46 protein-coding genes (1 of these 46 running past the window's edge) are annotated in these 57,671 nt (G+C 67.3%); 24 read left to right on the forward strand and 22 right to left on the reverse strand.

Features of this window, described 5'->3' with window-relative positions; genetic code table 11:
• The 3 genes from RWO33_RS01615 to RWO33_RS01625 form a co-directional block, all read left to right on the forward strand.
• Positions 1-181 (forward strand): hypothetical protein (locus RWO33_RS01615; protein WP_314101377.1); only part of this gene is annotated, 181 nt, incomplete at its 5' end.
• Positions 139-2,166, forward strand: coding sequence for a hypothetical protein (locus RWO33_RS01620; RefSeq protein ID WP_314101379.1), 2,028 nt, complete (start codon positions 139-141; stop codon positions 2,164-2,166). The genes RWO33_RS01615 and RWO33_RS01620, both read left to right, overlap by 43 nt.
• A 65-nt stretch (positions 2,167-2,231) precedes the next feature.
• The gene (locus tag RWO33_RS01625; protein ID WP_314101381.1) at positions 2,232-4,610 is read left to right on the forward strand and encodes an arylsulfatase; all 2,379 of its coding nucleotides are present in this window, start codon (positions 2,232-2,234) and stop codon (positions 4,608-4,610) included.
• A 40-nt stretch (positions 4,611-4,650) separates the two neighbouring features.
• Here the strand turns inward: RWO33_RS01625 and RWO33_RS01630 are convergent, their stop codons facing one another.
• On the reverse strand, positions 4,651-5,760 hold the full coding sequence (locus RWO33_RS01630) for an NAD(P)/FAD-dependent oxidoreductase (RefSeq protein ID WP_314101383.1): 1,110 nt from the start codon (positions 5,758-5,760) through the stop codon (positions 4,651-4,653).
• A gap of 220 nt (positions 5,761-5,980) precedes the next feature.
• On the opposite strand from RWO33_RS01630, the gene RWO33_RS01635 reads away from it, so the two are divergent.
• The 3 genes from RWO33_RS01635 (at position 5,981) to RWO33_RS01645 (ending at position 11,481) form a co-directional block, all read left to right on the forward strand.
• A complete protein-coding gene (locus RWO33_RS01635) occupies positions 5,981-7,636 on the forward strand; it encodes an acetolactate synthase large subunit (protein WP_314101385.1) in 1,656 nt (551 codons plus the stop codon).
• A gap of 28 nt (positions 7,637-7,664) precedes the next feature.
• Complete coding sequence (locus RWO33_RS01640) at positions 7,665-9,047, forward strand: aldehyde dehydrogenase family protein (protein ID WP_314101388.1); 1,383 nt, start codon at positions 7,665-7,667, stop codon at positions 9,045-9,047.
• Positions 9,048-9,171: 124 nt separating this feature from the next.
• A complete protein-coding gene (locus tag RWO33_RS01645; RefSeq protein WP_314101390.1) occupies positions 9,172-11,481 on the forward strand; it encodes an arylsulfatase in 2,310 nt (769 codons plus the stop codon).
• Between the two features lie 101 nt (positions 11,482-11,582).
• Here the strand turns inward: RWO33_RS01645 and RWO33_RS01650 are convergent, their stop codons facing one another.
• On the reverse strand, positions 11,583-12,584 hold the full coding sequence (locus RWO33_RS01650; protein WP_314101393.1) for a LacI family DNA-binding transcriptional regulator: 1,002 nt from the start codon (positions 12,582-12,584) through the stop codon (positions 11,583-11,585).
• 95 nt (positions 12,585-12,679) lie between these two features.
• Between RWO33_RS01650 and RWO33_RS01655 the strand changes: the two genes are divergently transcribed.
• The 5 genes from RWO33_RS01655 to RWO33_RS01675 are packed head-to-tail and all read left to right on the forward strand — an operon-like array spanning position 12,680 to position 17,311.
• Positions 12,680-13,732, forward strand: a complete 1,053-nt coding sequence (locus tag RWO33_RS01655) for a sugar phosphate isomerase/epimerase family protein (RefSeq protein ID WP_314101515.1) — start codon at positions 12,680-12,682, stop codon at positions 13,730-13,732.
• A 26-nt stretch (positions 13,733-13,758) separates the two neighbouring features.
• Positions 13,759-14,976, forward strand: a complete 1,218-nt coding sequence (locus tag RWO33_RS01660) for a nucleoside permease (protein WP_314101396.1) — start codon at positions 13,759-13,761, stop codon at positions 14,974-14,976.
• Between the two features lie 11 nt (positions 14,977-14,987).
• Complete coding sequence (locus RWO33_RS01665) at positions 14,988-16,112, forward strand: Gfo/Idh/MocA family oxidoreductase (RefSeq protein WP_314101399.1); 1,125 nt, start codon at positions 14,988-14,990, stop codon at positions 16,110-16,112.
• A 17-nt stretch (positions 16,113-16,129) separates the two neighbouring features.
• Positions 16,130-16,999: a sugar phosphate isomerase/epimerase gene (locus RWO33_RS01670; RefSeq protein WP_314101400.1), complete on the forward strand. Its 870-nt coding sequence runs from the start codon at positions 16,130-16,132 to the stop codon at positions 16,997-16,999.
• 3 nt (positions 17,000-17,002) lie between these two features.
• Positions 17,003-17,311, forward strand: coding sequence for a cytochrome c (locus RWO33_RS01675; protein WP_314101402.1), 309 nt, complete (start codon positions 17,003-17,005; stop codon positions 17,309-17,311).
• A 30-nt stretch (positions 17,312-17,341) separates the two neighbouring features.
• Here the strand turns inward: RWO33_RS01675 and RWO33_RS01680 are convergent, their stop codons facing one another.
• The 6 genes from RWO33_RS01680 to RWO33_RS01705 form a co-directional block, all read right to left on the reverse strand.
• Positions 17,342-18,085, reverse strand: a complete 744-nt coding sequence (locus RWO33_RS01680) for a DUF1080 domain-containing protein (protein ID WP_314101405.1) — start codon at positions 18,083-18,085, stop codon at positions 17,342-17,344.
• Between the two features lie 11 nt (positions 18,086-18,096).
• The gene (locus RWO33_RS01685) at positions 18,097-18,672 is read right to left on the reverse strand and encodes a gluconate 2-dehydrogenase subunit 3 family protein (protein WP_314101408.1); all 576 of its coding nucleotides are present in this window, start codon (positions 18,670-18,672) and stop codon (positions 18,097-18,099) included.
• The gene (locus tag RWO33_RS01690; protein WP_314101410.1) at positions 18,672-20,357 is read right to left on the reverse strand and encodes a GMC family oxidoreductase; all 1,686 of its coding nucleotides are present in this window, start codon (positions 20,355-20,357) and stop codon (positions 18,672-18,674) included. Before RWO33_RS01690 ends, RWO33_RS01685 begins: the two co-directional genes overlap by 1 nt.
• A gap of 31 nt (positions 20,358-20,388) precedes the next feature.
• Complete coding sequence (locus RWO33_RS01695) at positions 20,389-21,288, reverse strand: TIM barrel protein (protein WP_314101412.1); 900 nt, start codon at positions 21,286-21,288, stop codon at positions 20,389-20,391.
• Positions 21,289-21,476: 188 nt separating this feature from the next.
• The gene (locus RWO33_RS01700) at positions 21,477-21,836 is read right to left on the reverse strand and encodes a transcriptional regulator (RefSeq protein ID WP_314101414.1); all 360 of its coding nucleotides are present in this window, start codon (positions 21,834-21,836) and stop codon (positions 21,477-21,479) included.
• 103 nt (positions 21,837-21,939) lie between these two features.
• Positions 21,940-22,488, reverse strand: a complete 549-nt coding sequence (locus tag RWO33_RS01705; RefSeq protein ID WP_314101417.1) for a single-stranded DNA-binding protein — start codon at positions 22,486-22,488, stop codon at positions 21,940-21,942.
• A 253-nt stretch (positions 22,489-22,741) separates the two neighbouring features.
• Here RWO33_RS01705 and RWO33_RS01710 point away from each other — a divergent pair, with 253 nt between their 5' ends.
• On the forward strand, positions 22,742-23,818 hold the full coding sequence (locus tag RWO33_RS01710) for a LacI family DNA-binding transcriptional regulator (protein ID WP_314101419.1): 1,077 nt from the start codon (positions 22,742-22,744) through the stop codon (positions 23,816-23,818).
• Between the two features lie 45 nt (positions 23,819-23,863).
• On the opposite strand, the gene RWO33_RS01715 is transcribed toward RWO33_RS01710, so the two are convergent.
• The 6 genes from RWO33_RS01715 to RWO33_RS01740 form a co-directional block, all read right to left on the reverse strand.
• Positions 23,864-25,924, reverse strand: a complete 2,061-nt coding sequence (locus RWO33_RS01715; protein WP_314101421.1) for an ATP-binding protein — start codon at positions 25,922-25,924, stop codon at positions 23,864-23,866.
• Complete coding sequence (locus tag RWO33_RS01720) at positions 25,914-27,413, reverse strand: ATPase domain-containing protein (RefSeq protein ID WP_314101423.1); 1,500 nt, start codon at positions 27,411-27,413, stop codon at positions 25,914-25,916. The genes RWO33_RS01715 and RWO33_RS01720 overlap by 11 nt, the downstream gene beginning before the upstream one ends.
• 144 nt (positions 27,414-27,557) lie before the next feature.
• Entirely contained in the window at positions 27,558-27,938 is a 381-nt protein-coding gene (locus RWO33_RS01725) for an SseB family protein (protein ID WP_314101426.1), read from the reverse strand.
• Positions 27,939-28,057: 119 nt separating this feature from the next.
• Entirely contained in the window at positions 28,058-29,773 is a 1,716-nt protein-coding gene (locus RWO33_RS01730) for an alpha-amylase family glycosyl hydrolase (protein WP_314101518.1), read from the reverse strand.
• A 5-nt stretch (positions 29,774-29,778) separates the two neighbouring features.
• Complete coding sequence (locus RWO33_RS01735; RefSeq protein WP_314101428.1) at positions 29,779-31,266, reverse strand: MFS transporter; 1,488 nt, start codon at positions 31,264-31,266, stop codon at positions 29,779-29,781.
• The gene (locus tag RWO33_RS01740) at positions 31,263-33,464 is read right to left on the reverse strand and encodes a Six-hairpin glycosidase-like protein (RefSeq protein WP_314101431.1); all 2,202 of its coding nucleotides are present in this window, start codon (positions 33,462-33,464) and stop codon (positions 31,263-31,265) included. Before RWO33_RS01740 ends, RWO33_RS01735 begins: the two co-directional genes overlap by 4 nt.
• 319 nt (positions 33,465-33,783) lie before the next feature.
• On the opposite strand from RWO33_RS01740, the gene RWO33_RS01745 reads away from it, so the two are divergent.
• Both RWO33_RS01745 and RWO33_RS01750 read left to right on the forward strand, forming a co-directional pair.
• A complete protein-coding gene (locus tag RWO33_RS01745) occupies positions 33,784-35,787 on the forward strand; it encodes a glycoside hydrolase family 97 protein (RefSeq protein WP_314101521.1) in 2,004 nt (667 codons plus the stop codon).
• 277 nt (positions 35,788-36,064) lie between these two features.
• Positions 36,065-38,815, forward strand: a complete 2,751-nt coding sequence (locus tag RWO33_RS01750) for a TonB-dependent receptor (RefSeq protein ID WP_314101433.1) — start codon at positions 36,065-36,067, stop codon at positions 38,813-38,815.
• A 487-nt stretch (positions 38,816-39,302) separates the two neighbouring features.
• On the opposite strand, the gene RWO33_RS01755 is transcribed toward RWO33_RS01750, so the two are convergent.
• Positions 39,303-40,916: an alpha-glucosidase family protein gene (locus RWO33_RS01755; protein ID WP_314101435.1), complete on the reverse strand. Its 1,614-nt coding sequence runs from the start codon at positions 40,914-40,916 to the stop codon at positions 39,303-39,305.
• Positions 40,917-41,108: 192 nt separating this feature from the next.
• On the opposite strand from RWO33_RS01755, the gene RWO33_RS01760 reads away from it, so the two are divergent.
• The gene (locus RWO33_RS01760) at positions 41,109-42,107 is read left to right on the forward strand and encodes a polyprenyl synthetase family protein (protein ID WP_314101436.1); all 999 of its coding nucleotides are present in this window, start codon (positions 41,109-41,111) and stop codon (positions 42,105-42,107) included.
• A 160-nt stretch (positions 42,108-42,267) separates the two neighbouring features.
• On the opposite strand, the gene RWO33_RS01765 is transcribed toward RWO33_RS01760, so the two are convergent.
• The 4 genes from RWO33_RS01765 to RWO33_RS01780 all read right to left on the reverse strand — a co-directional run bounded on the left by RWO33_RS01765 (position 42,268) and on the right by RWO33_RS01780 (position 48,904).
• Entirely contained in the window at positions 42,268-43,062 is a 795-nt protein-coding gene (locus RWO33_RS01765) for a dienelactone hydrolase family protein (RefSeq protein ID WP_314101438.1), read from the reverse strand.
• A gap of 454 nt (positions 43,063-43,516) precedes the next feature.
• On the reverse strand, positions 43,517-44,926 hold the full coding sequence (murD, locus tag RWO33_RS01770; protein WP_314101440.1) for a UDP-N-acetylmuramoyl-L-alanine--D-glutamate ligase: 1,410 nt from the start codon (positions 44,924-44,926) through the stop codon (positions 43,517-43,519).
• Positions 44,907-46,259: a UDP-N-acetyl-alpha-D-muramoyl-L-alanyl-L-glutamate epimerase gene (murL, locus tag RWO33_RS01775; protein WP_314101443.1), complete on the reverse strand. Its 1,353-nt coding sequence runs from the start codon at positions 46,257-46,259 to the stop codon at positions 44,907-44,909. Before murL ends, murD begins: the two co-directional genes overlap by 20 nt.
• A 41-nt stretch (positions 46,260-46,300) precedes the next feature.
• Positions 46,301-48,904, reverse strand: coding sequence for a bifunctional aspartate kinase/diaminopimelate decarboxylase (locus RWO33_RS01780; RefSeq protein WP_314101446.1), 2,604 nt, complete (start codon positions 48,902-48,904; stop codon positions 46,301-46,303).
• Between the two features lie 174 nt (positions 48,905-49,078).
• Here RWO33_RS01780 and RWO33_RS01785 point away from each other — a divergent pair, with 174 nt between their 5' ends.
• Positions 49,079-49,954: a PhzF family phenazine biosynthesis protein gene (locus tag RWO33_RS01785; RefSeq protein ID WP_314101449.1), complete on the forward strand. Its 876-nt coding sequence runs from the start codon at positions 49,079-49,081 to the stop codon at positions 49,952-49,954.
• A 102-nt stretch (positions 49,955-50,056) separates the two neighbouring features.
• Here RWO33_RS01785 and RWO33_RS01790 read toward each other — a convergent pair whose 3' ends face one another.
• Positions 50,057-50,491 carry an OsmC family protein gene (locus RWO33_RS01790; protein WP_145478346.1) on the reverse strand — a complete coding sequence of 145 codons (435 nt, stop codon included), beginning with the start codon at positions 50,489-50,491 and terminating at the stop codon, positions 50,057-50,059.
• A gap of 383 nt (positions 50,492-50,874) precedes the next feature.
• Between RWO33_RS01790 and RWO33_RS01795 the strand changes: the two genes are divergently transcribed.
• The 4 genes from RWO33_RS01795 to RWO33_RS01810 all read left to right on the forward strand — a co-directional run bounded on the left by RWO33_RS01795 (position 50,875) and on the right by RWO33_RS01810 (position 53,102).
• Positions 50,875-51,273 (forward strand): HU family DNA-binding protein, encoded by a 399-nt coding sequence (locus RWO33_RS01795; RefSeq protein ID WP_068854576.1) that lies wholly within the window; start codon positions 50,875-50,877, stop codon positions 51,271-51,273.
• Positions 51,274-51,532: 259 nt separating this feature from the next.
• Positions 51,533-51,841, forward strand: a complete 309-nt coding sequence (locus RWO33_RS01800) for a DUF3861 family protein (RefSeq protein ID WP_145478347.1) — start codon at positions 51,533-51,535, stop codon at positions 51,839-51,841.
• A gap of 40 nt (positions 51,842-51,881) precedes the next feature.
• Complete coding sequence (locus tag RWO33_RS01805; protein WP_314101457.1) at positions 51,882-52,415, forward strand: hypothetical protein; 534 nt, start codon at positions 51,882-51,884, stop codon at positions 52,413-52,415.
• 90 nt (positions 52,416-52,505) lie between these two features.
• A complete protein-coding gene (locus RWO33_RS01810) occupies positions 52,506-53,102 on the forward strand; it encodes a DUF1439 domain-containing protein (RefSeq protein WP_314101460.1) in 597 nt (198 codons plus the stop codon).
• Positions 53,103-53,133: 31 nt separating this feature from the next.
• On the opposite strand, the gene RWO33_RS01815 is transcribed toward RWO33_RS01810, so the two are convergent.
• Positions 53,134-53,676 (reverse strand): type 1 glutamine amidotransferase domain-containing protein, encoded by a 543-nt coding sequence (locus RWO33_RS01815; protein ID WP_314101462.1) that lies wholly within the window; start codon positions 53,674-53,676, stop codon positions 53,134-53,136.
• 83 nt (positions 53,677-53,759) lie between these two features.
• Positions 53,760-54,227: an SET domain-containing protein-lysine N-methyltransferase gene (locus RWO33_RS01820; RefSeq protein WP_068854575.1), complete on the reverse strand. Its 468-nt coding sequence runs from the start codon at positions 54,225-54,227 to the stop codon at positions 53,760-53,762.
• Between the two features lie 173 nt (positions 54,228-54,400).
• On the opposite strand from RWO33_RS01820, the gene RWO33_RS01825 reads away from it, so the two are divergent.
• From RWO33_RS01825 to sufD, 4 genes are all read left to right on the forward strand, one after another.
• Positions 54,401-54,853 (forward strand): SUF system Fe-S cluster assembly regulator, encoded by a 453-nt coding sequence (locus RWO33_RS01825; RefSeq protein WP_314101466.1) that lies wholly within the window; start codon positions 54,401-54,403, stop codon positions 54,851-54,853.
• Between the two features lie 16 nt (positions 54,854-54,869).
• Complete coding sequence (sufB, locus tag RWO33_RS01830) at positions 54,870-56,345, forward strand: Fe-S cluster assembly protein SufB (protein WP_314101467.1); 1,476 nt, start codon at positions 54,870-54,872, stop codon at positions 56,343-56,345.
• 66 nt (positions 56,346-56,411) lie between these two features.
• A complete protein-coding gene (gene sufC, locus RWO33_RS01835) occupies positions 56,412-57,176 on the forward strand; it encodes a Fe-S cluster assembly ATPase SufC (protein ID WP_314101469.1) in 765 nt (254 codons plus the stop codon).
• Positions 57,176-57,671: the 5' portion of a Fe-S cluster assembly protein SufD gene (gene sufD, locus RWO33_RS01840; RefSeq protein ID WP_314101472.1), read on the forward strand. The gene runs 767 nt beyond the window's last position; the window shows 496 of its 1,263 coding nt (coding positions 1-496); it begins with the start codon at positions 57,176-57,178; its stop codon lies off the right edge, out of view. The genes sufC and sufD overlap by 1 nt, the downstream gene beginning before the upstream one ends.

The raw sequence follows: 57,671 nt of genomic DNA on the forward strand, positions 1-57,671 counted from the left end.
GGCGGGCACTGGCTGCACCGGCGAGCGGGATCGCCAACGGCGCGGCGGCCAGCACGCCCTGACCACGCCGGTTCCGTTCAGCGCAGCGGCGCCCGCGGCAACCGGCTGCGTGGCGCCGCGCGGTACCATGCTGCTGGAATGCCTGCCCTTTCTTCCCCCGCTGCCTACGCGCTGCCGCTGACCGAAACCGCCCTGGGCGCGTTCCTGGCCGCCGGCACCCTGCCCCCCACCGCACTGGAACGCGCCGGGCTTTTCGCCGCCGCGTTGTGCCAGCAGCGTCCGCACCACCCGGCCGCGCTGACCCGGCTGATCGATGCGGCCTGCGCGCTGTTCCTGGTCCAGCCGGAGGCCGCAGCGGGCCAGTTCGACGCACTGCGCACCGCCCTGCCCGCCCTGCCCGATGCATGGCTGCACGCACTGGCCGCACAGGGCGTCGTGCTGGGGCCGGAAGCGGTGGTGGTGCGCTACGCCGCGACATCGCCTGACGCGTATCTGGCCGATGCCTTCCAGGCCGACAGCCAGGTGACGCTGGAAGCGCACACCCTGCGTTTTCCCACCGAGCGCGCACTTGCTGACGACGATGCCGCGTTCGATGACGACTCCACCGCACCGCGTTACGTCGAACGCACCCACGCCTACACCCCGGAGCAGGCCCGGGCCCTGCGCGCGATCATCGCCAACGATGACGAGCACATCGACCTGGACGCCTATGCCGGCGCCGGCAAGACCCATCTGATCCTGCAGCTGCTGGACAGCGCCGCGCGCCGGTACACCTACATCGCACCACGCGCCGGCCAGGTGCAGGCCTTCCGGCAACGCCTCAGCGCCGCACTGCCGGTGCAGGTCATCTCGCAGATCGCCTTCGCCAACCACGTCGCCGGCGACGCGTTCCGACGCGGCCTGCTGCGGACGACATGGCGGCCGGCCTTCCAGATCAGCAAGCTGTCGCTGCGCGACATCGCCGCGCGCATCGAGCTGCAGCCGATCGGCGCGCATGCGCCGGCCAGCGTGCTGCGCATCGCCCTGGAAGGAATCGCGGCATGGTGCCGCTCGAGCACCCTGCAGCTGGCGCCGCGCCACTTCGCGCGCGCCGTGCCGTGGGCGATGATCGACAGCAGCGCGCTGATGGCGGCAGCCGAGCACGTATGGCGCAGCATGTTCGACCCGCAGCTGCAGCGCCACGGCCTGCTCAGCGTCAACGTGGACCACATCGGCAAATGGCTGGCCCTGCACCAGGTCAACGTACCGGCCACCTGGGGCACCCTGCTGATCGATGAGGGCCACGACCTCAGCCCGGCCTGGAAGGCGCTGCTGTCCAGCTACGAGGGTGCGGTGATCAGCCTCGGCGACCCCAACCAGCGCCTGGTCGGCCATGCCCCGCGCTTTGCTACCGGAATGACGCTGGAGATCGACCAGTCGGTCCGCCAGGGTCGGCTGGTGGAAACGCTGATCAACGACACCCTGGCGCTGGACATCGGCAGCCGCTTCGAAGCGCCGTTCAGTGGTGCCGTCGACCTGCCCACGCTGCCCGGCACCTACCGCGAGTGGAGCGAGCTACCCACCGACGGTGCGCGTATCTATGGCAGTCCGTGGCGGCTGTTGGAAGAAGCGCAGCGCCTGGCCGCTGCCGGTGCCGCGTTCGCGATCCATCCCGACTCGCTGGCCACGCTGGGCCGCGAGGTCACGCGCGGCGCCGAAGCCTATCGCGAACTCACCGCGCATGGCGGCAGCAGCCACCGCTGGGAAGACCTGTTGGCCGAATGTGCGGAACAGGGGCTGGCCCGGATCCCGCGCATGTTCATGCGCGGCTACAACCGCGACCGTTTCGTCGAACTGAGCGAGCGCCTGCTGCCCTTCCACGGTGCCGCGCTGCCGTTGATGCTGGTCGAACACGCCAAGAATGCCGAGTTCGCCACGGTGGCGATGTCGCGCTGCTGCTTCCGCACCGGCTTCGCGCGCCGGTTCGCGCACAACCCGGTGCGCGCCGCGTATACCGCGATGACCCGCGGCACGCGCCGGTTGTGGCTGCCGGAGGACGCACTGGACGAGCTGAAGGCCAGCATGCAGCGCTACCAGGACCGGCAGGTGGAACTACGCCGCAGCAAGGCGGCAGCGCCGCGCTGGCCGGGTCGGCCACCAGTAGATTTACCGGCGCGGCGGGGGTAGTTCTTCGGAGTGCTGGCCGCCGCCCACTCACTAGCATGCAGGGATCCTCTCCACGGAACCTGGTCATGGCCACGCGCAGCCCTGCTCCCCCTTCGCCGTTCGACACCCTGTCGCGTTCGATCCTGCCGATCCCCGATCCTGTCTACGTTGGCCTGACGACCTACGACGCCAAGGACCCCGACACCAGCTTCCCGCCGATCAAGGCACTGCGACCGCCGACCAAGGCGCCGAACGTGCTGATCCTGCTGGTGGACGATGCTGGCTTCGGCTCGTCCTCGGTGTTTGGCGGGCCGTGCCACACGCCGAACTTCGAGAAACTCGCCGCCGGCGGCATCAAGTACACCCGCTTCCACACCACCGCACTGTGTTCGCCCACGCGCCAGGCGCTGCTGACCGGGCGCAACCACCATTCGGTAGGCATGGGCGCAATCACCGAAATGGGCACCTCGGCACCGGGCAACAGCGGGGTACGCCCGAAGAACAAAGCGCCGCTGGCTGAAATCCTGAAATTGAACGGCTTCTCCACCGCGCAGTTCGGCAAATGCCATGAAGTGGCGTTGTGGGAAGTCACCCCGGTAGGGCCGTTCAACCAGTGGCCGACCGGTTCGGGCTTCGAACACTTCTACGGGTTCGTCGGAGGCGAGGCCAACCAGTACTACCCCGGCCTGTATGAAGGGACCAAGGCAATCGAGCCGGACAGATCGCCCGAAGACGGCTACACGCTCAACAACGACCTGGCCAACCGCGCGATCACCTGGATCCGCCAGCAGAAGGCGCTGATGGCTGACAAGCCGTTCTTCGTCTATTACGCGCCGGGTGCCACCCACGCGCCGCACCACGTGCCGGCCGAATGGTCGGACAGGTACAAGGGCAGGTTCGATGCCGGCTGGGATGTGCTGCGCGAGGAAACCTTCGAGCGGCAGAAGCAGCTGGGCGTCATCCCGGCCGATGCGCAGCTTACCGCCCGCCATGACGAGATTCCGGCCTGGGATGCGATGGACGATGCACTGAAGCCGGTACTGGCGCGGCAGATGGAAATCTACGCCGGCTTCATGGAGCAGACCGACCATGAGATCGGCCGGGTGCTGGACGCCGTGCGCGACCTGGGGATCATGGACGACACCCTGATCTACCTGATCATCGGCGACAACGGCGCCTCGGCCGAAGGCACCATCAACGGCTGCTTCAACGAAATGGCTACGCTCAACGGCATGCCCGGGATCGAGACGGTGGAGTTCCTGCGCAGCCGGATCGACGACTTCGGCACGCCCAAGGCCTACAACCACTATGCGGTGGGCTGGGCGCATGCGCTGTGCACGCCCTATCAATGGACCAAGCAGATCGCCTCGCACTGGGGCGGTACCCGCAATGGCCTGGTGGTGCACTGGCCAAACGGGGTGGAAGCCAAGGGTGAGCTGCGCCACCAGTTCCACCATGTGATCGACATCGCCAAGACGGTGCTGGAGGTCTGCCACCTGCCCGAGCCGGCCATCGTCAACAGTATTGCCCAGGCCCCGTTCGAGGGGGTCACCATGCTGCCGACCTTCACCGACCCGAAGGCGCCGGAGAACCACCGCGTGCAGTACTTCGAGATGATGGGAAACCGCGGGCTGTACCTGGACGGCTGGACCGCATGTACGCGCCACCGCACGCCGTGGAAAGCCGACGCGCCGCCGCCGTTTGACGACGACGTGTGGGAACTGTATGCGCCCGACGATTGGACCCAGTCCAGCAACATCGTCGACCAGGACCCCAAGCGGCTGGCCGACCTGCAGCGCCTGTGGCTGATCGAAGCGACCAAGTACAACGTGGTGCCGCTGGACGACCGCGGGTTCGAACGGGTCAACCCCGACATCGCCGGGCGTCCGCAGGTCATCACCGGCAACAGCCAGCTGCTGTTCCAGGGCATGCGGGTGACCGAGGCCTGCGTGCTTACCCTGAAAAACAAGTCGTATACGGTCACTGCGCAGGTCACCGTGCCGGAGGCCGGCGCGGATGGCGTGATCATCACCCAGGGTGGCGAATACGGCGGCTGGACGCTGTACTGCCTGCAGGGCCGGCTGAAGTACTGCTACAACTTCTTCGGCATCGAGCATTACATCACCACGTCCGACTCGGACATTCCGTCGGGCGACCACCAGCTGCGCGTGGCCTTCAAGTACGACGGTGGTGGCCTGGCCAAGGGAGGTGATGTCACGCTGTTCTGCGACGGTACGCAGATCGGCAAGGGCCGCGTCGAACAGACCCAGCCGATGGGTTATTCGGCCGACGAGGCCTGCGACGTGGGCGGCGATACCGGTTCGCCGGCGTCGCCCGAGTACGGCAATACCGGCAACCGGTTCACCGGTGATATCGCGTGGGTGCAGCTCGACATCGGGGAAGACAACCACGATCACCTGATCAAACCCGAAGACCGCCTCAAGCTGGCGATGGCCCGCCAATAGAGCCACGCAGGGCGTGGCACTACGCAGGTTCGCGCATGGATCATCGATCCATGCGCAGCCCGCGTCGATGGAAGTAGATCTGCTCTGCCGCCCGCCTCACCATTCCCGACTGCAGCATCAGGTCCATCGGCCAATCCAGCTGCAGGTGGTCCATCGCCCAGCGCAGCATGCGCTTGCCGCGGAAATGCGGAACCGCCTGCGCGGCTACCGTTTCCACCGCCGGTCCGCGTCCGCGCAGGTGCCGCCCGACCGCATCGCCCACCGTCCAGCCGTGCCGCCAGGACGCATGGATGCCGCCGGCCGACAACGGTGAAACGATGCCGGCCGCATCGCCGGTGAGGATCACCCCGGGCGCGGTCAATGCGCCTTTCACCGGGCCGCACGGAATCAATCCGGCCCGGGTTGCATCCGGCTTCAGCGCTGCGGGAAGGCCGATCATGCCGCGCACGTGCGCCAGGAAACCCTCCATGTCCGGCTGCCGCGCGCGCGCCGGGTCGTGCCGCACGGCCAGCCCGACCTGCACGCCGGTCGGGTTCTGCGCCGCCCAGCCGATGTAGCCCGGGGCGTAGCGGCGGCTGGCGAAGCAATGCAGCGCGCGCCCTTCGGGAAGCCCGGCACCGGCGAATTCCTGCTCCACCCCGTAAAGGAAATCCCGCACGCTGCCGAGGCCGGTGCGTTGCGCCACCCGCGAACACGCCCCGTCCGCGCCCACCAGGTAGCGGGTGCGTCCTGCGCCGGCTACGTCCCACCCGTCGCCGTGGCGATGGGCCTGGGTGAAGGACTGGCCCAGGCGCAGGTCGACGCCATGGGTGCGCAGTTCCCCGGCGAGCCAGCGCAGCACGTTGGGCGTGTCGGTGGTCATGAAGTAATAGCCGGGCGCGGCCAGGCAGACGCTGCGCAGGTTGGGCGCATACAGCCGCACCTGCTCCACGCGCTGCAGCAGCGTGGCGGGAATGCGCCCGAGCCAGGTCTGCTCGACCACTTCCTTGACCAGGATCCCGGTGGTGTGCAGCCGCGCACCCGGATCGTCCTTGCGCTCCAGCACGCACACGCGCAACCCGTACTGGGCGGCCGCCAGCGCGCACGCCGCGCCGGCGAAGCTGGCGCCGACCACGACCAGGTCCCAATCATGGGGAGATGTGGAATTCATTCTCGAACTACCGCTGCGAAGGAGGTCTGCAGCGTCGCGCGCAGCTGCGGGCGGGCCATGAAACCAGCGTGAAGTGGGTATGAAGCGCTGCGCGCGTCCTGCGTCGCCGCAGGCAGGCCTCGTCACGGCAGCGACGGGGCCGTGCTGATAGCATCGTGGGGTCCTTACGCTGTCCGCCCTGATCCATCCGTCCGACTCACCCCCCATGAGGATCCGAACGATGCGCAACGGTGCCGCCCTGCTGGTTGAAGCGCTTGAGAACGAGGGCGTTGATCGAATCTTCGGCGTGCCCGGCGAAGAGAACCTGGATTTCCTGGAAGCCCTGCGGACCTCGCGGATCGAACTGGTGCTGACCCGGCATGAGCAGGCAGCGGCGTTCATGGCCGCCACCCACGGTCGCCTGACCGGCCGGCCCGGTGTGTGCCTGGCCACGCTGGGTCCCGGTGCACTGAATTTCTCCACCGGCGCGGCGTATGCCCACCTGGGCGCCATGCCGATGATCCTCATCACCGGCCAGAAGGCGGTGATGAGCGCACGCCAGGCGCGCTTCCAGATCGTCGACATCGTCGCGTCGATGAAGCCGCTGACCAAGATGACCCGCCAGATCGTCAGTCCCGCCGCGATTCCGGCGCTCGTCCGCGACGCCTTCCGCGTGGCCATGGAAGAGCGGCCCGGCCCGGTGCACCTGGAACTTCCCGAAGACATCGCCGGCGAAGAGGTCGAGGCACTCGCGCCCATCCCGGTGCATCCGCTGGAACGGCCGCTCGCCCACCCTGCGGCGCTCGAGCGCGCAGCCGCTGCGATCCAGGCCGCCTCGCGCCCGCTGGTGATGATCGGCGCGGCGTGCAGCCGCCCGCAGCTGGCCGACGCACTGTCCGACTTCATCTCGCGCACGCGGCTGCCGTTCTTCAACACGCAGATGGGCAAGGGCGCGGTGACCGGGGGGTCCAACCTCTACATGGGCACCGCCGCACTCTCTGAAGGCGATTACGTGCATGAGGCCGTGGCACGTGCCGACCTGATCGTCGCCATCGGTCACGACACGGTCGAGAAACCGCCGTTCCTGATGAAGGACGCGGGCGGTCCCAAGGTCATCCATGTGAGTTTCCAGTCGGCCACGGTCGAACAGGTCTACCACCCCGACATCGAGGTGATCGGCGACATCGGCAGCTCGGTGCAGGCGCTGGCCGGACGACTGGAAGGCCAGCTGGCGGGCGATGACGGCATGATCGCGCTGCGCCAGAAGATCCTGGCGCGGATCAATGATCGCGCCGAGGAACAGCGCTTCCCGGTGACCCCGCAGCGGCTGGTCCACGACGTGCGCGAGGTGATGCCCGACGACGGCATCGTCTGCCTCGACAACGGCATGTACAAGATCTGGTTTGCCCGCAACTATCGTACCCACGTGGCCAACACGCTGCTGCTGGACAATGCGCTGGCGACGATGGGCGCGGGCCTGCCGTCGGCGATGATGGCGGCGATGCTGTACCCGCAGCGCCGGGTGATGGCGGTGTGCGGCGACGGCGGCTTCATGATGAACTCGCAGGAACTGGAAACCGCCGTGCGGCTGGGACTGGACCTGGTGGTGGTGATCCTCAACGACAGCGCCTACGGCATGATCCGCTGGAAGCAGGCAGTGGATGGCTTCGAGGATTTCGGCATGCGCTTCGGCAACCCGGATTTCGTCCGCTACGCCGAAGCCTACGGCGCGAAGGGGTCGCGGGTGACCGCGGTCGACGATCTGGTTCCCACCCTCGAGGCCGCCTTCGCCGGTGGCGGCGTCCATCTGGTCGATGTGCCCATCGACTACTCCGAAAATACCCGCGTCCTGGTCGACGAGCTGCGCAACCGCACGCCCGACGTGGAGTGCGGCTGAGCCCTTTCTGCAACGAGGAAACCCCATCATGCTGCACATCGTCCAGGCGTTCGATCGCGCGCCCATCGCGGAGCTGCAGAGCGACGATGCCGCCGCGCTGGAGCGCAAGCTTCAGGCGGCCGCGTCCGTGTTCAAGCACCGCAACGGCTGGCTGCCGCCGCGCCAGCGCATGACCATCCTTCGCCGCCTGGCCGCGTTGATGGAAAGCCGCCGCGAGCATCTTGCCCTGCAGATCGCGCGCGAAGGCGGCAAGCCGCTGCCCGACGCCATCGTGGAAACCACGCGCGCCATCGATGGCGTGCACAATGCCGCCGACGAGCTTCGCAACTTCGCCGGCCGTGAAATCCCGATGGGTCTTTCGGCTGCCGCAGAGAACCGCTGGGCGTTCACCACGCGCGAGCCGATCGGGATCGTGGCTGCGATCTCCGCGTTCAACCATCCGTTGAACCTGATCGTGCACCAGGTCGCCCCGGCCATTGCGGTGGGCTGCCCGGTGATCATCAAGCCGGCCAGCGCCACGCCCCTGTCGTGCCTGGAATTCGTGGCGATGGCGCTCGAAGCGGGCCTGCCCGAACCGTGGTGCCAGGCATTCCTTCCGGAGGGCAACGAACTGGCCGAGGCGCTGGCGACCGACCCGCGCGTGGCATTCCTGAGCTTCATCGGCTCGGCCCGGGTCGGCTGGTCGCTGCACGCCAAGCTGGCCCACGGCGCACGCTCCGCGCTGGAGCACGGCGGCGTGGCACCGGCCATCGTCGACCGCAGTGCCGACCTGGACAAGATCATCGAACCGCTGGTCAAAGGCGGGTACTACCATGCCGGCCAGGTGTGCGTTTCGACCCAGCGCATCTTCGTCCACAGCGCGATCGTCGATGACCTCACCGAACGGCTGGTCGCGCGCGTCCGCACGCTGCGCACCGCCGATCCCACGCTCAAGGACACCGAAGTGGGTCCGCTGATCCAGCCGCGTGAAGTCGACCGGGTGGCGGAATGGGTGGACGAGGCGGTCGCCGGCGGGGCCGGGCTGGCCATCGGCGGCGAGCGCATCTCCGAGACCACCTATCAACCCACGGTGCTGGTCGAACCGGCCGCCGATGCGCGCATCTCCACCCAGGAAGTGTTCGGGCCGGTGGTCGCGGTGTACGCCTACGCCGACCTCGACGAGGCCATCGCACGTGCAAACGCCCTGCCCACGGCGTTCCAGGCCAGCATCTTCGCCCAGGAGATCGACATCGCCCTGCGCGCGGCCAACCGCCTCGACGCCTCCGCGGTCATGATCAACGACCCCACCGCGTTCCGCACCGACTGGATGCCCTTCGCCGGGCGCAGGGAATCGGGCTACGGCACCGGCGGCATTCCGTACACCATGCGTGACATGACCCAGGAAAAGATGATCCTGATGCGCCGGCCCTGACAATGGCGGCGGGAAGCGTGCAACGGCAGTAGAAGTACGTAGGAACGACTGGTGTATTTTCGGAGGCCGGTCCCGCGCCGCCTGCCTACCCTCTTGGTTCCAGGACGAACGAGAGGGCGATGCGATGAAGGTCAGGACGGAACTGCCGGGTACGCCCGAAATTCTTCCGCAGCCGGATTTCCACTTCCGCGGCGAAGTTGGACGCACTTACCAGGATTCGGACCCGGCCCAGTTCCCGCAGCCGGTGCAACCGCCCAAGGGCGCACCCAACGTGGTGCTGATCCTGCTCGATGACGTGGGCTTCGGCCAGTTCAGTACCTTTGGCGGGGGCGTTCCCTCCCCCACCATGGACCGTCTGGCCGCCGAGGGGCTGCGCTACAACCACTTTCACACCACTGCGCTGTGCAGCCCGACCCGCGCTGCGCTGATCACCGGTCGCAACCACCATTCGGCGTCTTTTGCCGGCATTACCGAACTGGCCACCGGCTACGATGGCTATTGCTGCGTGCTGCCGCGCAGCTGCGGCACGGTCGGTGAAGTACTGCGCCAGAACGGCTACATGACCGCGTGGATCGGCAAGAACCACAACACGCCGACCTGGGAACTGAGCGCCGCCGGACCCTACGACCGCTGGGCGAATGGCCTGGGCTTCGACTATTTCTACGGGTTCAACGCCGGCGACATGAACCACTGGAACCCGCTGCTGTTCGAGAACCGCGATCTGGTGCCCGCCTCGGACGATCCCGAGTATCACCTCACCGAAGACCTTGCCGACAAGGCCATCGCCTGGGTGCGCAAGGTCAAGAGCATCGCGCCGGACAAGCCGTATTTCCTCTACGTCGCTCCCGGTGCGACGCATGCGCCGCACCAGGCACCGCAGTCCTGGATCGACCAGTTCAAGGGCAGGTTCGATCACGGATGGGACGCCTACCGCGAGCAGACGCTGGCACGCCAGAAGAAGCTCGGCGTGGTGCCCGACGACACCGACCTGACCGAGCGCTCGCGCGGCCTGCCGGCATGGGACAGCCTGGAACCGGACCAGCGGCGCCTGTACGCGCGCATGATGGAAGTGTTCGCTGCCTACGGCGCGCAGGTTGATGCCGCGATGGGCCGGGTGATCGATGCGGTCAAGGCGCTGCCGGATGCCGACAACACCCTCATCATCTACATCGCTGGCGACAATGGCTCCAGCGCTGAAGGCGGGCTGGAAGGCTCGCTCAACGAGAACCTGTTCTTCAACGGCTTCCCGGAAAAGTGGGAAGACAACCTCAAGGTCATCGACGAACTGGGTGGGCCGAAACACTTCAACCACTTCCCGTCGTCGTGGGCGCATGCGATGAACACGCCCTTCCAGTGGACCAAGCAGGTCGCCAGCCACTTCGGCGGCACGCGCAACCCGATGATCATCAGCTGGCCAGCGCAGATCACGGACAAAGGGGGGCTGCGCGAGCAGTTCCTGCATGTCATCGACATCGTACCCACGCTGTATGAAGTCTGTGGCATCACCGCACCGCGCGAGCTCAACGGGGTGCAGCAGAAGGACATCGAAGGCGTGAGCTTCGCCTTCAGCTTCGACCAGGCCGACGCGGAGAGCCGGCGGCGCACCCAGTATTTCGAACTGGGCTGCAACCGCGGCCTGTACCACGACGGCTGGATGGCCTCCGCCCCCAGCTTCGCGCCCTGGGAGCCCAACCGTGCCGACGACTGGACACCGGACAAGCAGGTCTGGGAGCTGTACAAGCTGAACGAGGATTTCTCGCAGGCGCATGACCTGGCCCAACAGAACCCGGAAAAGCTGCGCCAGCTGCAGGACCTGTGGTGGGCGGAGGCCTCCAAGTACAGCGTGCTGCCGCTGGACTGGCGCGGCACCATCCGCATGAATGCCGAGGCGATGGGTCGGCCCAGCCTGATTGGCGACCGCACCAGAGTGACGTACTACCCTGGCATGGTCGCCCTGCCCGACGCGGCGTGCCTGCCGATGCTCAACAAGTCGTGGACGATCACCGCCCAGATCGAGCTACCCAACGACACCGCCGAGGGCATGATCATCACCCATGGCGGTTCCGAAGGCGGCTACGGCCTGTACCTCAAGGCCGGGCGCCCGACCTTCGTCTACAACTACCTGGGCGTGGAGCGGCCGAGCTTTTCCGGCGATACACCGCTTGGCAAAGGCAAAGCCACCCTCGGGGTGAGATTCGACTACGACGGGGGCGGCATGGGCAAGGGCGGCACGGTGACCCTCACCGTCAACGGCGATACCGTGGCCAGTGGCCGGCTGGAGCGCACCGTGCCGATTCAGTTCTCCATCACCGAGGGACTGGACGTGGGCATGGACAACGGCTCGGCGGTGGACTGGACCTACCGGCTGCCGTTCCACTTCACCGGCAGGATCGAGGAAGTGACCGTGGAAGTGTTTGCGGAGAAGCGGGCGTAGCCAGCGGCGGTCCGCACTGACCATCGCAAGGCGCCCCGTAGAGCCACGCCCTGCGTGGCTGCTTTCCGATCCGGCACCGCGAAGCCACGCAGGGCGTGGCTCTACGTCGGTGGTGCGGTCGAGCCCCGCACCATCAGGCTGAAATCCAGCGTCTGCTGGAGCGGCACATCGACGCGTTCGATGATGGCGAGCAGCAGGTTGACCGAGCGCTCGCCGATCTCGCGCATGGGCTGGCGGATGGTCGTCAGCGGTGGGGTCAGGTACCGGGACGAGGCCAGGTCGTCGAAGCCGACCACCGAAAGGTCCTCCGGGACGCGCGCGCCTTTGTCGCGGCAGGCCGCCAGCACCCCCAGCGCCATCTGGTCGCTGAAGCAGAACACGGCAGTCGGCAGCGGCGTGAGAGCCAACAGCGCCGATCCAGCGACATGACCCGATTCCACCGAGAAATCGCCCGGCATGAGCACCAGGCTGCGCAGGCGCCCGCGCGCCTTTGCGACCGCCCGGACCCCTTCCAGCCGCTGCTCGTGCAGTGGGTTGTCGGGCGGCCCGCCGACCACGGCGATGCGCTCGTGTCCCAGCCCATACAGGTGGTCCATCACGGCGCGCGCGGCGGCCGCGTTGTCGATGTGGACGCTGGGAATGCCCTGCGCGGGATCGAACTCGCAGCCGTTGACCACCGGCGCCGCGGCGCCCAGCTGCTGGACGATCGCGCGCGCCGTGGGCGGCAGGCGATGGCCGAGCACGATCAGGCCGTCGGCCTCGTTGCGCCGGAGCATCTGCGCGTAGCGCTCCTCGCGCTCGGGGCGATGCTGGGTATCGCCGAGCAGCACGGCATACCCGACGGCCTGCGCCGCCTCCTCCGCGCCCTGCAGGATCTGCGCGAAAAACGGATTGGCGATGTCCGGCACGGTGACCAGCAGCTTGCCGCTGCGCTGGGTCTTGAGGGTCCGGGCCACCGTGTTGGGAACATAGCCCAGCGCCGCGGCAGCCTGCTCGATGCGCGTGCGCGTGGCCGGCAGGACTTTGTCCGGCCGCGACAGCGCACGCGACACCGTGCCTGCCGAGACGCCCACGTGCTTTGCGATGTCGTAGATGGTGGCCATGGTTTCAGTTCTTCGTGTCGCTGTGCAGTGCACAACAGGTCTTGCCGGAGGCCCTGCTAGGATAAATGCAATCGATTGCATCGGGGCGAATCACGTTGAAGACGCTCAAGGGTCCGGCGCTTTTCCTGGCGCAGTTCATCAGCGACACACCTCCGTTTGATCGGCTGGACACGCTGGCCAGCTGGGCTGGGGGCCTGGGGTATTCTGGCGTACAAGTACCGACCAGCGCGCCCCACCTGTTCGATCTGGCCGAGGCGGCGCGCAGCCAGTCTTACTGCGACGACATCGCCGGCATGCTGGCCGACCATGGCGTGCAGATCACCGAGCTGTCCACCCACCTGCAGGGCCAGCTGGTTGCGGTCCATCCTGCTTACGACAGCCTGTTCGACGGCTTCGCGCCGCCGGACAAGCGCAATGATCCGGCCGCCCGCCAGGCCTGGGCGGTGGAACAGCTGTTGCTCGCGGCCAAGGCCAGCGAGCGACTGGGATTGACCGCGCACGCCACGTTCTCCGGCGCGCTGGCCTGGCCCTACTTCTATCCCTGGCCGCAACGCCCGCCGGGGCTGGTGGACGAAGCCTTCGCCGAACTGGGCCGGCGCTGGCGCCCCATCCTCGACGCCTTCGACGCCTGCGGCGTGGACCTGTGCTTCGAGATCCACCCGGGCGAAGACCTGCACGATGGCGCCACCTTCGAGCGCTTCCTGGAGGTGGTGGACCATCACCCGCGCGCCAAGATGCTGTACGACCCCAGCCACCTGCTGCTGCAGCAGATGGACTACCTGGGCTTCATCGACCGCTACCACGCGCGCATCGGCATCTTCCACGTCAAGGACGCGGAGTTCCGCCCCAGTGCGCGCAGTGGCGTGTATGCCGGCTATCAGGACTGGATCGATCGGCCGGGGCGGTTCCGTTCGCCCGGCGACGGGCAGATCGACTTCAAGGCGATCTTCTCGAAGTTCGCGCAGTACGATTTCCCGGGCTGGGCGGTGCTGGAATGGGAGTGCTGCCTGAAGCACCCGGAAGACGGCGCACGCGAGGGCGCAGCGTTCATCCGCGACCACATCATCCGCGTCACCGAACGTGCCTTCGACGACTTCGCCGACAGCGGCGCGGATCCGGAAGCGCTGCGCCGCATGCTGGGGATCTGAACCATCACCGCCTGGGAGGGCAAGCCATGAGCTACGCCATGTCGCGCTTGGGCGCGATGATGTTCCTGCAGTTCTTCATCTGGGGGGCGTGGTTCGTCACCCTCGGCACGTACCTGGTACAGGGCCCGCTGCAGGCCAGCGCCAGCCAGGTGGCCACCGCCTTCCTCAGCCAGTCCATCGGCGCGATCGTGGCGCCGTTCCTGGTCGGGCTGATCGCGGACCGCTACTTCGCCGCGCAGCGCATCCTCGGGGTGCTGCACCTGGCCGGTGCGGCGCTGATGTGGATGGCGTCCACCGCGACCGACTTCAACACGTTCTTCGCCTGCGTCATGGGCTACATGCTGCTGTTCATGCCGACCCTGGCCCTGGCCAACAGCGTGGCGATGCGGCACATGCACTCGCCTGAAAAGCAGTTCCCGCCGGTGCGCGTTGCCGGCAGCGTCGGCTGGATCGTCGCGGGTGTGCTGATCGGCTGGCTGGGGTGGGAACAGGCGCACACGCTCGAACTGACCTTCCGGATGGCGGCGATGGCATCGCTGGCCCTGGGCCTGTATGCGTTCACCCTGCCGCACACGCCGCCGCTGGCGCAGCAGCGCGACGCCGGGCTCGGGCAGGTGCTGGGCCTGGATTCGCTGCGGTTGCTGAAGTCGCGCTCCTATCTGGTGTTCTTCCTGGCCTCCATCGCCATCTGCATTCCGCTGGCGTTCTATTACAACTTCACCAACCCCTACCTCAACGACCTCGGCGTACGCGGCGCGGCCGGCCTGCAGTCGCTGGGCCAGGTGTCCGAAGTGCTGCTGATGCTGGCCATGCCGTTCCTGTTCGTGCGGCTCGGGGTCAAGACCATGCTGGCGGTGGGCATGGCGGCGTGGGTGGTGCGCTACGTGATGTTCGCCTTCGGCGACGCGGGCGGCGGCTTCTCGCTGCTGGTGATCGGCATCGTGCTGCACGGCATCTGCTACGACTTCTTCTTCGTCACCGGCCAGATCTACACCGATGCGCATGCCGGCCCCGCCGCGCGCAGCAGCGCGCAGGGCTTCATCACCCTGGCCACCTATGGCGTGGGCATGTTGATCGGCACCTTCCTGTCCGGCGCGGTGGTGGAGCACTACACCACGGCGGCAGGTCCGGACTGGCAACAGATCTGGCTGTTCCCGGCCGGCGTTGCGCTGGTCGTGTTGGTGGCCTTCCTGCTGCTGTTCCGCGACCGCCCGGCCGTCGCGGCCGCCCCTTCCACGCCCTGAGGAACCGACCGATGCGCAAGCTTGGAATCGCCATCGTAGGCACCGGCATGATCGGCGCCGTGCACCGTCGCGCGGCACTGCTGGCCGGCGCCGACGTACGCGGCGTGGTGGCCTCTTCGCCGCAACGCGCCGAGGAGGTGGCCAGGTCATGGAATGTTCCGCGCGGCTATCGTGACATCGAAGAGGTGATCGCGGATCCGCAGGTGCAGGTCGTGCACGTGTGCACCCCCAACCACCTGCACCGCGCCATGGCGCAGGCGGCGCTGGAAGCGGGCAAGCATGTGATCTGCGAGAAGCCGCTGGCCACCACACTGCAGGACGCGCAGGTCCTGGCGGCATTGGCCGCTTCTACCGGGCTGGTCGCCACGGTGCCGTTCGTCTACCGCTACCACCCGGTGGTGCGCGAGGCGCGCGCACGCATCGCGCAGGGCGAGCTGGGGCCACTGCACCTGATCCACGGCAGCTACCTGCAGGACTGGCTGCTGGACCCGGCCAGCAACAACTGGCGGGTGGACCCGGCGCTGGGCGGCGCCTCGCGCGTGTTCGCCGACATCGGTTCGCACTGGTGCGACCTGGTGGAATGGGTCAGCGGCGAGCGCTTCGTCGACGTCAGCGCGGCATTCGCCACCGTGGTCGCCGAACGCGGCGCCGTGGCCGGGCAGAGCTTCACCACGCCGGCGGCGGGCGGCGCGATGCAGGCGGTCACCAGTGAGGACGTGGCGGCGGCGATGTTCAAGACCGGCGCAGGTACGCTCGCCTCATTGACCGTCAGCCAGGTCTCGGCAGGGCGCCACAACCGCCTCTGGTTCGAGATCGACGGCGCCACGGCCAGCGTGGCATTCAACCAGGAAGACCCGGAGCGGTTGTGGCTCGGCCGGCCCGACCAGCGCGAGGAAACCTTCGTGCGCGGGCCCGGCGCCGGCAGTGCCGAACAACGCCGGCTGGCGGTACTGCCACCCGGCCACGCGCAGGGCTACGCCCAGTGCTTCGAGGCGTTCGTCGCCGACACCTATCGCGCCATCGACGGCGAACGGCCGCAGGGCCTGCCCACCTTCGAAGACGGCCTGCGCTCGGCGCTGATCGTCGACCGCGTCATCGCATCGGCCAGGTCGCGCGCCTGGACCACCATCGATTGAATTCCGGGAGGATATTGATGAAGACCGCTGCACGCAGGACCACGACCCTCGCACTGCTGCTGCTCGCCGCCCTGCCCGCCTTCGCAGGCGACCCGGCCGGCCCGCAGCCGCCCATCGCGGTGCAGATGTACACGCTGCGCAATGCGGGCTCGCTCGAGCAGCAGCTGAAGATCGTCCACGACGCGGGTGTAGGCGCGGTGGAGACGGTAGGGACGCAGAACGTCAGCGCCGCCGAGCTCAAGCAGCTGCTGGAACGCTATTCGATCAAAGCCATTTCCTCCCACGTGCAGCTGGCCGAGCTGCGCGGCGACCTGGACGGGGTGGTGGCGTTCAACCGCGCGATCGGCAACACGACGCTGGTCGTGCCCTACCTGGCGGAGAAGGACCGACCGACCGATGCCGCAGGCTGGACCGCGCTGGGCCAGGAACTGGGCCGGATCGCGGCGCAGGTGAAAGCCCAGGGCATGCAGCTGGCTTATCACAACCATGACTTCGAGCTGGTCGACTTCAACGGCAAAACCGGCCTGGAGCTGCTGTTCGCCGCAGCCGGCCCCGAGCTGCAGACCGAGCTGGACCTCGCCTGGGTGGCGCGCGCGGGTCACGACCCGGTAGTGATGTTGGGCAGGTTCCGCGGCCACGTGTTCGCGGTGCACGCCAAGGACAATGCCCCGAAGGGCCAGGCCGAAGACGAGGGCGGCTTCGCCGCCGTCGGCCGGGGCGTGCTGGACTGGAACGCGATCCTGCCTGCCGCCGCCGCTGCCGGGGTGCAGTGGTACATCGTCGAGCACGACCAGCCGCGTGATCCGGCCAAGATCATCAAGACCGGCGCGGACTACCTGCGCCACCACCTGCCCGCCGGCGCAGCGCGCCAGCCAGCGAAGGAGTAATGCTTGAATACGCGTTCCAGACTGATCCCGACCCTTGCCGTACTGGTATCGAGTGCGCTGTCTGCGCCTGCGGCCTGGACCAAGGACGACCCCGCGGCCGGTGCGGCCCTCTACGCAACCCACTGCACGGCCTGCCACGGCGCGGAGCGCGCTGGCGTCCCCCCCACCTTCCCAGCCCTCATTGATGTTGGCAAGCGCCTGCAGCCGGCGCAGATCAAGGAGAAAATCAGGAAGGGGGGCGGTTTGATGCCGCCATTCCCGCAGCTGTCCGAACAGGAGATCGACAACCTCGCCAGCTACCTGGCGAAGTAGGCTGCCGCTGCCGGCCCATGCGGGCCGGCGTTACAGCTCCCGCACCCAGATGTTGCGGTAGCTGACCTTCGAGTCGTGCTCCTGCAGGTACAGCGGGGCACAGGCATGCGGCGCGTATGAAGGCGCGCCGATGTACTCGGTCTTGCCGGATACCACGGTGTCGTCCTGCACCAGCACGCCGTTGTGCAGCACGGTGATGCGGGCCGGCGACACCAGCCCGCCTCCCTGCGAGAAGCGCGGCGCCTTCCAGATGATGTCGTACGCCTGCCACTGGCCCGGTGCGCGCGAGGCATTCACCAGCGGAATGGCCTGCTTGTACATCGAGCCGGCCTGGCCGTTGGCGTAGGTCGGGTTGTTGTAACTGTCCAGCACCTGCAGCTCATACAGCTCCTGCAGGAAGATGCCGCTGTTGCCGCGGTTCTGGCCGTCGAAGCCCTTGGTTTCGGTGGGCGAGCGCCACTCCACATGCAGCTGGATGTCGCAGAACCGCTGTCGGGTGCGAATGCCCTTGCTGCCCGGCACCACGGTCAAGGCACCGTCGGCAACGGTCCAGCGCACGGGTCCGCCCTGCTCCGACTCCCAGGCGGAAACGTCCTTGCCGTTGAACAACACGATCGCATCCGACGGCGCGGCGTTCACGGGCGTGGCCACGAGCGCGGGCACGGGCTTCCACACCTCGGTCTTCGCCGGATCGCGGGCCGCGTCGACGCTGGTCTGCGCCACTGCAGGGGCCGCAGCCAGCATGCAGGCCGCGGTCAGCAAGGGTCTGATCATCGTGTTCCTCATCAGCTGGTGCCCCACGCGGGCGTGCCCGGGACATAGGCGAGGTCGCCGTCGTAGCGACCAGGCACGGCGACGTACTGCAGCACCTCGGTTGCGCCCACCTTGGAGGTGAAGAAACCGAAGATGGCCAGCTGCTTGATCATCGTGAAGTAGTGCGGCATCGCCCGCGTGCCGTCGGCGGTGCCGGTGTCGCCGACCTCGACGGCGCGTTTCCTGGCTTCCGCGTCCAGGGTCTGCAGCAACCTGGTGCGCGCCTGCGGCGTGAGCGACACGAAGCGGCCGCCGGCGCGCTGGTCGATGTCGGCCAGGCCCGCGCGGAACGTAGCCTGCTGCTGGTTGGTGTAACAGTCCGTGACGAATTGCGCCATGAACGCCCCTGTGGCGGCGTCCTTCGCGCCCGCCGTGCGGGTCTTTGGCAGGATGGTCTCGGCGATCTCATCCAGCGTGCCGACATCGGCGGCGGAGAAGGTGTTGTTCGCCGCTGCGGTCGGCGCCTGTGCCTGCCCGAGCACCGGCAGGCCGATCATGGCGGCGCCGGTGGCGGCGACGATCATCTTCAACAGGTCGCGACGTTCCATCACAGGTTCCCCGCTTTCAGTTCGCGAACCGCATGGTCGGCCGCGCGTGCGGTCAGCGCCATGTAGGTCAGCGAAGGATTCACGCAGGCGCTGGAGGTCATGCAGGCGCCGTCGGTCACATAGACATTGGGCGCGTCCCAGACCTGGTTGTGCTGGTTCAGCACCGAATTCTTCCGGTCGCGGCCCATGCGGGCCGTCCCCATCTCGTGGATACCCTTGCCCGGCGCATAGTCGTTGTCGTGCATCTCCACGTCCTTCACCCCGGCGGCCTCCAGCATCTCCGCGGCATCGGCGGCCATGTCCTTGCGCATGGCCTTCTCGTTCGCACGCATGGACACGTCCATGGCCAACACCGGCAACCCCCATTTGTCCTTGCGGTCCGGGTCCAGGCGGATCGTATTGTCGTGGTGCGGCAGCATTTCACCGAAGCCGGTCATGCCGATGCGCCAGTCGCCCGGCACGGTCAGTGCTTCCTTCAGGTCGGCGCCGATGTTCAGTTCGGCGATCTCGCGCGACCAGCCGTTGCGGCTGGCGCCGCCCTGGTAGCCGAAGCCGCGCGTGTAGCCGCGCCGGTCGCCGCCGACGTTGCGGAAACGGGGGATGTAGAAGCCGCAGGGACGGCGTCCGAAATAGTACTTGTCGTCGTAGCCCTCGACCCTGCCGGAGGCGCCGGCGCCGAAATGATGGTCCATCACGTTGTGGCCCAGCTCGCCGGACGAAGAACCGAGCCCGCCTTCCCAGACGTCCGTAGCCGAGTTCATCAGCATCCAGGTCGAGTTGAACGAGGATGCGTTGAGGAAGATGACCTTGGCCGTGTACGTGTACGTCTGCCCTGTCTCGGCATCGATCACCTCCACGCCGCGCGCCCGCTTGCGGTCCTTGTCGTAGAGCACCTCCTTGACGATCGAGAACGGGCGCAGGGTCAGGTTGCCGGTCTTCATGGCCGCCGGCAGCGTGGCCGACTGGGTCGAGAAGTAGGCACCGAACGGACAGCCAAGGATGCACTTGTTGCGGTACTGGCAGTTGACCCTTCCCTGCTCCGGCTTGGGCTGGGTGATGTTGGCCGAGCGCGAATGGATCATGTGCCGGGTCCCGCCAAAGGCCTTCTTGATCCGCGCGGCCACGTCCTTCTCGACGATGTTCAGCGGGATCGGCGGCAGGAATTCGCCGTCGGGCAACACGTCCAGCCCTTCGCGCGTGCCCGCGATGCCGGCGAACTTCTCCACATGGTCGTACCAGGGCGCGATGTCGGCATAGCGGATCGGCCAGTCGGTAGCGATGCCGTCCTTGAGGTTGGCCTCGAAATCCAGGTCGGACAGCCGGTAGCTCTGCCGTCCCCACATCAGCGAACGCCCGCCGACGTGGTAGCCGCGGAACCAGTCGAAGCGCTTGGTTTCGATGTACGGCGAGTCCTGCTCGTCGGCCCACATGCCCTCGAGGTTCTCGGCCAGCGCGTAGTCGCGCATCAGGACCGGGAAGGCGGCCTTCATCGCCTGGGTGGGCCGGTTGCGGTGCGGGAAATCCCACGGCTCCTTCATCGCGTTGACGTAGTCCTTGACGTGCTCGATGTTGCGCCCGCGCTCCAGCATGAGGACCTTCAGGCCTTTCTCGGTCAGTTCCTTCGCCGCCCAGCCGCCACTGATGCCGGAGCCGACGACGATTGCGTCGTAATGATTGTCTGCCATGGGTTCTACTTCACCTGGGTGGATATCAATTTCAGACGTCGCAGAGGCGGATCGCCTCGCGCAGCGAACCGATGGGATCCGGCGCTGCAGGCATGAACTCCTGCGCCAGGTACCCATCGAAACCGGTGTCGCGGATCGCGCGACAGATGGCGGGATAGTTCAGCTCCTGCTGGTCGCCGATTTCATGCCGGCCCGGCACGCCGGCGGTGTGATAGTGCTTGAAGTGCGCGTGGTGCCGGCCGATGGTGGCGATGATGTCGCCCTCCATGATCTGCATGTGGTAGATGTCGTACAGCAGGCCGAAGTGGGCCGAGCCCAGCCGCTGGCACAGTTCCACGCCCCACGCGGAGTGGTCGCAGAGGTAGTCGGGATGATCGACCCGGGAGTTCAGCAGCTCCATCACCAGCACGACGCCGCGCTTCTCGGCGTGGCCAAGGATGCGCTTGAGGCCGGTGACGGCATGATCCAGGCCTTGCTGCGGGTCCATGCCGTTGCGGTTGCCGGAAAAACAGATGAGGTTGCGGTAGCCGGCGTCGGCCACCAGATCGATGTGCCGTGTGTAGCGCTCGACCAGCTGGTCGTGGAACTCGCGGCCTGCAAAACCCTTGGTCAGGCCCAACTCCGCGCCGTTGCACATCGAGCTGTACACGCCTTGGGCCTTCAGCTTGGGCCAGTCCTCCGGTCCGACCAGATCCATGGCGGCGAAGCCGATGTCCTTCACCGTCTGGCAGAGCTGGGCCACCGATAACTGCGGGAAGGTCCAGCGGGCGACGGAATGCTTCAGGTTGCCCTTGAGCCGTGCAGCCGGCGCGGCTGCCGCAGGCAGCATGCCCGCAACGCCCAGGCCAAGGCTGCCGGCAACCGCCAAGCGCAGGGCGTCTCGCCGCGTGAGCCCCGCGACCGGGTCCGGTCCGCTCGAATGGATGGACATCCACCTGCCGGCCTCCCAACCGGTATCAAACGCAACGATTCACGGCAATGCAATCGATTGCACCATAAAGGACTGGATCGATCCAATGAAAGACGCAGTGCACAAAATGTGTACTGCGTGGCACAACGACCGCGCATCGTTCGGGGATGGGAGAGCGCAGTACCCCAGGCGATATCGGGGACGGCGCGTCAGTGACCGATGAGAACGTCAGCTGAAATATTCATCCGATCGCGAACCCGGCGGATCATCTCCAACGTCAGCTTGCGTTTGCCGGTCAGCACTTCATACACGCGATTTTTCTGACCAATCACGTCAACAAGATCCTTGGCCTCCAGTCTTTCCTGAGCCATACGGAACTTGATGGCCTCAATCGGATCGGGGGCATCGAGTGGGAAATGCGTGCTTTCGTAGTTGGCGACCAGGATCAGCAGGACTTCGAACATATCGCCCTGCTCGGTACCCGGCTCAGGCAGGTCATCGAACCAGGCGGCAAGTTTCTGCTTGGCCTCGTGATAGTCGCGCTCGGAATGGAGAGGTCGGATGTTCATCAGGGTTGATCCACCTTGGCGGCGTCGATCTTGCGTTGTCGAAAGCAAAAAGGCCCGCTATAGGCGGGCCTTCTGCTGGTTTCAGGCAAACATCACGCTGCGCTTAGAACGGAATATCGTCGTCCGCGAAATCGTCCATCGGCGGCGCCGACTGCTGCGGCTGCTGCGGGCGCTGCTGCTGGCCGTAGCCACCGCCGCCGCGCTGACCGCCACCACCACCACCACCACCACCACCACCGCCGTATTCCTGGCGCGGCGCCTGCTGGCGCTGCGGACGCTCGCCGCCGGCGTAGTTGCCACCGCCGCCACCGCCTTCACCACGGCCGCCCAGCATCTGCATTTCGTCGGCGATGATGTCGGTGGAATACTTCTCCACGCCGTCCTGGCCGGTGTACTTGTCGTAACGCAGGCTGCCTTCGACGTAGACGGAGCTGCCCTTGCGCAGGTATTCGCCGGCGATTTCGCCGAGCTTGCCGAAGAACACCACGCGGTGCCATTCGGTGCGCTCCTGCTGGTTGCCATCCTTGTCCTTGCGGACGCTGGTGGTGGCCAGGCTGATGCGGGTGATCGCCATGCCGCCTTGGGTGTACTTCACGTCCGGGTCGTTGCCGAGGTTGCCGACCAGGATGACTTTATTGATGCCGCGCGCCATAGGGTTGCTCTTCCGTTGTCCGAGGGCAGGCCCGACAGATATCACACTCTGTTCGGTGCCGATACGGGGCTGCCCTGCGGGAGATCTGGGTGGGATGACAGAACGGCCTATTCTATCATCCCCGCCCGGCCAGCCCCTGTCGGGGATGCCTTGGATTGCGTTCGGATTTCCGCCAAAGCCTTGTGGGGCGGGCGTCCAGCGGCAGCCCCCGCCACCGTGGCATCATTGTCCCGTCGTCCCAGCCCTGCCCTCCATGACCATCCGCGGCAAAGCCACTTCCCTGGATATCGCCCACCTGGCCGGGGTTTCCCAGCCGACGGTGTCGCGGGCGCTGCGCGGCAGCCCGATGGTCAACCCGGAGACCCGCGAGCGGATCCTGAAGATCGCCCGCGAGCTGAATTACAAGGTGGACAAGAACGCCTCCAGCCTCCGCCTGCGCAACGCCGGCACGCTGGCGCTGCTGTTCTTCGAGGACCCGACCAACGACGATTCGCTGATCAACCCCTTCTTCCACGCCATGCTGGGCTCGATCACCCGGGCCTGCGCGCTGCGCGGGTACGACCTGCTGGTGTCGTTCCAGCAGCTGTCCACCGACTGGCAGGCCGATTACGAAGACAGCAACAAGGCCGACGGGATCATCCTGCTGGGCTATGGGGACTACCACGAGTCGCGCGCGCGGCTGCAGCGGCTGGTGGAACAGGGCACGCACTTCGTGCGCTGGGGTGCGGCGCTGCCGGACCAGCCGGGCGTGTCCATCGGCTGCGACAACTTCCAGGGCGGTTTTGACATCACCGCCCACCTGCTGGACCAGGGCTGCCGGCGGATCGCCTTCGTCGGCCATGCCTCCAGCCACTATCCAGAATTTGAAGAGCGGTATCGGGGCTACGTGGCCGCGATGGCCGAGCGTGGGGTTCCGGCGGATCCGGCGCTGCAGTTCGATGCGATCACCACCGAGCAGTCCGGCTATGACGCCTGCCAGGCGCTGCTTGCGGACGGTGCGGTCATCGATGCGGTGTTCGCGGCCAGCGACCTGATCGCCATCGGCGCGATGCGTGCGCTGCGCGAACACGGCCTGCGCATTCCGCAGGACGTGGCATTGGCCGGGTTCGATGACATTCCGCTGGCGGCGTCGGTCTCGCCGACCTTGTCCACGGTGCAGCAGGACACCAAGCAGGCAGGGCAGCTGCTGGTGGAGCGGCTGCTGGCGCTGATCCAGGGCGAGGCGGTGGAAAGCCAGACCATTCCGGTGAGGCTGGTGCTGCGGGAGTCATCGCTGGCCGCGGCAGCCGGGCAGAGCCCCGGCTCTACGGGATGTGTCATCGCGCGTTGATTGATACCGCCTGGGCCGGCCAACGGCCGGCGCTACCGGGGCGGCTCAGGTTGGCGCTGTTTCGGCCATCGCGCCGCGGACCGCGTCGCTGAAGGCATCCAGCAGGAACGGTTTGGCGATCATGCTCATGCCCGGCTCCAGGAACGCCGAGCGCTCCTGCGCCTTTTCCGCGTAGCCGGTCATGAACAGCACCGGCAGCGCCGGGCGCGACTGCCGCGCGATCTCGGCCAGTTGGCGACCGTTGAGGCCTGGCAGCCCGACGTCGGTCACCAGCAGGTCGATGCGACGCGCGGACGCAAGGATGGGAAGCGCCCCATCCGCGTCGCCCACGACGTCAACCGCATAGCCCAGGTCTTCCAGCACCACCGTGACCAGCATGCGCACCTGCGGGTCATCTTCAACCACCAGGATCGACTGTCCGTCGCCGAGCGCCACCGGCGACGGCGCGGGCGGCGACTCCGGCTCGGCCCCCTCGTCCACCAGCGGAATGAACAGCGACACGGTGGTGCCCTGCCCTGGTTCGGAATCGATGGCGATGTGGCCACCGGACTGCTGCATGAAGCCATACACCATCGACATGCCCAGGCCGGTGCCCTTGCCGATCGGCTTGGTGGTGAAGAATGGCTCGAAAGCGCGCTCGACGACTTCCGGTGGCATGCCGCTGCCGGTATCGGACACCGCCACCACGGCGTAATGACCCGCCGGCACCGCGGCGCGCTCGCCCTCCGCCAGGCGCACGGGGAACGCGCGCAACGCCAGCTCGCCGCCGTTGGGCATCGCGTCGCGGGCATTGATGGCCAGGTTGAGCAGGGCGCTCTCGAACTGGTTGGTGTCCAGTGCGGCGTGCAGCGGCTGCTCGGCGACCTCGGTGCGGATGCGCACCGTTTCGCCGAGGGTACTGCGCAGCAGGTGCTGCATCGAACCCACCAGCGCATTGATCTCCACCGGCCGCGCATCGAGCGACTGCCGCCGCGAGAACGCCAGCAGGCGCTGGGTCAGCGCCGCAGCGCGCTGGCTGGAGGCCGTGGCGGTATCGAGGAAGCGCTCGAGGTCGTCGAAGCGCCCCATCTCCAGGCGCAGGCGCACGATATCCAGCGCCGACAGGATGCCGGTGAGCATGTTGTTGAAGTCGTGCGCGATGCCACCGGTAAGCTGGCCAATGGCTTCCATCTTCTGCGACTGGCGCAGCGCGGCCTCGCTGGCTTCGCGCGCGGCCATCTGCGCCTGCAGCTCCAGGGTGCGCTCCGCTACTACCCGCTCCAGCTCCTGCGCATGTCGCCGGCTGGCTTCCAACGCCTGCCTGGCGACAGTGATGTCGGTGACGAACACATGGAAGCCATCCACCTCCCCGGCCGCGCTGCGTCGCGGGGAGTAGCGCACTTCGCAGTCACGCCGGTGGCCCTCACGGGTCGGCCAGCTCACCTCGAACACATGTTCCTGACCAGCGAGCACGTCCTGCATGATGGGCAGCCGCTCTTCCCATGCCCGGGTGCCCACCACGTCGCGGATGTGCCGGCCGATGACCTCGCCTACCGGCAGGTCGAACCAGGCCTCGTAGGCTTTGTTGGCAAAGCGGTAGTGCATGCTGCGGTCGACGAAGGCGATCAGCACCGGCATCGCATCGGCGATCAGGCGCAGCTCGGATTCGCTGCGCTCCAAAGCACTGCGGCTGTCGGCCAGCGCACGCATCTGGTCGCGTACCAGGAACTGCTTTTCGCGCGCGCGCAATGCACCCTGCACCGAACTCAGCAGCGAGATGCTGCCCAGCGGGCGGTCCAACTCCACCACGTTCACCGTGCGCGGCAGCAGGCTTTCGAACGGGGAGCGGCGATGCGCGCGTGGCGAGCGCAGCAGGATCACCGGCAGGTCGGACCAGGTCGCCTGCCCGGCCAACGCGGCCAGCAGCAGCTCGGTGCCCGTGGCAATGGCTTCCTCGGTGATCAGCACCACGCCGGCCTGGTCGTCCAGCGCGGATGCGAGTCCGGCCAGGTCCGGTGCAATGCGGGTGCTCAGGCCCGCGCTGGTGAGGACCGCGGCCATGCTCGCCGCGTCGCGGCCGAACGGGGCGACGATGTGGACCACGCCGCCGCTGCGGTCATCCAGCATAGGGGTGGCTCAGCAGCGATGCCGAGTCGCCCACGAACTCCGGCGTGCCGGTGAGGATGCCTTTGAATTCCTTCAACGGTCCGCTGACGGCCAGCCCCTTGCCGTTGATCTTGAGCTCGCGGATGGTGTCCTCATGCGCGCCACCGCGGTTCTTGATCACCGAGATCGCCTTGCGGATGCGCCCCTGCGCTTCGAAGAATCGGAACAGGATCACCGCGTCGGCGATGTAGGACACATTGAGATTGCCGGTCGACATCGTGCCCACCAGGCCATGCTGCGGGTTGATCAGGAAAGTGGCGACGCCCTTCTGGTTGAGATAGGACAGCATTTCATGCAGCTGCAGCATCAGCTGCTTTTCCTGCGGCATCGCGGCGACATAGCCGTTGAGGCTGTCGATCACCAGCACGCTGCAGCCACGTTCCTCCACCGCCTTCTGCACGTTCCAGGAGAACTCGCCGGGGGACACTTCAGCCGGATCGATCTGCATGATTTCAAGGCGGCCGGCCTCGATGTGCGACTCCAGCTCGATGTCCAGCGCCTTGGCACGGGTCAGCAGCGTGCCTACGCGTTCATCGAACTCGAAGATGCAGCACTTTTCGCCGCGCTCGCAGGCGGCCCATACATACTGCAGGGCCACGTTGGTCTTGCCGCTGCCGGCCGGGCCGGTCAACAGCGTGCTGGTGCCACGCAGCGGACCACCGCCGAGCAGGTTGTCGATCTCAGGCACACCGCTGCCGATCATGTCCTCGCCGAACTGCGCATGGTGTTCGGAGGCGATCAGGCGCGGGAACACATCCAGGCCGCCCGCGCGGATCACCATGTCGTGGTAGCCGGCGATGAAATTGACACCGCGCAGCTTCTGCACCTGCAGGCGGCGTCGGGCCGGGCCGAAATCCAGCGTGAGCCGTTCCAGCGAGATCACGCCATGGCACAGGCTGTGCAGCTGGCCGTCGCGGTCGTCGGCTCCGGCGGTCAGGTCGTCCACCAGGATCACGGTGGCGCTCTGCGGGGCGAAATACTGCTTGAGCGCAAGGATCTGGCGGCGATAGCGCAGCGAATCCTGCGCCAGCAGGCGCAGTTCGGACAGCGAGTCGAACACCACCCGGTTGGGGCGGATGCGGTCGACTTCGCCCAGGATCAGGTTGACCGTTTCATCCAGCTCCACTTCCCAGGAGTGCAGCACCGACTGCAGGCGGCCGTTGCCCAGCGCGTCCTCGGCCGAGCCCAGTTCGAACAGGTGCAGGCCTTCCAGCGACCAGCCATGGGCGGCAGCGACTTCGCGAAGCTCTTCGGCAGTCTCCGAGAGCGTGACATACAGGCAGCGCTCGCCCTGCTTCAGTCCCTGCAGCAGGAACTGCAGCGACAGCGTGGTCTTGCCGGAGCCGGGGGGACCTTCCAGCAGGTACAGCCGTCCCTGCGGCAGGCCGCCGCTGAGGATGGTGTCCAGGCCCTTCACTCCGGTGATGACGCGGGAAGACTGAGTCTGCATAGAGGTCCGCCGATTTGACGGGGACGAGTCTAGCAACCGGTTCTGTGTAGGGATTGTGTGATCGGGATCTCTAAGCGATGTCACGCTGAAGCCGCGTTCATCCACATCACGATCACGTCTGCATTGCTGGGCGGTACATCGAGGTCAGGCGAAGTCCTTGAGGATTTCGCCGATGCCGGCCGGGGACAGCTCAAGGCCCAGCGACGTGCCCGGATTCACCACCACGCCATACCCGCCGGGCACGCGCTTGAGCACCTCGATCATGCGCATGCGGATCGTATGCGGGGCCTGCTGGCCGTGGACACCCACGCGCGCCATGTCGGTGAACACCGCCACGTGCAGGGTGCCCTGCTTGTCGAACAGCAGCGGATCGAAACCGCTGCCGTCGGGGGTGACCAGGCTGCCGGTGAGCAGAACCACGTCGGAGGCGACGAAGGCCTTCATGAACGTCCCGATCGGCAGCTGGCCGTTCATGGCGGACTGCAGCAGCGTTTCGAGGGGGGTCTGTGGGGCAAGGGCGGTCATGTGACGTGGTGCGGCATTGGGCTGGCCATTCTACCCCCGGTAGCGCCGGCCGTTGGCCGGCCCGCATGGAGCCCGCCGCGCGTGGGCCGGCCAACGGCCGGCGCGACCGGATTGACGGATTACCGGGAAAGCCGGTCGGTTCGTGCCTGCTGGTCAGCCACCGCCCTGGCCAGCTCGGCCTCCAGCGCCTTCTGCTTCACCGGCGCATCCAGCACGTACACCTTCACCCCGTGCGCGGGCACCTCCGTCTTCAGGCTGCGCGTGACGGCCTGGCTGCCACCGCCCAGCGCGTCGCGCCAGGTGCCCGGCTGGAGGTAGCGGCTGACCTCGATGCTGCGCGCGGTGTCGCCCTTGTTCAACAGCACCAGCGCGGTCTGCGCGGTGTCGCCGTGCTGGAGCACGCGGAAGAACACCGCGTCATCGCCCTGCAGGCGCTCGTTGACCTGCAGCCCGCGCTGCAGCGCCGGGGTCGCTTCACGCAGCCTGGCGATGCGCTGCAGCGGCGCGAAGATCGGACTCTGCGGCGCGGCGTCCACCCGCGCCTGGCCGAAGTACGCGCGGTTGCCGGCGTGCTCAGCGCGGCTGCGCATGAAGCCGGTTTCCGAGCCGTAGTACAGCACCGGAATGCCGCGCGCGGTGAACAGCCAGTTGTGGGCGTCGATGAAGCCGTCGTCGGTGGCATCCAGCCGTGCCATGTCGTGGTTGTCGTAGAAGCTCATCAGCTCGTACGGATTGGCGTACGGGCCACCGACCAGGTGCAGCGGTTCGGCCAGCGCCTCGAAGCCCTTCTGCTCCCTACCGAACACGCTGGACATCGCGCCACGCAACGGGAAGTCCAGCACGCTCACGTTCGCGTTGGACGGCCAGGTGTGTTCGGCGATCTTGCCGGCGTCGTAGTCGAACGCCTCGCCAAACATGAACATGCCCGGGTGCGCGGCACGGACGCGGTTGACGAATTCATGCCACCACGGGTGCGGCAGCCAGCCGATGGTGTCGATGCGCAGCGCATCCACGCCCTGCGCCGTCCACTGCAGATAGGCGCCAACCAGATAGTCCATCACCGCCGGGTTGGCCTGGTTGAAGTCGCCAAGCTCGGCCAGGTTGCCATCGAAGATCGAACCCTTCGCGGCGTCCACCGGTCCGATGTTGTTGTAGAACGCGTGCAACGGGTTGTGCTTCGGGTCCAGCTGCTGCGGAGGCAGGTTCTGGTGGTCGGCGATCAGCTTGCCGTCCTTGTCGAAGATCTGCCCGAACTGCGGCTGCTTCACCGGCATGGTCCAGGCCGGCGAACCGTGATTGCCGACGATGTCCAGCACCACCTTCAGCCTGGCGTCGTGCAGGCCGCGGGTGAGCCCGGCGAAATCCAGGTCCGCGCTGGGCAGGTGCTCGTCGAGCTTGTAGAAGTTGATGCCCCAGTAGCCGTGGTACCCGGTCTTGCCGCGGTCGGTCAGGGTGCTGGTGCAGCTGATCGGCTTGCTGCCAGTGAAGGCCTCATCCGGGTTGTCGATGATCGGGGTGATCCACACCGCACCGAAACCGAGGTTGCGGATGTAGTCGGCATTGTCGAGCACGCCCTTGAAGTCGCCGCCGAGATAGCCGATGTTGCCGTCGACCTTGTCCGGGCACGGCACCGGGATGTCGAAGGTGCGGTGCCTGCCGCCCTGGTCGCGGTGGTCGTTGGTCGGGTCACCGTTGACGAAGCGGTCGGTGACCACGAAGTACACCGCATCGCTGGCGAACGGCTCCAACGTGCCCACGTACTCGGGGCGCGGGGCGGCGGCGGCCTGGCCGGCAATCAGGGCAAGGGCGAGAGCGGACGACAGCGTCGAAACCAGATGCATCATGCAACCTCCTGATGGGACGGCACCCGCAGCACGCACAGGCCGGCAATGAACAGGCTCACCCCGCCCAGCACCAGCACGTGCATCGGCTCGCCGCCCAGCCACACCCGAAGGGCGAAGCCGAGCGCGCTGGCGGCCACCAGCTGCGGAATGACGATGAAGAAATTGAACAGGCCCATGTAGATGCCCATCTTGGCCGCCGGCACGCTGTCGGACAGCAGCGCGTACGGCAGCGAGAGGATCGACGCCCAGGCAAAGCCGACGCCGACCATCGACAGCAGCAGCCAGCGCGGGTCGTCGATGAACATCAACGAGACCAGGCCCAGGCCGCCCAGCCACAGGTTGATCAGATGGCTCCAGCGCAGGCCCAGCGCGCGGACCAGCAGCGGGATGACCAGCGCCGCCAGCGCCGCAAAGCCGTTGTAGGCCCCGAACAGCACGCCGACCCAGTTGGCGCCTTCGTTGTAGGCGGCCGACGCCGGATCGGTCGAGCCGAAGTGGGTGCCGGCCACCGCGGCCGTGGTGTAGATCCACATCGCGAACAACGCGAACCACGAGAAGAACTGCACCCAAGCCAGCCGGCGCATGGTGCGCGGCATCGCGCGCAGGTCGTGCACGATGGTGGCCAGCATGTTCGGGCCCGGTGCCAGGCGGGCCACCGCCAGCAGCAGCGCATAGGCGATGCACAGCCCGGCCAGCACGTAGAGCATCCTGTCGCCCTGCCGCACGAAAATCGCCACGGCCAGGCCCAGGCCGGCCAGCAGCCAGGCCACGATCTGCGCCAGCGGCGGTGGTCCGCCCACGGGCGCGGACTGGTGCACGGCCGGTGGCTCGGCGTCGTCGAAGCTGGCCAGTTCGGCCGGCGAATATTCGCGGGTACGGAACACGGTCCAGCAGATCGACGCCAGCAGTACCGCGGCGCCGAAGTAGAACGCATACCGCACCGTAGGAGGCACTTCACCCGCGGCCGCGGTATTGGCAACCCCGAAGTGGGCCAGCAGGAACGGCAGGAAACTGGCGACGATGGCGCCCACGCCGATGAAGAAGCTCTGCATCGCGAAACCGGTGGGACGCTGGCGCGGCGCCAGCTGGTCGCCGACGAAGGCGCGGAACGGTTCCATCGAGATGTTGATCGAGGCGTCCAGCACCCACAAGGTGCCGGCAGCGATCCACAGGGTCGGCGAGTTCGGCATCACCAGCAGGGCCAGCGTGGTGAATACCGCGCCGATCATGAAGTACGGCCGGCGGCGGCCGAATCGGGTCCAGGTGCGGTCGGACAGATAGCCGATGATCGGCTGCACCAGCAACCCGGTCAGCGGTGCGGCGATCCACAGCCCGGGCACCGCATCCATCGGCGCACCGAGCGTTTCGAAGATGCGGCTGGCGTTGGCGTTCTGCAGGGCAAAGCCGAACTGGATGCCGAGGAAGCCGAAGCACATGTTCCAGATCTGCCAGAACGACAGGGTCGGCTTGGCGGTGCGACTCATCGGGTGGCCTCCGCGTTGCCGGCCACCGTTGAGATCAGCAGCGCCCGGACGTCGGCCGCGTTGAGCACGCCGTCGCGGCCGCCCTTGCCACCGTTGTACTGGGCGAAGTGTTCCAGTGCGCTCATGTTGAAGCCAGGTTCCAGGGTGAAACGGCAGCTGCCCTTGGGCAGGTCGAATTCGGCGGCGGTGGACTCCTGCGGGCCGATGCTGTGCGGCATCACGATCGTGGCGCGCTGGACCGGTTGCCCCGCGCAGTGCACGGCCAGCTGCTTCACGGCAGCGGTGACGCCGGTGTTGATCGGGCCGTTGGGGTTGTAGTAGTGGAGGCGGATGCGGACACGGGTGGGCTTTGCGGCGGTCCAGGCCCACTGGGTTGCGCCGGGCAGGCGTTGCTGTGGGCCGATGCAAGTCATCGGGCTGTGCAGCGACTCAAGGGCGCGTTCGCGACGGGTGAGGCTCAGGCAGTGCTGGTGGCCGTCGTTGGTGACGGTGTGGGTGGCCGAGCTGCCCACCGCGATGCCGTCCTGCCAGAGCTGGTGGTGGGCGGGAATGGCGATGGTCCAGGTGTTGCCGCGCTTCTGCGCTGCCGGGGCGGCGGGGGTGGCCGGGGCGAAGGCGTTGGGGTTTGCCGGGTCTGCGCGGAAAGCGGACACGCGTGGCGTGACCCTGCGCGGTTCGAGCTGGACGGTTACGCTGTTGCCCTTGCGCTCGATCTTCTTTGCTACGAGCAGGTCGCCGTCGAGGTTGCGGGGGCGCTTGAGGATGTAGCGGGTGCTGCCGGTGTCGAGCTCGATGCTGTCGCGGTTGCCGAACAGCTGCGGGACCAGCACCACCGGCAGCTTGGGCGCGACCGTGCCGTCGGCTTCCACGCCGAACACGCCTTCGAGCACCATCGAGAGGTAGCCGGCTACCGACCACAGCTGGCGCGGCGAGTTGACCACCGGGCCGCTCAACGGGCCCTCGTCGACGTGCACGGCCAACGTGCGCATCTCGTAATTTTCCATGTTCGAGCCGGCCAGCGCGCTGCCGCGCATCAGCGATTCGATCTCGCGCTGGATGCGGGTGGCATCATCCACCTTGCGTGCCGCACGCAGCGAATAGGCGCTGACGAACGGCCACACCGCCCGGTTGTGGTAGATCGGCTGCTGCGCTTCCTGCGGCCACACCACCGGGCTGCCGCCTTCCACGTACGGGTAGTTGGCCAGCGAGCGGCGGGCACGCTCGGCCGGGAACACCTCGGCCAGCACGCCCAGCGAGATGCCCAGCAGGTCGTACTTGGCATACGGCACCAGGTGTGCGGCTTCGCCGATGTAGCTCATGTACATGCCGGCGTCTTCGCGCCAGAAGCGCGCGTCGATCTGCGTGGCCAGCGCGTCGGCCCAGGCCGCGTACTCGCTGGCGCGGGCGTCGCCAAGCTCACGGGCATACTTCTCCGCAAGGCGCAGCGCCTGGTAGTGCAGCACGTTGGTGGACAGCGCGAAGGACTCGCCGATGAAGCGCACGTCGTTGCGGGTCCAGTCCGGGTAGGTCTGCTCGCGCCAGTCCAGGAACGAGGTCTCGCCGCGGTACAGCCCGGTGCGCGGGTCGAACACCATCGCGCGGTCCTGCTCCAGCGTGGCCTGCAGGGCCTGCCAGGTTTCGGTCATGAAACTGGAGCTGTCGGTCAGGCCCCGCGCGGCCAGGAACCACACCACGCGGTCGCTGCTGATCGGCCAGCTGCCGCCCGAGCCGGTGTCCTGGGCCACGAACATACCCGGCGTCACGCCGTCGCGGGCTTTGGACAGCTTGAACTGCAGCGACTGCCGGGTGCGGATCGGCTCGAGCCGGGCCAGCGCCAGGTCGGCGGCGAAACTCACGTCGCGCGTCCATACGTAGGGCCAGCGCTCGCCGGTCTGGAAGCACTCGCACTCCACCGGGTTACCGAAATTGAAGGCCGGATCGCGGATCGCGTCCACGCGGTCGGCGGCCATCTCCTGTTGCGCCAACGCGAACAGTGCATCGAACAACACGCTGTCGGTGCGGCTGCGCATCGGCTGGGCGTCGATCGCCACCGCTTTGCCGTCCGCCAGCAGCTGGAAGCTGCCGTCGGCCGCAGTGCTGGCGCGCGCAGTGCGCCCATCGAATGTCAGGTCCGCCGCCGCAGCGGTGGACACCAGCGCCGCCCCGAGGGCAGCGGTCAGGCAGATCGTCTTCAGCATCGAAAAGCGGCCGACCGGCCTGCGCCCGTCTGCCTTCCTCCCTTCTTGCACGCGGTGTGGTTCGGCAGCACCGGAGCGCTGCCCTCGCGGCCCCCTCCCAGGGTGCCTGCCTGCATGGTAGGCGACGACCGTTGGTCACCGCACCGCGCAGGCGGTTATCCACGCACCTTGCATACGTATTCATGGCCAACCGCGGCGACGCCCTTGCCGGCGTGGCTATAGTCCAAGCCGGATTCCGGCTGCCCTGGGAGGGGAAATGGCTTTCGTTGTTGCGTTGCCGCGCGCACTGCGCGTGTCCCGTCCGCTGGCCTGGCTGGCGATGTCCCTGCTGGTCTGCGCCAGCGCTGCCCAGGCTGAACCGGTCACGGTGGCCAGCGCCAGCTCCCCAGGCAACGTGCTGACGGTATCGCTGCAGCTCGACGGCGGCATGCCCAGCTACCGGGTCGCACGGCTGGGCCAGACCGTGGTGGCTGAATCGAAGCTGGGCTTCCAGTTGCGCGATGGGCGACTGGACCGTGACCTGGAAGTGCTGGGCCAGCACACCCGCAGCGTGGATGACACCTGGGTACAGCCGTGGGGCGAACGCCGCAACGTGCGCAACCACTACAGCGAAGTCACCGTGCAGCTGGGCGAACGCAGTGGTGCCAAGCGCCGCCTGGACGTGGTGTTCCGGGTCTACGACGACGGCCTGGGCTTCCGCTACCGCTTCCCCGAACAGCCGGGCCTGCGCGAGGCGATCATCGATGACGAGCTGACCGAGTTCGCGATCGCCCCCGAATCCACCGCGTGGTGGATTCCGGCCGGCGAGCCCATCCATTACGAATACCTGTACCAGCGCACGCCACTGGCCCAGGTTCCGCTGGCGCATACCCCGCTCACCCTGCGCAGCCACGATGGCCTGCACGTGGCGATCCACGAGGCGGCGCTGGTCGACTACGCCGGCATGTGGCTGCGCCGCACCGACGGACAGCGCCTGCGGGCCCAGCTGTCGCCCTCGGCGGAGGGCTGGAAGGTACGCCGCACCCTGCCCTTCAGCACGCCGTGGCGCACCCTCCAGATCAGCGACACCGCCGGCGGGTTGGTCGACTCCAACCTCATCCTCAACCTCAACGAACCCAACGCACTGGGCGATGTGAGCTGGGTTAAGCCGTCCAAATACCTGGGCGTGTGGTGGTCGATGCACCTGGACCAGGAAAGCTGGGCCACCGGCCCGAGACATGCGGCCACCACCGCGAAGACGAAGAAGGTGATCGACTTCGCGGCCAGGCACGGCTTCCGCGGCGTGCTGGTGGAAGGCTGGAACCCGGGCTGGGACGGCATGTGGGTCGGCAACGGCTACGACTTCGATTTCACCCGCGCTACCGCCGATTTCGACATTGAAGCGTTGTCGGCCTACGGCGCGAAGCAAGGGGTGCACCTGATCGGCCACCATGAAACCGGCTGCGCCATCGAACATTACGAAGACCAGCTGGGTGCGGCGCTGGACCTGTACGCGCGGCTGGGGGTGGACTCGTTCAAGAGCGGCTATGTGTGCGACGACGGCCAGGTGGACCGGCGCAATCCGGCCGGCGGGCCGCTGTGGCGCGAGTGGCACGACGGCCAGTTCATGGCCCGGCATCACCTGAAGGTGGTGCAGGAAGCGGCGAAGCGGCATATCGCGGTGAACCCACACGAGCCGATCAAGGACACCGGACTGCGTCGCACGTATCCGAACTGGATCTCGCGCGAGGGTGCGCGCGGCATGGAATACAACGCCTGGGGCCAGCCGCCGAACCCGCCCGAACATGAGGTCAACCTGGTGTTTACCCGGATGCTGTCCGGGCCGATGGACTACACCCCCGGCATCCTCAGTTTGAAAGGCCGCCACGGCCAGCCCATTCCCAGCACGTTGGCGCGGCAGCTGGCGCTGTACGTGGTGATCTACAGCCCGATCCAGATGGCGGCCGACCTGCCTGAACATTATGAACAGCACCGCGAGGCATTCCGTTTCATCGAGGACGTGGCGGTGGACTGGGACGACAGCCGGGTACTGGACGGCGAGGTGGGCGACTACGTGACCATCGTGCGCAAGGACCGCAACACCCGCGACTGGTTCCTGGGCAGCATCACCGACGAGCATGGCCGTTCGCTGCCGGTACCGCTGTCGTTCCTGGAACCCGGCGTGCGTTACCGCGCCGAGATCTACCGCGATGGGGAGGGTGCGGATTATCAGTCCAATCCGTTCGCGTTCAGGCGCGAAACCCGCCAGGTCACCAGCGCGGATACCCTGACCATCGTGCTGGCGCCCGGTGGTGGCCAAGCCATCCGGTTTACCCCGTTGTGAAGCCGTAACGACCAACGGTCGTTATCTACCGCGCCCGCACACGCGTACCACGCGCGGGCGTCAAATGCCCGGGTAGGGCACGACCGTTGGTCGTGCCGCCGGTGAAACCGGTTCCACAATCCCGCATTTTCATTGAATACGTATGCAGGATGATTCACGCAGAAGGCGCGCTGCCTACCATAGCCACGCAGTCAACGGCCACCACGCCGTGACACCTGCGGCAACGCATCGCCGTTGATCACAACATGAGTTTGGCAACATTGCCTGGGAGGGGAAAATGTTGAATCGCAAGCGCAGCGCGCTGAGTATCGCGCTGGCCGTCGCCCTGACGCCGTCATTGGCGTCGGCGCAGTCCACCACCACCGCGCCGACCACCGGCAGCGCGGCCACCGAGCTGGACACCGTGCAGGTGACCGGCATCCGTCGCGGCATCGAGAATGCCATCGCGATCAAGCAGGACGCCACCTCGGTGGTCGAGGTCATCTCGGCCGAAGACATCGGCAAGCTGCCCGACGTGAGCATCGCCGAATCGCTGGCCCGCCTGCCCGGCCTGGCCGCCCAGCGCGTGGCCGGCCGCGCCCAGGTCATCAGCGTGCGCGGCCTGTCGCCTGATTTCGCCACCACCCTGCTCAATGGGCGTGAAGTGGTCAGCACCGGCGACAACCGCAGCGTCGAGTTCGACCAGTACCCGTCCGAACTCATCAACGGCGTGACCGTGTACAAGACCCCGGACGCCGCGCTGGTCGGCCAGGGCCTGTCCGGCACCATCGACATGCAGAGCGTGCGTCCGCTGAGCTTCGGCGAGCGGGTGATCGCGGTCAGCGGCCGCTACTCGAAGAACTCGCTGGGCAAGGCCGCCAACGTGGACGCCTTCGGCAACCGCTTCAGCGCCAGCTACATCGACCAGTTCGCCGACAACACCTGGGGCATCGCGCTGGGCTACGCGCACAGCGACAACCCGATCCAGGAAAACCAGGTCGGCCTGTATGAGCCGTGGACCACCGAGCAGACCGACCAGGGCAACCGCCCGGGCGTCGCCCCGGGGACCGCGTTCTCCGACGGCATCAAGGCGCTGCGCCGTACCGGCAATGCCAAGCGCGACGGTTACATGGCCACCGTGCAGTTCCGTCCGTCCAACCTCTGGACCAGCACGCTGGACCTGTTCCACACCGAAGCCGAGCAGATCGACACCGCCAACCAGTTCGAGCTCAATCTCAGCAACTACAACGGCGGCTACACCCCGGGCCTGCTGATCACCAACCCGCAGGTGAATGGCAACAACACCTTCACCGGCGGCACCGCCAGCGGCGTGTACCCGCTGGTGCGCGGCATGTACAACAAGCGCGAAGACAAGATCGACGCGTTCGGCTGGAACAACGAGCTGACCTTCGACAGCTTCAAGCTGTCCGCCGATGTGAACTACTCCAAGGCCACGCGCGACGAGCTGAACCTGGAGAACAACCTGCAGCTCACCCCGATGCCGCAGCTGGATACCGTGGGGTTGACGGTGAACCCGAACGGGTTCTCGCAGATCCGCCCGGGCCTGGATTACTCCAATCCCGAGGCGCTTTACCTGACCAACACCATCTACGGCTCCGGCTACGGCAAGGTGCCGCAGGTGGAAGACCGCCTGAAGGGTGCGCGCCTGCAGGGCACGTTCAACGTGCCCGAAGCGCTGTCGTGGTTCCAGGACGTGGACGTGGGCGTGAACTACGCCGATCGCCGCAAGGAAAAGACCCAGGCCGAGGGCAACATCCTGCTCGGCGACCAGGGTGACGCCAACGTGGCCGGCGACCTGCAGTACGCCCCGGTCAACCTCGGCTTCGCCGGCATCGGGTACATCCCGGCCTGGAACGTTCCGGCTGCGGTGGACCGCTACATGGTGTTCAACCCGGTCACCAACCTGGACTACCTGATTCCGAAGTCGTGGGTGGTGCAGGAAAAGACCACCACCGCGTGGGTCCGGGCCAACATCAATACCGACATCGGTGAAGTGGGCGTGCGCGGCAACATCGGCGTGCAGATGATCCGCACCGACCAGAGCTCGCAGTCGAATTACTTCGACCGCTCGCGTCCGGTGGGCCAGGAAGTGCTGCCGATCGACGAAGGCAAGACCTACACCGACTGGCTGCCGAGCTTGAACCTGGCCTTCCTGTTCCCGCACCAGCAGACCCTGCGCTTCGCAGTGGCAAAGCAGGTCGCGCGCCCGCGCGTGGACCAGATGCGCGCCGGCCTCGAGTTCGGCGTGGATACGGCGACCGGCAAGCCAGGCGGCAGCGGCGGCAACCCGCTGCTGGATCCGTGGCGCGCCAACGCGATCGACCTGTCGTACGAGAAGTACTTCGGGGAGAAGGCGTACGTGGCGGCGGCGATCTTCTACAAGGACCTGAAGAGCTACGTCTACACCCAGTCGGTGGACGACTACGACTTCAGCGACCTGCTGGCCAGCTACGTCATTCCGCCGGGCATGACCGCCCCGCTGCAGACCACCGGCACGTTCTCCGCGCCGCAGAACGGCGAAGGCGGCACCCTGCGTGGGCTGGAACTGACCGCCTCGCTGCCGCTGGAGATGATTGCCGCGCCCCTGCTCGGCTTCGGCATCCAGGCCAGCGCGACCTTCAACGACAGCGACATCGAGATCCTGGACCCGGAAAGCGCCTCCAGCGTGGGCACCGATCCGATCAGCCTGCCGGGCCTGTCCGAGCGCGTGTACAACTTCACCGCCTATTACGAGCGCAACGGCTTCGAAGCGCGCGTGAGCCAGCGTCGTCGTTCGGACTTCATCGGTGAGATCGGCAACTTCAACGGCAACCGCACCCTGCGTTACGTGGTGGGCGAGAACGTGACCGACGCGCAGATCAGCTACACCTTCGCCGACGACAGCGCCATGAAGGGCCTGACCCTGCTGCTGCAGGGAAGCAACCTGACCAACGAACCGTACCGCACGTATGCCGGCACCAAGGATCGTCCGCTCGAATACATCGAGTGGGGCCGTACCTACATGCTGGGTGTGAACTACAAGTTCTGATCCTGGCATGAAGCACGAACGAAGAACCCGCTGCGCGAGCAGCGGGTTTTTTGTCGTGGGTCAGTGGTGAATCAAACGCGGGTGCCGTTGGGGCGAGTGCGGGGCCGCCATACCCTTGCCTGCGAATGTCCCCCGGCGTCGGCCTGCGGCCGCCACCTCCTCCTTTACTTCGCCGCAAGGGCATGGCGGCCCCGCACTCACCCCACCGGCGTCGCCCCTGATTTCCGCTTTTCCATCGCGAGCCGTAAGTCGAGCCCCGTCGCGGCCGGTAGGTCCCTGGCAAAGTAAAGGAGGAGGCCGTCGCCGCAGGCGTCGGCCGGGGGACATTTGCATAGGGGCCTGCCGGCCGCGGCGGGGCCCTTAACGCTCGCGATTAACTTGATCGAAGACCGCGCACCCAGCTTCCACGGCCTTCGGAAGCAAGCGGAGAACAAAAAAAGGGCGGGACTTCGCAGCCCCGCCCTTCAATACCACCGGAAATCGTGAATCAGCCGCGCCGCGCGCAGTACATCGCCTGCGCCGGCAGCGCCAGCTGCGAACCCTCGGCCTGCCCCGCATCCGGCCCCGGCACGTGCAGCGCGTGCCAGTCGCCCGCCGGCAACGCCACCTGTACCGCCTCGGCCGACAGGTTGAACGCAAGCAGCAGCGTCTCATCGCCATGCGTGCGTTCGAACATCAGCACCGGTTCGGCCGTCTCCAGGAAACGGATGTCACCCAGCAACAGCGTCGGCATCGTCCGCCGCCACGCCAGGAACTGGCGGAACGCGTTCAACACCGAGTGCGGATCGTGTTCCTGCACGGCCACCGCCGCACTGCGGTGTTCCTCCGGGATCGGCAGCCACGGCGTACCCGTGGTGAATCCCGCCAGTGGCGCGTCCAGCCACGGCATCGGCGTGCGGCATCCGTCGCGGCCCTTGAAGTTCGGCCAGAAAGTGATCCCATATGGATCCTGCAGCGCCTCGAACGGCACCTCGGCCTCGCCCAGGCCCAGTTCCTCGCCCTGGTACAGGCAGATCGACCCGCGCAGCGAGCACAGTACCGCCACCAGCAGGCGCGCCAGGCGCGGCTGTGCCGGATGGCCGCCCCAGCGCGTCACCGCGCGCTCCACGTCGTGGTTGGAGATCGCCCAGCACGGCCAGCCCTCGGTCATGGTCGCTTCCAGCCGCGACACGGTGTCGCGGATGTAAGCGGCGCTGTAATCCTTCACCAGCAGCTCGAAGCTGTAGCCCATGTGCAGGCGGCCCGGCGCGGTGTATTCGGCAGTGGTCGCCAGTGAATCCTCGGCCGAAATTTCGCCCAGGCTGACCGCGCCCGGGTACTGGTCCAGCAGCCCGCGCAGGCGCTCGATGAACGGCAGGTTCTCCGGACGCGTGTTGTTGTAGTAGTGGTACTGGTACGCGTACGGATTGTCCGCGCTGAAGCCACGGCCCAGGCGCTTCTCCGCCGGCTTGGCCGGGTTGTCGCGCAGCTCCCGGTCGTGGAAGCAGAAGTTGATCGAATCCAGGCGGAAGCCGTCCACGCCCCGGTCCAGCCAGAACTTCACGTAGTCCAGCGTCGCCTGCTGCACGGCCGGGTTGTGGAAATCCAGGTCCGGCTGGTCGGCCAGGAAGTTGTGCAGGAAGTACTGCTCGCGGCGCGGCTCCCACTGCCAGGCCACGCCGCCGAAGATCGACATCCAGTTGTTGGGCGGGGTGCCGTCCTCGCGCGGGTCGGCCCACACGTACCAGTCCGCCTTGGGATTGGTGCGGTCCTGGCGGCTTTCGCGGAACCACGCATGCTCGATCGAGGTGTGGCTGAACACCTGGTCGATCATCACCTTCAAGCCCAGCGCGTGCGCCCTGGCCAGCAGGCGGTCGAAGTCGGCCAGGGTGCCGAACAGCGGGTCCACGTCGCGGTGGTCGGCGATGTCGTAGCCGAAGTCAGCCATCGGCGAAGTGAAAAACGGCGAAATCCAGATCGCGTCCACCCCCAGCGAGGCCACGTAATCCAGGCGCTCGATGATGCCGGGCAGGTCGCCCACCCCGTCACCATTGGCATCGAGGAAACTGCGCGGGTAAATCTGGTAGATGACGGCACCGCGCCACCATGGAGTCTGCGTCATCGAGGGCCCCCCTCCGGGCTTCCAGGGCGCCCTCCCACGGGCGCCAGAACGTACCCGACAAGCTTAGCGGGCTGCCCTCGGCGGTGGCGCGGGGTGCATACGTATTCACGCCCTGCCGGGGCGCGGCGGCCTTCGCGGGCGGAATACGCCCGCACCGCCTATAATTCCGCCCAAGCCTGAAAGTCAGACCGCATGACCATCACCGAAGACACCCGCCCCGCGCTGGGCCTGCCCCAGATCCAGTCGCTCGCCGCGCCCGACATGGCCGCCGTCGATGCGCTGATTCGCCGCCGACTGTCCTCGGATGTCGTGCTGATCAACCAGATCGCCGACCACATCATCTCCGCCGGCGGCAAGCGCCTGCGGCCGATGCTGGTCATGCTGGCCGGACACGCGGTCGGCCAGGCCGGCCCGGAGCACCACCAGCTGGCGGCCATCATCGAGTTCATCCACACCTCGACCCTGCTGCACGACGACGTGGTCGACGAATCCAGCCTGCGGCGTGGCCGCAGCACCGCCAATGCGCTGTGGGGCAACGCGCCCAGCGTGCTGGTGGGCGACTTCCTGTACTCGCGCAGCTTCCAGCTGATGGTGGAACTGGACCGCATGCCGGTCATGCAGATCCTGGCCGACACCACCAACCGCATCGCCGAAGGCGAAGTGCTGCAGCTGCTGCACGTGCACAACCCGGACACCGACGAAGCGGCCTACCTGCGGGTGATCGAACGCAAGACCGCGGTGCTGTTCGCCGCCGGCACCCGCCTGGGCGCGCTGGCCAGCGGCGTCGACGAGGCCACCCAGCAGGCGCTGTACGACTACGGCATGGCGCTGGGCTATGCCTTCCAGATCGCCGACGACGTGCTGGATTACTCGGCCAACGCCGAGGAACTGGGCAAGAACCTGGGCGACGACCTGGCCGAAGGCAAGGCGACCCTGCCGCTGATCCACGCCATGGCGCATACCGACGCCACCACCCGCGAGCGCCTGCGCACCATCGTGCAGAACGGCGATGCCGACGCCATGCCGGAAGTGCTGGCCGCCATCCACGCCACCGGCGGGCTGGATTACAGCCGCCGCCGCGCCGAGGAATATGCCGACGCCGCCGAGCGCGCGCTCGACGGCCTGGCTGACAACGACGCGGTCGCCGCCCTGCGTGGCCTGGCCCGTTACGCGGTACAGCGTTCGCATTGATTCCGCGGGTGACGACCAACGGTCGTCACCTACCGGGCTGGCACCGGCATTTTTCGGGGCGCGATGACCAACGGTCGCCGCCTACCGGGCTGGCACGTGCATTTCGCATTCCGGGGTAGCGCCAGACCGTTGGTCGGGCGGCGCCGCAACGCGGCGTGCGTCAGCGCTTGTCGAACAACCGTTCGAAGAACGTATCCAGGCTTTCCCACGCCCGCTTCGCCGCGCGCTCGTTGTACAGGCACCCCGGCGGGTTGTTGGCGTCGGCCTCGGCGAAACAATGCACCGCACCGCTGTAATTGGTGAACTCCCAATCGACCTTGGCCGCGTTCATCTCCTGCTCGAAGCTGGCGATGTCGTCCTTGCTGATGCCCTTGTCATCGGCACCGTTGAGTACCAGCACCGACGGGTGCGTTCCACCGGCCTTGGCAGGCAGCGGCGACCCCAGCCCGCCATGCAGGCTCACCACGCCGGCCAGCGGCGCACCGGCACGGGCCAGTTCCAGCACCGTCGTGCCACCGAAGCAGAACCCGACCGCGCCGATCTTCGAGGCATCCAGCGGCGCATTGCCGGCCTGGGCCTTGAGCACCTCCAGCGCCTTCAGCGCGCGGGCGCGCAGCACCGGGCGGTCATTGCGCAGCTTGGTGGCGACCGGGCCGGCTTCGGCGTCGGTCTTCGGGCGCACGCCCTTGCCATACACGTCCGCCACCAGCACCACGTAATCGTCGCCGGCCAGCTGCTTGGCCTTGGCGATCGCCGAGTCGTTGACACCGCGCCAGTTCGGCACCATCACCAGGCCCGGGCGCTTGTCGTTGTCTTCGTCGTCGTAGACCAGCACCCCGCTGAAGGTGGTCCCTTCGTGCTGCCACTCCACTGGCTTGGCCTGCATCGCCGCCACCGCCGGCAACGCCGTCATGCCCAGTACCAGTGCCGCACCCCACTGCCATTGCTGCTTCATGCGCCTGCTCCCTCTGGGAAAGAGCCCAGAGTGTATGCCGGAACATGTGACGGGCCGCAGGTGACGGGTGGCTACGCGGCGGGGGGCACGTGGCGGGTAGTAACGCGGCGGGAGGCGCGTCGCGGGTTGTAACGCGGCGGATGGTCACACGGGGGGGGGTAACGCGGCGGATGGTCACACGGCGGATGGTCACTCGGCGGGTGGTTACACGGCGGGTGGTTACACGGCGGGTGGTCACGCGGCGGATGGTCACTCGGCGGATGGTAGAGCCGACTGTTAGTCGGCTGCGCCGTTGGCGCTATGCCAAGGTGGTCCGCGAAGAGCAGCGGACTAACAGTCCGCTCTACCGTCCGGCTGCGCCGTTGGCGCTATGCCAGGGTGGTCCGCGAAGAGCAGCGGACTGACAGTCCGCTCTACCGTCCGCTCTACCGGCGGCTGCGCCGTTGGCGAAACGTCAGCCGATCCCGATCCCCGGGATCGCGGTGATCTGGTCCGGATCGAACCCGGCCAGCTCGGCGAAATGGCGGCCGCGGGCGACGTAATCGCGGTACGCCCCGAAACTGGGCGCGCCCGGCGACAGCAGCACCACCCCACCCTGCGCACCCAGCGCGCTGCAGGCCAGCCGCACCGCTTCGTCCAGGTGACCCGCCGCGTGCAGCCCGAACCGCCCGGCGTCCGCCAGCGGCTGCAGCAACGCGTGGATGCGCGGTCCATTGGCGCCCATGGTGACGATCTCCACCGGCGGCACGTCGTGCGCCATGTGGTCGACGAAGTCGTGCCAGTCCAGGCCCCGGTCATGCCCGCCCACCAGCAGCGCGATGCGCTGGCCGGCGAAACATTCCAGCGCCGCCAGGCTGGCGTGCGGCGTGGTGCTGATCGAATCGTTGACGAAGCGCAGCGCGCCCCGGCTGCCGAGGGTCTGCAGGCGGTTGGGCAGCGGCCGGAAGTCCTGCACCGCCGGCGCCAGCGCGACGGCATCCAGCCCGAGGGCCTCGATCGCCGCCAGCACCGCGCACAAGTTGCCGCGGTTGTGCCGACCCGGCAGCGGCGTGTTCGCGGTATCGAACACCTGCTGCTCCCCGCGGAACACCCACTCACCGCGCATGTGCCAGCCCTGCAGCTGGTTGAACCAGACCACCTCGCTGCGCGGCAGCGACAGCGTCGCCAGGTGCGGATCGGCCGCGTTGAGCACGGCGATGCGCGGCGCCGCGTCGGTCACCAGCGCCAGCTTGTCCTCGATGTAGCGCGCTTCGCTGCCGTGCCAGTCCAGGTGTTCCGGGAACAGGTTCAGCACCACCGCCACCTGCGGGTGCGCGCCACTGCGCGCCACCTCGCCGGTCTGGTAGCTGGACAGCTCCACCGCCCAATAGTCTGGCGCCGGCTGCGGTTCCAGCACCTCGAGCAGCGGCAGCCCGATGTTGCCCACCAGCGCGGTACGTGCACCCGAGGCACGCAGCAGGTGTGCCAGCAGCGCAGTGGTGGTGCTCTTGCCCTTGGTGCCGGTCACGCAAACGGTGTCGCGCACGGTGCCCTGGTCATCGGCGTGTTCGGCGAACCACAACGACGTGCCGCCGATGATCTGCGTGCCCCGCGCGGCGGCGGCAACCGCGGCTTCCCCGTAGGGACTGATCCCCGGCGACTTGATCACCACCTCGAAGGCGGCCAGCGCGTCGCCGCTGACGCCCGAGCGCACCTGCAGCGCATTCCCTGCCTCGGCACGCGCGACCGCGGCCTCGGCGTCGGGGCAGAACAGGGTCAGCTCCAGCGCGGGCAGGCGCTGGCGAAGGACGGCGAACGCCGCACGCCCCTCACGCCCCCAGCCCCACAGCGCTACGCGCTTGCCTTCAAGCTGCGAAATTCGCACGCAGGCGCTCCCAGATCGCCGCTGGAATGCGGTGCTCGCCTTCCAGCACCAGCAGCGGTTCGATCTGCAGTTCGGCGCCGTCCAGCTGCGGCTGGATCTCCTGGATGAAGCGCTTCACCAGCGCGTCTTCGTTCCATTCCGGGCGCGCCGCCAGGGTGGCCATCGCGGCACGCGATTCGCGGCCTTCGCCCACGCATTCGAACGGCTTGTGGTCCTGGAATTCAAGCAGCGCATCGAAGCCGCCGGCCTGGTCCGGGTCGTCCAGCAGGTTCCGGCCGAAGATGCCCACCAGCCGCGTCTTGGGCATGAACGGGGCCAGCGCCAGGAACACGAAGTGGCACTTCGGGCAGACCCCGCACCAGCGGTTCACCGGGCGCTCGCCGAGGATGTGGAAGTTGCGGTTGCAGCTGGAGAAGTGCGCGTCGTAGAAATCGGTCCTGGCGAACTGGCGCGCCACCGCCAGCTCCGACAGCGGGCGCAGCAGCGAGTAGTAATGGAGGTCGGCGGCGACGTGCTTTTCAAGGTGCTCGCCGAACGCCTGCTCGAACGCCCAGCCCTTCGACCACTGGTGGTTCACTTCGCCCGTGCCCGGAATCTGGCTGCCGTAGCTGGCCGAACGCTCGTTGGAGAACACCACCTGGTCCACGCCCTGCAGCAGCGCGGCCAGCACCATGATCGCCGAATTCACTGCGGTGACCGGGATATGCCCGTTCCACGCGCCCTGGCGGTTGAGCTCGAACAGCTCCGGCGCCAGCGTGCGGCCGATGTTGAGCGTGGGCAGGCCGGTGCGCTCGGCACAGGCGCGGATCAGCTGCGAGCCGCCGATCCAGGTCACCGTTTCGGCGATGCCCAGCGTGCGCAGCGCCTCGATGCTGACCAGCGAATCCTTGCCACCGCCGATGGCCACGAGCGCATGCTCGCGCAGTCCCAGCGCAGGGGCGACGACCGCTTCGCCCTCGACCGGCAGGCGGAAGCGCCCGCGCAGGTTCAGTCCGTTGCGGTAGGCAAATTCGCCCAGCCCGTTGAGATACACCGTTTCCACCAGCGCGGCGGTGTCGGCGTCGACAGCGTAGCTGTCGATGCGCACCTGCGCCGGCACGCCCGCCTTGTAGTAGCTGACACCGGCAATCAGGTGCAGCAGGCGCAGCGCCTGCTGCACGGCGTCGGCGCGGGCGCCTTCCAGCACGAACGGGGCGCCGGGAATGGTGACCGTCTCGATCAGCTCGGGGCCGTTGTCGAAGGCGTAGACCAGCTGCGCCACGCCGGTGTCCGCGGCGAAATCGCAGCGGACGAAACGGAAACAGGCAACCTGGTGTTTATCGAAAGCAGTCATGGGGTATCCGGTGAGGCAACAGGGGAACCAGCGGCGCGCGCTCAGGGCACGTCATCGATGACGTCCTCGCGCGGCAACTCGCGCTGGTTGTAGGTATTGGCCATCACGTAGCCGTAGGCACCGGCATCGGCGATCAGCATCACATCGTCCGGCGCGGTGGACACCGGCAGGCGGCGGCGCTTGCCGAACACGTCGCTGGACTCGCAGATCGGTCCGACCACGTCGAACAGGCCTTCGGCATACCCGCCCAGCCGGCTCAGGTTCTCGATGTCGTGCCAGGCGTCATACAGCGCCGGGCGCATCAGGGTGTTCATGCCCGCATCCAGGCCGACCCGGCGCACGCCGTCCTTCTCCACCACCTGGGTGGCGGTGGTGAGCAGCACGCCGGATTCGGCCACCAGGTAGCGGCCGGGCTCGATCGCCAAGCGGAACGCCGGGTGCACGGCCTTGACCTCGGCCAGGCCGACCGCCCACGCCTGCAGGTCGAACGGCTCGTCATCCGCGCTGTACGGAATGGGCAGGCCACCGCCGATGTCGATGGTCTCCACGCTGCCGATCCGGCGCGCGAAGCCGGCCAGTTCGTCGCACATCAGTCGCCAGTGCTGCGCGGTGTCCACGCCGCTGCCCAGGTGAGCGTGCAGGCCCACCACGCGGGTGCCCAGTGCTTCGGCCAGGCGCACGAACTCGTCCACGCGCGCGATCGGCAGGCCGAACTTGGAGTCCTTGCCGCCGGTGCGGACCTTGGCGTGGTGGCCTTCGCCACGGCCAAGGTCCACGCGCAGCCACAGCTCGCGGTTGCGGAACAGCTCCGGCCAGCGCTGCAGCGCCTCCACGTTGTCCACGGTCACGGTAACGCCCAGCGCGAACGCGGCTTCGTACTCGGTCCGCGGCGCGAAGCTGGGGGTGAACAGGACCCGCCGCGGCGACAGCGTCGGCAGCACGTTGAACACGTGCTTGAGCTCGCCGTGCGACACGCATTCCAGGCCGAAGCCTTCCTGCTCCAGCAGCTCCAGGATGGCCGGATGGCTGTTGGCCTTGATCGCGTAGTAGCGCTGGTCGATCGGCTTGATCGCGGCCAGCGCCCGCGCCCGCGCCCGCACCGTGGCCAGGTTGTACACGTACCGCGGGGTACCGGCCTGGGCCAGGTGCAGCAGGTGCTCGCGCTGGCCCCGCCACCAGGCGGTCTCGCGCGGCCGGATCGTGCCGGCGATCTCGCGCCAGCGCGGGCCGAACACTTCGCCCTCTTCCACCGGCATGGCGCCGCTGTCGATCAGCTCGGCATGCAGGATCGGCAGCAGGCCGTCGGCGTCGGCTTCATCGATGACGAAGGTCAGGTTGAGGTCATTGGACGACTGCGAAATCATGTGCACGCGCTCGCGCCCGAAGGTCGCCCACACGTCAGACAGCTTGTGCAGCAGCGAGCGCATGCCGCGCCCGACCAGGGTGATCGCCGCGCACGGCACGATGATCTTGACCTTGCAGATCTGCGACAGGTCGGCCGACAGCGCGGCCAGCACATCCGTGTTGACCAGGTTCTCGGACGGGTCCAGCGAGACGGTCACGTTGGTTTCGGCCGAACCGATCAGGTCCACCGACAGCCCGTGCTTCTTGAACAGTCCGAACACGTCGGCCAGGAAGCCGACCTGCTGCCACATGCCGATGCCTTCCATCGACACCAGCACGATACCGTTGCGGCGGCTGATCGCCTTCACCCCGGGCACCGGCGCGGCGTTGCCGTCGATGCTGGTGCCCGGCAGCTCCGGGCGCTCGGTGTCCAGGATCGCCATCGGCACGCCGGCGTCGCGGCACGGCTTGATCGAGCGCGGGTGCAGCACCTTGGCGCCGGTGGTGGCGATTTCCTGCGCTTCGTAATAGTCCAGGCGGGTCAGCAGGCGCGCGTCCGGCACGTCCTTCGGATTGGCGCTGAACATGCCCGGCACGTCGGTCCAGATTTCCACCCGGCTGGCGCCGAGCAGCGCGCCGAAGTAAGCCGCCGAGGTATCCGAGCCGCCGCGGCCGAGGATCGCGGTGCCACCGTCGGCATGCCGCGAGATGAAGCCCTGGGTGATCAGCATGCGGGTCGGCTGCGCGCGGAAGCCAGCAGCCCACGCGTCGTCCGAACGCCACTGGCAGTTCACCGACAGCCGCTGCGACCAGTCGCTCTGGTTCGGCTGCGGCGGCAGCGCCTGCAGCCACTCGCGGGCGTCCATCCAGCCGAAATCCAGGCCGCTGGCGCGCAGGTAGGCCGCGCCGATGGTGGAGGACAGCAGTTCGCCCTGGCCCAGTACGTCGGCCTGCCATTCCAGCGGGCGGGCGGCGGCGCGCGGGTCATCCAGCAGGCCCTGCAGCGCGGCCAGGCGCACATCCAGCGCGCTGGCGTCCAGCTCGAGCTCGGCCAGGAATTCGCGGTGGCGGGCCACCAGTGCATCCACGCGGGCGCGGCTGTCGGCGGCGCCATCGGCGATCGCGGTCAATTCATTGGTGACCCCGGACAGGGCCGACACCACCACCAGCACGCGCGCGCCGGTCTCTTCCGCACGTTTTTTCGCCAGCTTCCCGATCGTGTCCCAGCGGTGACGACGCGACACGGAGGTGCCGCCGAACTTCAGTACGATCCAGCGATCGACAAGGGGGGAAGCTGACATGGAGGTAGGAATGGGTAGGTAGTGGGGGGATCGATCCGGCATGCCGGGCCGAACCTCTGATTCTATGCCAAGCCCGGCCCCCGCAGGGCCTGCGCGGCGGCATCGGCCGCTCACCCCGGACCCGGCCGCGCGGGCTTGTTAAGCTGCCCGACCGTTCCGCCTGACCGACCTGCCATGACTGCCCGCCGATTCCTCCAGCTTGACGTGTTCTCCCCCTACCCCGGCGCCGGCAACCCGCTGGCCGTGGTGCTGGACGCGGAGGGCCTGGACGATGCGCGCATGCAGGCCATCGCGCGCTGGACCCGGCTGCCGGAAACCACTTTCGTGTTCGCACCGCAGGCGGCGGGCGCCAGCTACCGCATCCGCATGTTCAGCCCGCAGAAGGAAGTACCCTTCGCCGGCCACCCCAGCGTGGGCACCGCCCATGCGGTGCTGGAGGCGGGCCTGGCAGCACCGGTGGACGGCGTCCTGGTCCAGGACGGCATCGCCGGCGCGCTGCCGCTGCGGGTGGTGGGTGAAGGCGCCACGCGCAGCATCGCCATCCGCACCCCGCGCGCAGTGGTGGCCGAAGTGACCACCGCCGATGATCCGCGCCTGAAGGTTGCGCTGGCCGGCTGGGCGCTGGGCGAACTGCCGCCTGCCCGCATGTCCGGCGGACGCAGCTGGTGGGTGGTGGAACTGGCCGATGAAGCCACGTTGCGCGCGCTGTCGCCGGACTGGGATGCCATCGCCGCCTTGGCGGAAAGCACCGACAGCATGGGCGTATTCGCATACGCGCGAGGCGCGGGGGCGGACTACGACCTGGCCGCCCGCGCGTTCGTCGGCAACGGGCGGCGCTTCGAAGATGCGGCCTCAGGCGCTGCCAACGCCGTGCTGGCAGCCTGGCTGGACAGCCGCGATGCGCTGCCGGGCCGGGACGGCAGTTACGTGGTCAGTCAAGGGCGGGAGGTGGGGCACGATGCGCGCCTCAGCCTGCACGTGGATGCCGAAGGTGACGTCTGGTCCGGCGGCCAGGTGCAGACCGTCATCCAGGGAATGATCACCTGGTAGAGCCACGCCCTGCGTGGCTGCGCTTCTTTCTTTACCGTTTTCAGCCACGCAGGGCGTGGCTCTACGCAGGGGGCCGGGTCGCCCGCCCCCTTGCGGTTCGGCTCAGGATGCCAGCTCGGCCTCCAGGCTGATCGGTACCGCGCTCAGCGCTTTGGATACCGGGCAGTTCTGCTTGGCATCATCGGCAATGGCGCGGAACTGGGTCGCGTCGATGTTGGGGACCACCGCTTTGACCTTGAGCGTGATCTGCGACAGCTGCGGGCCACCTTCCATCGACAGGTCGACCTTCGCTTCGGTGTCCAGCGAGGTAGGCACGAAACCGGCCTCGGTGAGCTTGGCCGACAGCGCCATGGTGAAGCAGCCGGCGTGCGCGGCGGCGATCAGCTCTTCCGGGTTGGTGCCCTTTTCATCGCCGAAGCGGCTGCTGAAGGCATAGCGGGTCTTGTCCAGCAGGCCACTCTGCGGCGTGCTGAGTTGTCCCTTGCCTGTCTTGAGGTCACCTTCCCAGTGCGCGGTGGCATGACGCGAAATGCCCATCGGTTTTTCCTTTGTGGGTGAATGGCAGCACCAGCGTAGACCGGCTGGCGTTAGCGCCGTGTCTGGCCGCGCCCGGCTGCGGCTACCGGTCGCACCCCAGCGGCCGGGCCCTCACGGCGTTCGCGCGAGGCAGCGCGCAAAGCGCTGTTTCCAAGGCGTTTCGTGCCCCGGCAGGCGTGCCACGCACGCCGCGCTGGCCGGTTCGGGCCACGCCCCGACACCCATTTTTCGGGCATGTCCTGATGCACTGCGGTAACCATGAATGCAGAAAAGCCGAATATTTATGCGTTAGCCTATTGGCGGCGCCGCATTGTTGCCCTACATTTCGCTTGCCGATGGGTTCGGCGCGACCACCCAACCAACCGATCACGGAACAGGAAACCATGGCAAAGACCGCTAAGAAGGCTGCCCCGAAGAAGGCAGTGAAGAAAGTCGCTACGAAGGCCGCCGCCAAGCCGGCAGCTCCGAAGCCGATCAAGGAAGTGCTGACCAAGTCCGGCCTGGTTGCACACATCGTCGAAGCCTCTGGCGTTGTCGCCAAGGACGTCCGCGCGGTGCTGGCCTCGCTGGAAACCGCCGTGGCCTCCTCGGTGCACAAGAAGGGCGCAGGCAGCTTCACCCTTCCGGGCCTGCTGAAGATCACCACCGTCAGCGTTGCGGCCAAGCCGAAGCGCAAGGGCATCAACCCGTTCACCAAGGAAGAGCAGTGGTTCGCTGCCAAGCCGGCCACCACCAAGCTGAAGGTGCGTCCGCTCAAGAAGCTCAAGGACGCCGCGCTGTAATCAGCGCGCTTCCTGCAGTACCCGGACGGGACGGCTTTGGCCGTCCCGTTCTTTTTGGGGCCACCACGACGCCGCGAAACACAGCGTTTCCAAAGGTCGCCCCTGCGCGGCTGGCGCGCGCAGACCCAGCCGCCACGGCCTCCGCGCCGCCCTGCAGCGTGGACGGAACGCACAAGGTGGAACACTGCGTGCGGCGGCGCCTGTCGCCCGGCACCCGTGCCGCGCCTATGGTGGGTCCATCCCCCCACAGTGCACCGCCATGGCCAGCCCCTCGCAACGCTATCGCATCACCGTTACCCCGATCGAGAAGGACGGGCTGCAGTGCAGCGGACGCTGCACGATCGAACTGGAACACCGCGCCCAGCAGGACTGGATGCGGCTGCTGGAAGTGGCCCGCCGCCAGACCGGGCTCAGCGGTGATGAACGCGCCGCTGCCATCGTCGCCACCCAGTTGCTGCTCGACCTGGCGCAGCGCTACGCGGACCAGCCCAGCCACCCGCTGACCGCGCTGCAGCCGCAGCTGGACCAGGTACTGGCCGCACTGGACGGGATCCAGCGCGCGCCCTGAAGCACCGTTACACTCTCCCCTCCTCCGGGGAGAGTGCGCCATGCGTCGAGTCGTAATGCTGTTGCCACTGTTGTTCGGCGGATGCTCCTGCCAACCCGATCCGGTCGCGGGCAGCGCGCCCACCGGGACCGCCGCCGACACCGCCGTGTTGCCCGACGCCGACACCGACGCCGCTGACAAACCAGAACCGGCCACGCCGATTGCAGCGACGCCGGACGCGGTCGCGCCTGGCGCGGCCGACGAAGGCGCCACCGTGCGCAGGTACATGTATGCCCTGCCTGGCAGCGACCGCAGCGCTTCCGACGCGTACTGGAGCGGCGGCCGCACCGGGGCCCGCCCCGACGATGCCGTGCTGCGCGACATCCCAGACCTGCGCAACCTGCGCGTGGACACCGGCAGCCCGATCGCCCGCGACACCGCCCAGCCTTCGCGCCTGCGTGAAGTGCCGGTGCGGGTCCGCGCCACCACCGGCACCGGTACCTTCATCTTCGAGGGCTGGTACCGGCTGCAGCCGCGCCCGGACGAGAGCGGCTGGGAAATCCACAGCGCCTCGCTGCAGCCCGTGCTGCGGTGAACGGGCAGCCATGCATCGCCGCCTCCATGAAGCGCTGATTCAGCCCAACGCGCTATGGTGTCGACGTCCTCCTCCAACGCGCCTTCGCCCATGAAGCTACGCCCCCTGCTCACCCGCCTTGCCGCCTGCACCGTTCTCGTCGCCGCCGCCGTCGGCGCCCAGGCGGCCCCCAGCATTTCCGGTCGCGAACTGTCGGTGGGCGCCAGCGACGTCCAGCAGTACCTGGACACCAGCTTCCCGCGCACCCAGGACGCGCTCGGCGGCCTGATCGCCATGACCATGAGCCACCCCAAGCTGACCCTGCCACAGGGCAACCGGCTGGACCTGGGCTTCGATGTCGCACTGGCCACCGCCGGGAGCGCACCGGCGCCGCTGGGCAAGGTCAAGCTGAGCAGCGGCCTGCGCTACGACGCGCAGACCCAGGGCTTCCACCTGGACCAGCCGACGGTGGATGACTTCACGCCGGTCAACAACGGCGGCCGGCTGGATTCGCGCACCCGCGAACTGCTCAACGCCTTCCTGGTCGACTACGCCCGTCGCGAGCCGATCTACAAGATCGACCCGACCGTAGGCGCCATGCTCGGCGCGCTGCAGGTGCAGTCCGCGCAGGTGCAGAACGGCAAGCTGGTCGTCACCTTCAACCAGGACCTCGGCACCCTCGTCCCCGCCGGCGTCCTCGGCCGGTAGAGCCGGGCTCTGCCCGGCTCCACCACCACGATCACGCCAGCAGCGCCTTCGCCACCGCCTCGGAAAACGCCGGAATATCATCCGGCTTGCGGCTGGTAATCACTCCGTTGTCGACCACCACTTCCGCATCGGTCCACTGCGCGCCCGCATTACCGAGATCGCTTTTCAGCGACGGCCACGAGGTCAGCTTGCGGCCCTTGGCCAGGCCGGATTCCACCAACAGCCACGGGCCATGGCAGATCGCCGCCACCGGCTTACCATCGGCCGCGAACGCCTTGATGAACTCCACCGCCGGAGCCTGGGTGCGCAGTTGATCGGGGTTGATCACCCCACCCGGTAGCACCAGTGCGTCGAAGCTGCCGGCGTCTGCGCCCTCCAACGGCTGGTCGACCGGAACGCTTTCGCCCCAGTCCTTGTCCTTCCAGCCGCGGATTTTTCCGGCATCACCCGGCGCGACGACCGACACCTTCGCGCCCCAGGACTCCAACAGCCGCTTCGGCTCCTGCAGCTCGGACTGTTCAAACCCATCGGTCGCGAGGATGGCGACGCGTTTGCCGTTCAGATCATGTGCCATGTGGGGGCTCCTTCGAAAAGTGAGCCCTTACCATGCAGGTCCGCGCATTGGCGGAGAGTGACCGCGATGTCGACGTCGCGTTCTTATCGTTTGGGCTGCAACATCGTCCCGGTGCACTTCTTCGAGCCGCAGCGGCATTCCCAGATCTTCTTCAGGCGCGCGGTGTGGCGCTCGGCCAGGGTGATGCCGTAGTTGTAGGTCAGCTCGTCGCCCGGCTTGATGTCCTTGATCGCCTCGATGAACACCTTGTCCTCGCGGCGGTTGTCACCCTCGGCTTCCTCGATCACCGCCTCGCAGTTCGGGTCGCAGCTGTGATTCAGCCAGCGCGCATCGTTGCCCTTGTAGTTGGCATCGATCACGTAGTCGTCGTTCAGGGTGAACAGGAAGGTGTGACCGCTTTCCACATCCCCGGTATCATCGGCATCCACGTCGGCGTGGCTGCGCAGCAGCCCCTTGTACTGGATCACCCGCTCGCCCTTCTTGAGCGGCGCCAGCGCGAACACGCCATTGCCGTGAATGGTCGACTTGCGGGCTTGGATCTTCTTGGGCATGTGGCTGGCCATTACGTTGGGATGGTCGATTCTCGCTTAATCTTTGTGATTGCCCAACCACGTCCGCGCCGCGCCCCTGCTGGCGCGCCGTCCGGAACACCTGAACAGGCCGGGTTGGATGCGCCAGCATAAAAGCGTACAATTTCAGTCCGCTTTACGGCTCTGCCCTCCCCATGCTCCGCGTCACCAAGCTTACCGATTACGCCACTGTCGTCCTGACCGTCCTTGCCGCGCGCCCGGGCGAGGTCCTCAGTGCGACCGAACTGGCCGAATTTGCCAGCCTCGAGCCGCCCACCGTCAGCAAGCTGCTCAAGCCGCTGGCCCAGACCGGGCTGGTGGAAGGCCTGCGCGGCGTGCGTGGCGGCTACCGGCTGACCCGCCGCCCCGACCAGATCAGCCTGTTCGAGATCGTCGAAGCCATGGAAGGCCCGCTGGGCCTGACCGAGTGCGCGCACGACCACAGCCAGTGCGGACGCGAGCTGCAGTGCGGCGCGCGCAGCAGCTGGCGGATGATCAACGACGTGGTGTCCGACGCACTGCGCAAGGTCACCCTGGCGCAGATCCTGCCCCCTCTTCCCCTTGTTGACGTCCCCCGCCGCGTGATCGCGGCGGATGTCGTCTCCTGATCCACAGGCAGCCCCCATGGCCACCGATATCCTCGACACCGTCGCCCCCGGCGATACCCCCAACCGCGAGATCCACGAGCAGCTCGGCCGCAAGTATTCGGCCGGCTTCATCACGGACATCGAATCGGACTCGTTGCCGCCCGGCCTGGACGAGGACACCATCCGTGCCCTGTCGGCCAAGAAGGACGAGCCGGAGTGGATGACGCAGTGGCGCCTGGACGCCTACCGCCACTTCCTGACCATGCCGATGCCGGACTGGGCCAAGCTGCAGATCGCTGCGATCGACCTGCAGGCGCTCAGCTACTACTCCGCGCCCAAGGGTCCGAAGTACGCCTCGCTGGACGACGTGCCGAAGGAACTGCTGGACACCTACGACAAGCTCGGCGTGCCGCTGCATGAGCGCGCCAAGCTGGCCGGCGTGGCAGTGGACGCGGTGTTCGACTCGGTCTCGGTCGGCACCACCTTCCGCAAGGAACTGGCCGAAAAGGGCGTGATCTTCTGCTCCATGTCCGAAGCGATCAAGGAACACCCGGAACTGGTGAAGCAGTACCTGGGCACCGTGGTGCCGGTCGGCGACAACTACTTCGCCGCGCTGAACTCGGCGGTGTTCTCCGACGGCAGCTTCGTGTTCATCCCCAAGGGCGTGCGCTGCCCGATGGAACTGAGCACGTATTTCCGCATCAACGCCGGCCACACCGGCCAGTTCGAGCGCACCCTGATCATCTGCGAGGACAAGGCATACGTGTCCTACCTGGAAGGCTGCACCGCGCCGATGCGCGATGAGAACCAGCTGCACGCCGCGGTGGTCGAGCTGGTGGCGCTGGAAGATGCCGAGATCAAGTACTCCACCGTGCAGAACTGGTACCCGGGCGACGAGAACGGCGTTGGCGGCATCTACAACTTCGTCACCAAGCGTGCCGAATGCCGTGGCGCGCGCAGCAAAGTCACCTGGACGCAGGTCGAAACCGGTTCGGCGATCACCTGGAAGTACCCGTCCTGCGTGCTGCTGGGCGACGACTCGGTGGGCGAGTTCCACTCCGTGGCGCTGACCCACCACCGCCAGCAGGCCGACACCGGCACCAAGATGATCCACATCGGCAAGCGCACCAAGAGCAAGATCGTCAGCAAGGGCATCAGCGCCGGTCGTGGCCAGAACACCTACCGCGGGCTGGTCAAGGTCGACCGCAATGCCGAGGGCGCGCGCAACTACACCCAGTGCGATTCGCTGCTGATCGGCAAGAGCTCCGGCGCGCACACGTTCCCGTACATCGAGGTCAAGAACCCGAGCGCGACCGTGGAGCATGAAGCCACCACCTCCAAGATTTCCGACGACCAGCTGTTCTATTGCCGCGCGCGCGGCATCGACCAGGAAAACGCGGTGTCGATGATCGTGGATGGCTTCTGCAAGCAGGTGTTCCGCGAGCTGCCGATGGAGTTTGCGGTGGAGGCCAAGAAGCTGCTGGAAGTTTCGCTGGAAGGATCGGTCGGGTAATCACCTCCGCGTCTTCGTTTGACATTTCAGCCACGCAGGGCGTGGCTCTACACCCGGATTCGAATCATGCTGAAGATTGAAAACCTGCACGCCCGCATCGGCGAGAAAGAAATCCTCAAGGGCCTGTCGCTGGACGTGAAGCCCGGCCAGGTGCACGCCATCATGGGCCCGAACGGCGCGGGCAAGTCCACGCTGGGCAACGTGCTGGCCGGCCGCGACGGTTATGACGTCAGCGAAGGCAGCGTGCTGTTCGAAGGCAACAACCTGCTCGACCTGGCCCCGGAAGAACGTGCCGCCGCCGGCCTGTTCCTGGCCTTCCAGTACCCGGTGGAAATCCCCGGCGTGAACAACACCTACTTCCTGCGCGCCGCGCTCAACGCCCAGCGCAAGGCGCGCGGCGAGGAAGAACTCGATTCCATGCAGTTCCTCAAGCTGGTGCGCCAGAAGCTGGCCGTGCTGCACCTGAAGGACGAGCTGCTGCACCGTGGCGTCAACGAAGGCTTCTCCGGTGGCGAGAAGAAGCGCAACGAGATCTTCCAGCTGGCCGTGCTCGAGCCGAAGCTGGCGATCCTGGACGAGACCGACAGCGGCCTGGACATCGACGCGCTCAAGAGCGTGGCCGACGGCGTCAACGCGCTGCGTTCGCCGGACCGCTCGTTCCTGGTCATCACCCACTACCAGCGCCTGCTGGACTACATCAAGCCGGACGTGGTGCACGTGCTGGCCGACGGCAGGATCGTGCAGAGCGGCGGCCCGGAACTGGCGCTGGAGCTGGAAGCCCACGGCTACCACTTCCTGAAGGACCGCGTGGTGCCGGAGGCAGCGGTCTGATGAGCGTCCTGCTGGATTCCCTCGCCGCCGGCTTCTGCGGCAGCGACGCCCGCCGCGCCGAGCTCGACGCCGCCCTGCAGGCCGGCCTGCCGGGCCCGCGCAGCGAAGCCTGGAAATACACCTCGCTGCGCCAGCTGGAGCGCCGCAGCTTCCAGCCCGCGCCGCTGGCCGCGCCGGAGATCGACCCTGCCCTGCTGGCCGACATCCCGTCGCCGCGCTTGGTGTTCGTCAATGGCCGCCCTTCGGCCACGCACAGCGACGTCTCCACGCTGCCAGCCGGCATGCAGGTGCAGACCCTGTCGTCGGCGCTGGCCGCCGGCGACGAGGCGCTGCGCTTCCTGGGTCGCCGTTTCGAGCGCAGCGAGGAAATCTTCGCCCGCCTCAACGCCGCGCTGGCCGATGAAGGCGTGCTGGTGCGCGTGGACGACGGCGTGCAGGTCGACGTGCCGTTGCAGCTGGTCTTCATCAGCAGCCCCGGCGATGCCGACCTGGCCT

Origin of the sequence: uncultured Stenotrophomonas sp., assembly GCF_963519925.1 — a bacterium.
Taxonomy (GTDB): domain Bacteria; phylum Pseudomonadota; class Gammaproteobacteria; order Xanthomonadales; family Xanthomonadaceae; genus Stenotrophomonas; species Stenotrophomonas maltophilia_AE.

Bases quoted from the DNA above. Each gene is read 5' to 3' on its own strand.
- RWO33_RS01620 (WP_314101379.1), top strand. From the start codon at position 139: ATGCCTGCCCTTTCTTCCCCCGCTGCCTACGCGCTGCCGCTGACCGAA.
- RWO33_RS01625 (WP_314101381.1), top strand. From the start codon at position 2,232: ATGGCCACGCGCAGCCCTGCTCCCCCTTCGCCGTTCGACACCCTGTCG.
- RWO33_RS01630 (WP_314101383.1), bottom strand. From the start codon at position 5,760: ATGAATTCCACATCTCCCCATGATTGGGACCTGGTCGTGGTCGGCGCC.
- RWO33_RS01635 (WP_314101385.1), top strand. From the start codon at position 5,981: ATGCGCAACGGTGCCGCCCTGCTGGTTGAAGCGCTTGAGAACGAGGGC.
- RWO33_RS01640 (WP_314101388.1), top strand. From the start codon at position 7,665: ATGCTGCACATCGTCCAGGCGTTCGATCGCGCGCCCATCGCGGAGCTG.
- RWO33_RS01645 (WP_314101390.1), top strand. From the start codon at position 9,172: ATGAAGGTCAGGACGGAACTGCCGGGTACGCCCGAAATTCTTCCGCAG.
- RWO33_RS01650 (WP_314101393.1), bottom strand. From the start codon at position 12,584: ATGGCCACCATCTACGACATCGCAAAGCACGTGGGCGTCTCGGCAGGC.
- RWO33_RS01660 (WP_314101396.1), top strand. From the start codon at position 13,759: ATGAGCTACGCCATGTCGCGCTTGGGCGCGATGATGTTCCTGCAGTTC.
- RWO33_RS01665 (WP_314101399.1), top strand. From the start codon at position 14,988: ATGCGCAAGCTTGGAATCGCCATCGTAGGCACCGGCATGATCGGCGCC.
- RWO33_RS01670 (WP_314101400.1), top strand. From the start codon at position 16,130: ATGAAGACCGCTGCACGCAGGACCACGACCCTCGCACTGCTGCTGCTC.
- RWO33_RS01680 (WP_314101405.1), bottom strand. From the start codon at position 18,085: ATGATCAGACCCTTGCTGACCGCGGCCTGCATGCTGGCTGCGGCCCCT.
- RWO33_RS01685 (WP_314101408.1), bottom strand. From the start codon at position 18,672: ATGGAACGTCGCGACCTGTTGAAGATGATCGTCGCCGCCACCGGCGCC.
- RWO33_RS01690 (WP_314101410.1), bottom strand. From the start codon at position 20,357: ATGGCAGACAATCATTACGACGCAATCGTCGTCGGCTCCGGCATCAGT.
- RWO33_RS01695 (WP_314101412.1), bottom strand. From the start codon at position 21,288: ATGTCCATCCATTCGAGCGGACCGGACCCGGTCGCGGGGCTCACGCGG.
- RWO33_RS01700 (WP_314101414.1), bottom strand. From the start codon at position 21,836: ATGAACATCCGACCTCTCCATTCCGAGCGCGACTATCACGAGGCCAAG.
- RWO33_RS01705 (WP_314101417.1), bottom strand. From the start codon at position 22,488: ATGGCGCGCGGCATCAATAAAGTCATCCTGGTCGGCAACCTCGGCAAC.
- RWO33_RS01710 (WP_314101419.1), top strand. From the start codon at position 22,742: ATGACCATCCGCGGCAAAGCCACTTCCCTGGATATCGCCCACCTGGCC.
- RWO33_RS01715 (WP_314101421.1), bottom strand. From the start codon at position 25,924: ATGCTGGATGACCGCAGCGGCGGCGTGGTCCACATCGTCGCCCCGTTC.
- RWO33_RS01720 (WP_314101423.1), bottom strand. From the start codon at position 27,413: ATGCAGACTCAGTCTTCCCGCGTCATCACCGGAGTGAAGGGCCTGGAC.
- RWO33_RS01725 (WP_314101426.1), bottom strand. From the start codon at position 27,938: ATGACCGCCCTTGCCCCACAGACCCCCCTCGAAACGCTGCTGCAGTCC.
- RWO33_RS01735 (WP_314101428.1), bottom strand. From the start codon at position 31,266: ATGAGTCGCACCGCCAAGCCGACCCTGTCGTTCTGGCAGATCTGGAAC.
- RWO33_RS01740 (WP_314101431.1), bottom strand. From the start codon at position 33,464: ATGCTGAAGACGATCTGCCTGACCGCTGCCCTCGGGGCGGCGCTGGTG.
- RWO33_RS01745 (WP_314101521.1), top strand. From the start codon at position 33,784: ATGTCCCTGCTGGTCTGCGCCAGCGCTGCCCAGGCTGAACCGGTCACG.
- RWO33_RS01750 (WP_314101433.1), top strand. From the start codon at position 36,065: ATGTTGAATCGCAAGCGCAGCGCGCTGAGTATCGCGCTGGCCGTCGCC.
- RWO33_RS01755 (WP_314101435.1), bottom strand. From the start codon at position 40,916: ATGACGCAGACTCCATGGTGGCGCGGTGCCGTCATCTACCAGATTTAC.
- RWO33_RS01760 (WP_314101436.1), top strand. From the start codon at position 41,109: ATGACCATCACCGAAGACACCCGCCCCGCGCTGGGCCTGCCCCAGATC.
- RWO33_RS01765 (WP_314101438.1), bottom strand. From the start codon at position 43,062: ATGAAGCAGCAATGGCAGTGGGGTGCGGCACTGGTACTGGGCATGACG.
- murL (WP_314101443.1), bottom strand. From the start codon at position 46,259: ATGACTGCTTTCGATAAACACCAGGTTGCCTGTTTCCGTTTCGTCCGC.
- RWO33_RS01780 (WP_314101446.1), bottom strand. From the start codon at position 48,904: ATGTCAGCTTCCCCCCTTGTCGATCGCTGGATCGTACTGAAGTTCGGC.
- RWO33_RS01785 (WP_314101449.1), top strand. From the start codon at position 49,079: ATGACTGCCCGCCGATTCCTCCAGCTTGACGTGTTCTCCCCCTACCCC.
- RWO33_RS01790 (WP_145478346.1), bottom strand. From the start codon at position 50,491: ATGGGCATTTCGCGTCATGCCACCGCGCACTGGGAAGGTGACCTCAAG.
- RWO33_RS01795 (WP_068854576.1), top strand. From the start codon at position 50,875: ATGGCAAAGACCGCTAAGAAGGCTGCCCCGAAGAAGGCAGTGAAGAAA.
- RWO33_RS01800 (WP_145478347.1), top strand. From the start codon at position 51,533: ATGGCCAGCCCCTCGCAACGCTATCGCATCACCGTTACCCCGATCGAG.
- RWO33_RS01805 (WP_314101457.1), top strand. From the start codon at position 51,882: ATGCGTCGAGTCGTAATGCTGTTGCCACTGTTGTTCGGCGGATGCTCC.
- RWO33_RS01810 (WP_314101460.1), top strand. From the start codon at position 52,506: ATGAAGCTACGCCCCCTGCTCACCCGCCTTGCCGCCTGCACCGTTCTC.
- RWO33_RS01815 (WP_314101462.1), bottom strand. From the start codon at position 53,676: ATGGCACATGATCTGAACGGCAAACGCGTCGCCATCCTCGCGACCGAT.
- RWO33_RS01820 (WP_068854575.1), bottom strand. From the start codon at position 54,227: ATGCCCAAGAAGATCCAAGCCCGCAAGTCGACCATTCACGGCAATGGC.
- RWO33_RS01825 (WP_314101466.1), top strand. From the start codon at position 54,401: ATGCTCCGCGTCACCAAGCTTACCGATTACGCCACTGTCGTCCTGACC.
- sufB (WP_314101467.1), top strand. From the start codon at position 54,870: ATGGCCACCGATATCCTCGACACCGTCGCCCCCGGCGATACCCCCAAC.
- sufC (WP_314101469.1), top strand. From the start codon at position 56,412: ATGCTGAAGATTGAAAACCTGCACGCCCGCATCGGCGAGAAAGAAATC.